The following is a 57,671-nucleotide window of genomic DNA, read 5'->3' on the forward strand; positions in this document are numbered from 1 at the left end:
GCGCCCTCGCCATCCGGGGTGACGGTGGCGTTCTCCGCGGTGAGGGCGGCGGTCAGCTCGTCCGCCTGCGGCGTGCGGACCCGTACCTGCGAGCTGTGCGCCATTGAGCCCATCACCTGGGCGACCGTGCCCTGACGGATCAGCTTGCCGGCCGCGATGATCACCACATCGTCGGCGAGTAGCTGCATCTCGGAGAGCAGGTGGCTGGAGACGAGCACCGTGCGTCCCTGCGAGGCGAGCATCTTGAGCAGGTCACGCATCCATCGGATGCCCTCGGGGTCGAGGCCGTTGGCCGGCTCGTCGAGCACCAGCACCTTCGGATCGCCGAGCATCGCGGCCGCGATGCCGAGCCGCTGGCGCATGCCCAGCGAGTAGCCCTTGAACTTGCGCTTGGCCGCCGGGGTCAGGCCGACCATGGCCAGCACCTCGTCGGCCCGATGGCGCGGGAAGCCGGCGGCCGCGCAGATCACCCGCAGATGGTTGATGCCGGTGCGGCCCTTGTGCGCGCTGGAGGCCTCCAGCACCGCGCCCACGTTGCGTAGCGGGTCCTTCAGGTCCGCGTACCGCTGGCCACTGATCGTGGCGGTGCCGGCGGTGGGCGTGACGAGGTTGAGCAGCATGCGAAGCGTGGTCGTCTTCCCCGCGCCGTTCGGGCCGAGGAAGCCCGTCACGCGCCCGGGCTCGACGGTGAACGACAAGTTGTCGACCGCTCTGACGGTTTTATAGTGCTTCGTCAGGCCGGACACGACAATCTGTCCGTCAGACATCTCTCTCCTCCCGTGAGCAGGGCGCGAAGCCCGCGCCGCGCGCACACAGGGTGACGGTTGAGCAGAGGATTTTCAATCCCGGCGCGTTCTGGAGCGGCGAGTGTCGGGCGAGGTGAGAGGGCTAGGTAGCACATTCCAGATAAGCGCCACGCGTGAGACACGCTCGGGATACTCCCTGATCACCGTGGATGTTTACACAGGGAGCATGGCTGTACTCCTCACCAGCGCCGCATCCGCGGGGTCCACCGGCACCAGCGGATACTCGCTGCTGATCGCCGATGACGGCGCGGAGGTCGCCGCCGCACAGCGGCTGCGCTACGACGTCTTCGCCGCGGAACTGGGCGCGCACCTGCCCGCCGCCGGCTCCGGGCTCGACGTGGACGAGTTCGACGAGTTCTGCGACCACCTCATCGTGCGCGAGGACTCGACGGGGGCTGTCGTCGGCACGTACCGGATGCTCCCGCCCCAGTCCGCGGCGCGGGCCGGCCGCCGGTACTCGGACACCGAGTTCGACATGAGCGCGTTGAACCCGCTCCGCGACCACCTCGTGGAGACCGGGCGCTCGTGCGTGCACCCCGACCACCGCACCGGCGCGGTGATCAACCTGATGTGGGCCGGCATCGCCCGGTACCTGCACCTCAAGAACCTGCGCTGGCTGGGCGGCTGCGCCTCGGTGCCGGTGGCGCAGGGCCCGGAGATGACGGCCGGCGTGTGGGACCTGGTCCGCGCCAAGCACCTGTCGCCGCCCGCGCTGCGGGTACGCCCGCGCCGCCCGTGGCTGGCCGAGCCGGGCGCCGCCGAGGCGGTCGCCGCGCACACCGGGCGGGCCGCGGTGCCGCCGCTGCTCCGCGGCTACCTGCGCCTGGGCGCGTGGATCTGCGGCGAGCCGGCGTACGACCCGGACTTCGGGGTGGCCGACCTGTACGTGCTGCTCTCGCTCGACCGGGTCGACCCGCGCTACCTGAAGCACTTCCTCGGGGACCTGCGGTGACCACGATGGCCAGTACGCTCTGGCAGCCGCGGTCGGACTGCGGGCCGGAGTGCCTGCCCGGCCCCGAGGCGAGTCCGCGCGTCTCGCGGGTGCGGCAGGTCGCCCGCTTCTTCGCCCTCGTCGGCGCACTTGTCGGCGGGCTGGCGTTGCTGCCCGTACTCCCGCTGCTGAACGCGCGTGGACGCCGCGCCGCCGCGCGGGCCTGGGCCCGGTCGATCCTGGCGGCCCTGGAGGTGCGGCTGGTCACGAAGGGGCGGCTGCCCACGGCGAAGGCGCTGCTGGTGGCGAACCACATCTCGTGGCTGGACATCGTGGCGGTGCTCGCGGTCGCCCCGGCCCGCATGCTGGCGAAGCACGACGTGCGGGCGTGGCCGGTGATCGGATGGCTGGCGGCGTCGGCCGGCACGATCTTCGTGGACCGCGGCCGCCCGCGGGCGCTGCCGGGCACGGTGGCCGAGGTGGCCTCGGCGCTGCGCGGTGGTGGGGTGGTCGCGGTCTTTCCGGAGGGTACGACCTGGTGCGGCGTGATGACCGGCCGCTTCCGCCCGGCGATGTTCCAGGCGGCGCTGGACGCCGGCGCGCAGGTGGTGCCGGTCGCGATCAGTTACGGCAAGCGGCCGACGACCGTCGCGTTCCTGGGCGACGACAGCCTGTGGGTCTCGCTGCGCCGCGTGCTGGCCGTCCCGCGGCTGGTGGTATCGGTGACCGCGACGCCCGCGCTGCACCCCGAGGCGGTCGCGACCCGGAAGCAGTTGGCCCGCGTGGCCGAGGCGGCGGTGCGCACCGAGGGACCGGTGTACCAGCGCGCGATGGGGCTCGCGGCCTAGCCTGTCCGGGCCGGGCCGGTCGTATCGCGTTTCGGGGCTCTGGCCTATCGCGATGTATCGCGTTAGGCTGAGTCGCATGCCCACCTGGACCATCGACTCTCCCCGGCGACTCAGCTTCGAGGAGCCGGTGACCCGGCTCGACGTTCACCTCATCTCCGGCCGGCTCAACGTGGTCGGCACCGATGGGCCCGCGCGCGTCGAGATCGCCAACGCCGGGGGCAAGCCGATCATCGTGGAGGAGAGCGAGGGCCGGCTCACGGTGCGGCACGAGCGGATCCCCTCGTGGCAGGGCTTCCTGCTCTGGCTGATCCAGTTCGGCTGGTTGCACCGGGTCGACGTCTCGGTGGCCGTGCCGGTCGACGCCCGGGTCGACCTGCACCTGATCGACGGCACGGTGATCGCCTCGGGGCTGCGGCAGGAGACGGTCGTCGAGATGACCTCCGGCCGCGTCACGCTGATGGGCCTCGGCGGTCGCACGGTGGCGAAGCTGGTGTCCGGCCCGGTCGAGGCGCTCGGGATGGCCGGCGACCTGACCATGGAGACCGTCTCCGGTGAGCTGATCCTGGCCGACAGCCAGGCCGAGCGGGTGCACGCCCGCACCGTCTCCGGTTCGATCACCTGCGACCTGGACAACCCCCGGCACAGCGAGATCCGGCTCGGCGCCACGTCGGGTAGCGTGACCGTGCGCGTGCGCGAAGACAGCGACCTCGCCGTCCACCTGCACACCGCCTCTGGGCGCATCACCAGCGCCTTCCCCGGCCTGCGTGCCGGTGAGGGCCCGCCGTGGGTCAAGGATGCCCAGGGCGTGCTCGGTGCCGGCGAGGGGAAGCTGTGGGCGAGCACCACGTCCGGCAGCATCGCGCTGCTCTCCAGACCCGCGCCCGACCCTGATGAAGCCGAGCCCGAGGATGCCGCGATATGACTGCCGTGTTCAGCCACGGGCGGCTCCGGCTCTACCTGCTCAAGCTGCTCGACGAGGGCCCCAAGCACGGATACGAGCTGATCCGGCTGCTGGAAAATCGCTTCCTGGGGCTGTACGCGCCGAGTGCCGGCACCATCTACCCCCGCCTCCAGCGGATGGAGGCCGAGGGGCTGGTCTCGCACACCGCGGCCGGCGGCCGGAAGGTGTACGAGATCACCGACGCCGGCCGCGCCGAGCTGCGGCAGCGGGCCGCCGAGCTGGCCGCGCTGGAGTCCGACATCCGCGCCTCGGTGGAAGACCTCGCCACACTGGCCAACGAGATCCAGGATGAGGTGCGCGGCTCGGTGCGCGACCTCAAGCGGGAGCTCAACGAGGCGGCCCGGGAGACTCGGCGCGGCCGCCGCGACTACACGTGGGAGTTCCAGTGGGCGACCGGGCGGTCCACCGGCAACGGCGCCCCGGCCTCCGAAAGCGCGATGGACGACCTGGAAAAGCGGATCGAGGCGTTCGCGGCCGAGGTGCGCCAGCTCGTGCGCGATGCCCGGCTCACCGACGGCCAGGCGCGCACGGCGACCCGGGTACTCGACGCCTCGCTGGTGACATTGCGACGCCTGTTCCGCAGATGACGCCGGTCAGGGTGGCCTCGTGGCTACTCTCAGGTTCTTCTCAGCCACTCCCCAGTCACGGCCCAGCGCCGAGGGGAATGATGTCTGGTATGGCCGCACCGCAGACTGAGGCGAGACTGCTCGTCGTCGAGGACGATCCCAACATCCTCGAGCTGCTCTCCGCCAGCCTGCGCTTCGCCGGGTTCGACGTGTCGACCGCGACGAGCGGCAGCGCGGCGGTCAACGCGGCGAAGGATCGGCGTCCCGACCTGGTCGTGCTCGACGTCATGCTGCCCGACCTCGACGGCTTCGAGGTCATCCGGTTGATGCGAGAGAGCGGCACGCGCACGCCGGTGGTCTTCCTCACCGCCCGCGACGCCACCGACGACAAGATCCGTGGCCTCACGCTCGGTGGCGACGACTACGTCACCAAGCCGTTCAGCCTGGAGGAGTTGACCGCCCGCATCCGGGCGGTGCTGCGGCGCACGACCGCCGGCGACCAGTCGCCCTCCCGCCTCACCTTCGCCGACCTGGAGCTCGACGAGGAGACGCACGAGGTCTACCGTGCCGGTCAGCGCATCCAGCTCTCGCCCACCGAGTTCAAGCTGCTGCGCTACCTGATGCTCAATGCCAACCGCGTGCTCTCCAAGGCGCAGATCCTCGACCACGTGTGGAATTACGACTTCCGCGGCGATGACAACATCGTCGAGTCCTACATCTCCTACCTGCGTCGTAAGGTTGACACGACCCAGCCGCGCCTGATCCACACGCTCCGCGGCGTGGGCTACGTGTTGCGAAAGCCGGCGACCTGAGCGGTGAGCTGCCTTCAGCCTCGACCGCGCGACGCTTCCGCCTCGTTGACCAGGGTCTGCCCTCTGGGACTGGTGGGCGCGAGGCGAGATCCAGACGGCGGTCCGGCGCCGGCTGGCGCCACCTGGGCCCGGCACAGCCGTCCTAGGCCCGGCGCAGCCGGTCGACGACCCACGAGACAGGCCTGAGGTGGCCGAGCATGATGAAGCTGGTCCGGCGCGTCCCGCTGCGCGTCAAGCTTGTGACCTCGGTGCTCGTCCTGGTCGGCGTGGCCCTCCTCGTGATCAGCATCGGCAGTGCGCTCGCCCTGCGCAGCTACCTGATCGACAAGGTCGACAGTGAGCTCAACACGCTGACCAACGCGGCCGCCACGTCGGTGATGAGCGGAAAGGACGTCTACGTCGGTATCACCGCCGATATCCTCGTCGCGACCGCCACGCCCGATACGGTCAAGATGTCCGAAGTCTCCAGCCTGCTCAAAGCAAGCCAGTTGCCCCCGTTGCCCACCGACTACGCGGGGTTCAAGGAGCACGTCGACGAGCCCTACACGGTCAAGGCGGCTGACCCGCGCGTGCGGTGGCGGGTCCTGGTCACCCAGCTGCCAAACGGCTACCTGATCGCGGTGGCGCAGAGCCTCGTCGACGTCGACGAGGCGGTCACCCGGCTGATCTGGGTCGACGCGCTGGTCGGCGGGGCCGTGCTGATCCTGCTGGCGACGATCGGCGCGGCGATCGTCCGCAGCAGCCTGGGGCCCCTGATCGAGATCGAACGCACCGCCGCCGCGATCGCCGGCGGCGATCTCACTCGCCGTGTCCCCGACCCCGAGCCGGGGGAGGAAGAGCCACAGACCGAGCTAGGGCGGCTGTCGCGCGCGCTCAACGCGATGCTGACGCAGATCGAGTCCGCGTTCACCGCGCGTGCCGCCTCCGAGTCCGCTGCCCGCTCCGCGGAGATGGCCGCCCGCGACGCCGCCTTCGCGGCCCAGGCGTCCGAGGCGCGGGCCCGCCGCTCGGAGGAGCGGATGCGGCAGTTCGTCGCCGACGCCTCGCACGAGTTGCGGACCCCGCTGACCACGATCAGGGGCTTCGCCGAGCTCTACCGGCAGGGGGCCGCGAGCACACCGGAAGACGTCGCCCGGATCGTGCGCCGGATCGAAGACGAAGCGTCCCGTATGGGCCTGCTCGTCCAGGACCTGCTGCTCCTGGCCCGGCTCGACCGCGAGCGCCCGGTGGAGCTGGCCCCGGTGGAGCTGCCCGTGCTCGCCGCCGACGCGGTGCAGGCCGCTCGCGCGGTGGCGCCCGAGCGCGACATCCGGCTGGAGGTCACGCCCGGCGCCGGGCCGCTGGTCGTGCTCGGCGACGACGGCCGGCTGCGCCAGGTGATCAGCAACCTGATGACCAACGCGCTCACGCACACGCCGCCGACCGCGTCCATCTTCCTCCGCCTGCGCTCCGAGCCGCTCGGCGCGCGGGAGGGGCGGGCGGTGATCGAGGTGGCCGACACCGGGCCGGGCCTCTCGCCCGAGCAGGCCGACCGGGTCTTCGAGCGCTTCTACCGCGCCGACGCCGCCCGCACGAGGCGGGCCGACGGCGCCGCCGGCAGCGGCCTGGGCCTGGCGATCGTCGCCGCGCTGGTGGCCGCGCACAACGGCACCGTCGAAGTCGACTCGGCTCCGGATAAAGGCGCGACCTTCCGGGTACGCCTCCCGTTGGCACCGGAAGACAGCGAGGCGTTGGCGTCCGACGACGGCGAGTGATTCACAGGGAACCTTCAGTGCGGTTTCAGGAGCGTTGAAGAGCCAACGGGGAAAGTAAATGTCATGAGCGAGCGCAGCGAGCGAATCATTGAGCAGTGCGCGGTTGGTGCCTCATGGCCGCCCGCCGCGGATCGAGGATTGTCATGAGCGAGCGGATCATCAAACTCAGTGGGTGGGGAGCCTCGTGCCCGCCCGCAGCGAAGCGAGGACGGGCATGAGCGACCGCGAGAGCAACCCGCAGGGGCAGCCGGCCGGCCCCGATGCCGAGCCGTCGCAGCCGACCCCCGAGCCGCCAGCCGCGGCACGGGAGCAGGCCGACTCGGCTGACCAGACCCAGCAGATGCCGGCCACCCCGCCCGCCGCGCCGGCGGCTCCGGCCGGGCCGCCCGCGACCGCGCCGGTGACCCCGCCCGCGCCGCCCGCGACTCCGGCCGGTGGGGCGCCCGCGACGCCGCCGGTGCCTCCGCACGCCGCGCCGCCGCCCGGGCCGTACGCGCCGGCGCCCAGCCCGTGGCAGCACCCCGACCGTGTGCACCAGCCGACCTGGCCGGGCAACGCGGGCTACGCCGGCGGTGCCGTGCCCCAGCCCGGTCCCGCCCCGGCCGGCCCGTACGCGCCGGTCTCCGGCCCGCACGTGCCCACCTCGGCCGCGCCCGCAGGTGGCCTGCCGTCCGCGCACGGCCCGGTCTCCGGCTCGGCGGCGCCCGGCTCGGTGCCGCCGGCGAGCGGTGGTGCCCCGCACTACGGTCCGTACCCTCCCGGTCAGGCACCGGTGTGGGCACAGCCGCCCGGCGTGCACCCGCACCAGCAGCGCCCCAGCCGCTTCGGGCGGTACGCGCTGCTCGGCGTCGCCGCTCTGGTGCTGATGGCCGGCTCGGGCCTCGTCGGTGGCGCGATCGCCACGGCGTTCGGCGAGTCCGGCCCGACGATCAACCGCACGTACTCCGCGGCACCGGTCATCAGCCAGGCCGACCTGCCCGGCATCGCCGCCCAGGTCTCCGGGAGCGTCGTCTCCATCGACGCGGGCAACGCCGGGGGCTCCGGTGTGGTGATGAGCGAAGACGGCTACGTGCTCACCAACAACCACGTCGTGGAAGGTGCGCGGGGCGGCAACCTCAGCGTCGTCTTCTCCGACGGCAAGACGGCGCGCGCCAGCGTCGTGGGCACCGATCCCCGCACCGACCTCGCCGTGATCAAGGCGGACGGTGTCTCGGGCCTCACCGCGGCGAAGTTCGGCGACAGCGACGGGATGCAGGTCGGTGACACCGTGCTCGCGATCGGCAGCCCTCTTGGCCTGGAGGGCTCGGTGACCTCGGGCATCGTCAGCGCCAAGGACCGCAACATCCAGACCGGCGGCGAGCAGCAGGACCCGTTCTCCCAGCAGCGCGGGGTGAGCTCGATCTCCGGCCTGATCCAGACCGACGCACCGATCAACCCGGGCAACTCCGGCGGCGCCCTGGTCAACACGCGCGGCGAGGTGATCGGCATCAACACGGCGATCCTCACCGCCGGGCAGGGCTCGGGCAACATCGGCGTCGGCTTCGCCATCCCGAGCAACAAGGCCAAGACGGTGGCGGACGCCCTCCGCAACGGCGAGAAGGTCAGCCACCCCTCGCTCGGCGTCTCGGTCAACGACGCGGAAGGCGGCGGCGCGCTGATCGTCTCGGTCACCGAGAACAGCCCCGCCGCGAAGGCCGGCCTCCAGCAGGGCGACGTGGTCAAGAAGCTCGGCGACAAGGACATCAGCGACTCCGACGACCTCGTGGCGGCGGTACAGGCCGGCAAGGTCGGTGACCAGGTGCGGATCACGTACACAAGAAATGGTCAGGAGCAGACGGCAACCGCGACGCTCGCTGAAGCGTCCTAACAAGCAGTACCGGCGCACGACGGGCGGGCCAGTGTCGCACAACGACACTCCGCCTCCTCCCCAAAGAGCGGCGGGCGACGTGGACCTCGGGGGTTGGCCACGTCGCCCGCCGCTCGATGCTGTACCCGCTTTCGCCTGGTCACTCTGCGCTGAAATGGCTGTACGGGTGTTGTCAGGTAGCGGACTGGCTCTCCCGTTGGTCTATGTCTGAGCCCTACTCTGCATCCCGCAACCTGGGGGAGGGGCAGAGTGACGGTCGTAGAGACCCGGTTGAGTGTCTGGGAGGCGCTTGCCGGCCGGGCACCGGGGCGGCCGGCCGGTCCGGGAGACCCGGGGCTGTGGGCCGCGGTGGTCGAGCGGCTCAATCCCGCGCGCGCGAAGCCGGTGCTGCGGCTCGGCATCGAGGATGTCGAGCTGGTCAACGTGCGCGAGGTGCCGTACGTGATGCTCCGCTCGCCGGACGATCGCGGCGCGGCCTGCTACCTGCGCCTCTCGCCGGAGGAGTGGCAGCTCGCGCAGCTCATGGACGGCACACGTACTGTCGCGCGGCTGGTCGCCGACTTCGCCCGGATCAGCGGGCGGCTGGCGCCCGACCAGGTGACCCGCGTCGTCGCCGACCTCGCCGGCAACCGGATGCTCGCCGAGCTGCCGCTCGACGCGTTCCGCCCGCTCGACTCGGTGGCCCGCCGCCCCTGGCCGGTGCGGGTCGGGCGCGGGCTGCTCGCGGTCGTGCGCGGCCGCCGGATGGTGCTCGCCGACATCGACCCGCTGGTCAGCTTCCTCTACCGGGCCGGCGGGCGGGTCCTCTTCACCCGGCCCGCCGCGTTCGTGCTGGGCGTGGTCGCCGCGCTCGGCCTGGTCCTCTTCGCGTGGACCTGGTTCCGCGGCGGGCAGGCCGTCTTCCTGACCGGTGGTTCGTATGCTGCCGGCGCCGCCGTGCTGCTCGCGCTCAACGTGGTCGCGCTCGCCAGCCACGAGCTGGGGCACGCGCTCGCCACCAAGCACGCCGGGCGGCGCGTGCCGGCGGCCGGGTTCCTGGTCTACTTCGGCATCCCGTCGATCTTCGTGGACACCACCGACGTGTGGATGGCCGGGCGGCGGGCCCGCATGCTCGCCACCGCCTCCGGGCCGGCGGCCGGCCTCGTCCTCGCCGGCCTCGCCCAGATCGTCGGGCTGCTGGTGCCCGAGGCGGCGCCGTGGGCGTTCAAGCTGGCCTTCGCCTGGTACCTGAACGCGCTCTTCAACCTCAACCCTTTCCTGGCGCTCGACGGCTACTACTTCCTGATGGACTGGCTGGAGATCGCCAACCTGCGCGCCCGCGGCCTCGCGTACGTGGTGGCCCGCCTCCGCCGCCGTCCACCGTCGTGGTCGCAGCTCGACCGGGAAGGGCGGATCGTCGCCCTGTACGGCACGCTCGCCGTGCTCTGGCTGGTCATCGCCGTCAACCTGGGCTGGCGGATCTGGACCGACCGGGTCGAGGGGCTGATAACCGGGCTGTGGCACTCCGGCTGGCCGGCCCGGCTGCTGCTCTTCGCGGTCGTGGTGGGGCTGGCCGCGCCGCTGGTCTACCTGCTCGCCGGCTGGATCGGCCGCACGTGGCGCCGGTTGCGCCGCCGGGCCGCCGAGCGGCGTGCCGCCACCGACCTGCCCCGCCGCCTCGACGCGCTGCGCGCCTCCGCGCTGGGCCGCCTGCCGCTCGACCGGCTCACCCACCTCGCGACCCACGCCACCTGGGTACATCCGCGCACCGGCGAGCAGCTCGTGTTCGCCGGCGCGGCCCAGCCCGCCGTGTACGTCGTGGTCGACGGCGCGATGGAGGGCCGGCGCCCCGGCGACCCGGCCGGCACCGTACGCGAGCGGCTCGGCAAGGGCGGCGTGATCGGGCTGGCCGCCGCGGTCACCGGCTCGCCGGCCGCGCTCGCCTGGCACACGGCCGGCACGACGCTGCTCGCCGTACCGCCGGGGCTCGTCGCCACCGCCGTCGGGCGGCTGCCCGGGCCACCTCCGGCCGACCGGGCCGAGGCCGAGGCGCTCTTCGCCGACACACCGGCGCTCGACGGGCTGCCGGCCGAGGAGAAGATCGGGCTGATCGCGCAGGCCCGCCCGATCGCGCTGGAGCCCAGTGCGCCGGTGGTCCTGCCCGCCGCGCATGCCGCGCTGGTGATCGCCACCGGCGTGGTCATCCTGCCGGACGGCACCGAGCTGCGCCGGGGCACCATGATCGGCCCGATGGGCCAGCACATGGACGAGCCCGTCGCGTACGCACGCACGCACGTCCGCCTCTGGACCATCCCCGCCGTATCCGGCCTGCCACTGCTGCTCGGCGCCTCCCCGGCCGGCGCGGCCGCCGAGCCCGCCCCGATCGTGCGGGGGCAGTCCGCACCGGCCGCCGGTGTACACCCCACTTCCGACTATCCGCCCCTCGCCTCGCCGCCCGGCCCGCCGCCGCCCGCTGACGAGGAGGTGGACCGGCGGTTCGAGCGCCGCCTGTGGTGGCTGGTCCTGCTCTTCCTGCTGCTGGCGATCGGCAGTGGCGTGGCCAACCTCGTCCCCGGGCCGGCGTGGGCCGAGATGCCCGGCGACAAGGCACTGCTGAGCGCCGAACGGGGGCGGGTCATCGCCACGCTCGACGGGCGCACGGTGACGCTCGATCAGGGCGACCGCCTGTACGTCGCCGAGGGCAGCGACATCCGCGTGCAGAGCCGGTCCACGGGGCGCCTGACCTTCCGGGGCGGGGCCGCGCTCGTACTCTGCGGCGAGACCCGCACCGACGTCGGCCCGCTCTGGAGCACCGGCCGCCGGCAGGTCGAGCCGCACGGCACGCTCACGCTCAACAGCGGGCGCGTACTGGCCGACACGGCATCGACGAGCGGGGCCTTCGCGCCGCTGGCGCTGGAGATCGGGAGCGACGCCACGCGGGTCGTCAACGACGGTCCGGCCTGGTACTCGGTGACCTCCGGCGACACCGTCGTCTCCGATGGCCGGGTCAACGTCGACGGCGACCGCCAGCCCGTGACAAATCAGCCGTTGACCTGCGGCGACGGCGTGGCCGTGCGGCCGCCGGCGGGAACGCCATCGGACAGCCCGTCGCCGTCCGAGTCGCTGGTGCCGGAGGAGACGCCGACGCCGTCCGCCACGCCTTCGCCGTCGGCCAGCCCGACGGAGGGCGAGGAGGAGCCGGTCGATCCCACCGACCCGGGTACGGACCCGACGACGCCCGGCGTTCCCCCGACCACCGCCGTCCCCAGGACTCCCAGCGTCCCCCCGACAACGCCCGGCCGCACCACTCCACCCCCTCCGACGACGAGCCCTCCGCCGCCTTCTGGGACGCCGAGTCCGGGTGACACGACAAGGCCGACCGTGGCCGTCGATGCCCAGCCGGGCCAGGTCTTCTGCGGCTCGGATGAGACCATCAGCGTCACCGGCTCAGCCCAGGACGACGTGAGCAACCCAAGTCAGATCCTGGTGCAGGGGGGATCGTGGAGGATTGGTGATCTCACCGGATCGATAGCCCTGTCCGGGAACGGCGCTGGGTTCAAGGGCAGCTTCGTCCTGCCGCCAGAAGCCGGCCGGCAGGAGGCGTCCACGGTCGTCATCACCGTCACGGCAACGGACGAGGCAAAGAACGCGGGTTCCGGCCAAGACACGGTTAGCTGCATCATCATCGGCTGAGGAGACATGGGTGCTTTGTTGGTTTTGCGCTAAGGCGGCACGTGGGGGATGCCGGTTCTGCGGGCGCGGGATTTGCGAGGATCACGCGCGCTTCGGGCCGTACCTCCTGGAGGTGCACCGCTCCGAGTCGCGGCGTCGCGCCGAAGGGCTCGTGGTGGAGGATGCCCTCCAGTGCGGCACCTGCCGTCCGCGCCCCCAGCCCGTACCCATGCCCGAGCTGGACTGATTCACCGCTCAAGCAGGCCCGGTGATGAGACGTGCCTGACCTGACGATGCCTGTCGTTGCCGTTTCGGGCTACGGTGACCAGCATGAGCGACTTCGATGTCGTGCTGGAGCGGCTGGTCACCGACCAGGCGTTCGCGGCGGCGCTGGCGGCTGACCCGGCCGCGGCGCTGGCAGGCTACCAGCTCGAGCCGGACGAGATCGAGCTGCTGCACAGCCAGGTGGGCGGCGACGCGGGCGGGCAGCGCGCGGTCGAGGTGCGCACCAACCAGTCGAGCCTCTTCGGCATGCTCTCGCCGCTGGTCGGCATCGCGGGCGCGCTGCCGGGCATCGCCGACAACCTGTCCGGCGGAGGCGGCACGCCCGTCACCGGGAGCGGTGCCGCCGCGAGTGGGGCTGGCACCGGCGGCAGCGGTGGCGGCCTTCCGGCGGACGCGGGCGTCGGCAGCCAGATCCCCCAGCCGGTCGAGGGCTTCGGACCGCGCCAGGGCGTCCCCGATCAGTCCGGCTTCGAGGGACACAGCGGCCGGTCCGGCTTCGAGGGACACGCCGGCCAGTCCGCGTTCGGGTCGCATCAGGGCGTGCCCGGCCAGTCCGGCTTCGGGGGGCGCGTCGGCCAGGAGGGCTTCGGGCCGCGCGAGGGCGTGGGCGGGCCGCCCGGCTTCGGGCCGCGGGAAGGGCTTCCGGGACAGGCCGGTTTCGGGGCGGCGCCAGGCGCTGGAGGCCACGCGGGCTTCGGGCCGGCGGGCACAGACGGCTTCGGGACGGCGCCAGGTGCACCAGGTGCGGCGGGACCGCCAGGCGCGGCGTCAGGCCCACCGGGAGCGCCAGGTGCGCCGGGAGCAGCGCCCGCTTCGCCGGGAGAGCCAGGTGCGGCGCCAGGCGCCTGGGGAGCGCCGGACGGCGCCGGGATCGGCGTGCCGCCGGGCACATCGGGCAGTGCCGGCTTCGGGGCGGTGCCCAGCGTGCCGGGGCAAGGTGGCCTCGGGCCTGCCGGGGGAGGCGCACTGCCGGCTGAGGGAGGCGCACTGCCGGGCGGGGGATGGCCGCCGGCGCAGGGGGCCGGGCCGGTGGGTCAGCTGTTTCCGGGCGGGCTGCACCAGGGCGGTGGCCTCGGCGGCTTCGGTGACCAGATCGGTGACGCGCCCACGCCGGGCGGTGCGCTGGTCGAGCCGCCAGGCGGTACCCAGGCAGGCTCACCAGGCTGGACGCACGCCGCGCCGCCCGGTGGCGCCTCTGTCCAGGGGCCTGGTGGCGACCATCCGATTCCCGAGGGGTACCACGCGGGCCTCGACCTCGACGGCGACGGCCGCGACGACGAGCACATCCTGCGCGGCCGGGCCGACGGTGGGGTGGACATCCTGGTCGACCGCGACGGCGACGGGCGGGTCGACATCATCGGCCACGACCTCGACGGCGATGGGCATGTGGAGTCCGCCGACTACGACAAGGACGGCGACGGGCACTTCGAGCGCACTCGGTACGACGACGACGGCGACGGTTGGCTGGACCGCACGGTCGTCAACGAGGCACCAGAGGCCGCCGAGGCCGGGCCGGGCGACGAGAAAACGCCGGGCGACGAGAAAACGCCGGGCGAGGGAGGAGCGCCGGGTGACGGAAAAGCGGAGGGCGCAGTCGACTTGGCATCGATAGCTCGGCATCTTCGCATGTATTGATGGTCATCCGGCGATGGTCACCTACCGCCCACCGCGTTGGCCCTAGCGCGGATGCCACCTCTCCCACCACGATGGGGCATGGGAGGTGGGTCGCATGGTCGCCATAGCCACCGACCGGCTGACAAAGGTGTTTCCTGACGGCACCGTCGCGGTCGACGAGGTGACCATCGAGGCTGCGTCCGGTGAGTTCCTGGTGCTGCTCGGGCCGACCGGCTGCGGCAAGTCCACGCTCCTCCGCCTCGTCGCCGGGCTGGAGGAGGAGACCCGCGGCCACGTGCTGATCGATGGCGAGGTGGTCGACCGCCTCACCGCCAAGCAGCGGCAGGTGGCGATGGTGTTCCAGGACTACGCGCTCTATCCACACCTGACGGTCGCGCAAAACATCGGCTTCCCGCTGCGCGCCGGCCACCAGGCATCCACTCCGACCGAGGTGCGGGTCGCCGAGGTGGCCGAGCACCTCGGCGTGACCGACCTGCTCCACCGCCTGCCCGGTCACCTCTCCGGCGGCCAGCGGCAGCGTGTGGCGATGGCGCGGGCGATCGTGCGCGAGCCGCGGGCGTTCCTGCTCGACGAGCCACTGTCCAATCTCGACGCTGGCCTGCGGGCGGAGCTCCGTGCCGACGTGGCCGCGCTCGCCCGCCGCCTCGGGGTCACCACGCTCTACGTCACGCACGACCAGACCGAGGCGATGACGATGGCCGACCGCGTGGCGGTGCTGCGCCGCGGCGTGCTCCAGCAGGTCGGCCCGCCCGCCGAGGTGTACGGCGACCCGGCCACGCTCTTCGTCGCCGCGTTCATCGGCACGCCCCGCACCAACCTGCTCCAGGGGGCCATCTACATCGAGCCCGAGCGTACGGTCGTCGACCTCGGCTCGCAGTTGCTGGAGCTGCCGCCCAACGAGGCGCTCGCCCGCCACCACAACGACCGGGTGACCGTGGCCATGCGCGCCGACGCGCTGCGGCCCGTGCCCGACGGCGCGGGCGAGGGGCCGGTGCTGCGCGGGTCGGTGCGGCTGGTGGAAAACCTCGGCCACGAGGCGCTCGTGCACCTCGACACCGGCATCGTGCCCACGTCGGTCGCCGAGTCGCAGCTCGAGTACCCCGACACCGGCCAGCACCTCGCCGACGTGATCGCCGAGGATCCACCGGTGGGCAGCCCTTTCCGGCAGGCGCTGGCCCGCATGATGCCGCACTCCCGGCAGGAGGCGCTTCCGGCGACCGCCCGCACGGAGTACGGCTTCTATCCGGTCTACGACGCCGAGCTGGAGGATCAGCCGCCGCTGGGGGACGTGGTGGTGCGCGTGCCCGCCCCGATCCTGCCCCGGCGGGGAGAGCCGATGACGGTGCGGATCGACCTCGACAAGCTGCTCCTCTTCGACCGAGGCGGCAACCGCATCCGCATCGCCTGACCACCGCGCCGCACCACCACCAGACCCGCGACCACAGCCGACGAGGAGCGGTGAGACAGCCGCCCGCCGGAAGAAAAAGCGACCCCCAGACACCACAGCCTCTTTACAAAAACTGTTAAGAGTCTTAATAATTGGCCATCCTTCGATGGGAGGCCGCAGTGAAGCGCACCCGTACCCTCATCTCCGCCCTGGCCGCCGGCGTGCTCGCCGCAACCGCCGCGCTCTGGCTGGCGCCGGCGGCGTCCGCGGCCACGCCGACGGCGGTGTTCACGAAGACGTCGGACTGGGGTTCCGGCTGGGAGGGCAAGTACACGATCACGAATGGCGGTTCGACGACGATCACGTCGTGGACGGTGGTCTTCGACCTGCCCGCCGGTACGTCTGTTGGCACGTACTGGGACGCGTTGATGACCTCGTCCGGCCAGCGGTACACGTTCACGAACCGTTCGTGGAACGGCACGCTGGCGCCCGGCGCGAGCACGTCCTTCGGCTTCCTCGGCAGTGGCTCGGGGTCGCCGTTGAACTGCAGGCTCAACGGCCAGGCCTGCGGTGGTGGCACCACACCGACGACCGCGCCGCCGACCACGCGTCCGCCGACGACGGCACCGCCGACGACGGCACCGCCCACGACCGCGCCGCCCACCACGCGTCCTCCGACGACCGCGCCGCCCACCAGCCCGCCGCCCAACACCGGGCTGCCCAAGCGGGCGCTGATCGGCTACCTGCACGCCAGCTTCGCCAACGGCTCCGGCTACCTGCGGATGGCCGACGTGCCCGCCGATTGGGACATCATCAACCTGGCCTTCGGCGAGCCCACCTCGGTCACCTCCGGTGACATCCGCTTCCAGCTCTGCCCGGCCACCGAGTGCCCCGGCGTGGAGAGCGAGGCGGAGTTCATCGCGGCGATCCGCGCCAAGCAGTCGCAGGGCAAGAAGGTGCTCATCTCGATCGGCGGCCAGAACGGCCAGGTCCAGCTAACCACCACGGCCGCGCGGGACGCGTTCGTGCGCTCGGTGAGCGCGATCATCGACCGGTACGGCCTCAACGGGCTCGACATCGACTTCGAGGGTCACTCGCTGTCGCTCAACACCGGCGACACAGACTTCCGCAACCCGACCACCCCGGTGATCGTCAACCTCATCTCCGCGATCCGCACGCTCAAGCAGCGGTACGGCTCGAACTTCATCCTCACCATGGCGCCGGAGACGTTCTTCGTGCAGCTCGGCTACCAGTACTACGGCTCGGGGCCGTGGGGCGGGCAGGACCCGCGCGCCGGCTCGTACCTGCCGGTGATCCACGCGCTGCGCAACGACATCACCGTGCTGCACGTGCAGGACTACAACTCCGGGCCGATCATGGGGCTGGACAACCAGTACCACACGATGGGCGGCGCGGACTTCCACATCGCGATGACCGACATGCTGCTCGCCGGCTTCCCGGTCGCGGGCAACACCGCCAACGTCTTCCCGCCCCTGCGCGAGGACCAGGTCGCGTTCGGCACGCCCGCGGCCACCAGCGCAGGCAACGGCTACGTGGCGCCGGCGGGCGTGCAGCAGGCGGTCAACTGCCTGGTGCGTGGGCAGAGCTGCGGCTCGTACACCCCGCGCAGCGGCACCAATCCCAACTTCCGGGGCCTGATGACCTGGTCGATCAACTGGGACCGCTACTACGGCTGGGAGTTCCGCAACAGCCACCGGCCATTCCTGAACTCCCTGCCTTAGATCCACTACAACAGACAGATCTGGGCTACCGCGATGCCCGCCGTGGTCCAGACCGTCGCTCCCGCGGCCTCACTCTCCGTGTGACCTGGAGGGTGAGGCCGCGCCCGTACGGAACCCCGCCGCCTCCGGCGGGACATCGGAGACAAACTAGGCGGCCGTCGCCAGGCGGGCGAGCGAGGCGTCCAGCGCGTCACCGTACGCGCGGTCGATCGAGCCCTCCAGCACGCGCTGGGTGACCTTGGTGCGGAGATCGGCCACCGGCTGGGTGAGATCCACCGGCCCGGAGGTCAGCTTCGACTCCAGGTTGTGCACGAGGTTGTCGAGGTCCTGGCCGGCGTCTTTGCGGATCGCCCCCTCGGCGACGCCCGCGTCGATGAGGCGGTCGATCTCCGCGATCACCGCGCGCACCGAGGGCGGGCCGGTGGGCGACACCGGTGGCGACGACGGCGCCGGCGGTGGGATCGGCTGGGCCTCCGTCGAGGGCGTGGGCACGGAGGTCGGTGGCGGTGGCGTGGTGGCGGGCCCCAGGTCCGTCGTGGGCGCGCCGGTCTGCGGCGGCGTCGAGCCGCTGTTGAGCGACATCCCCAGGAGTACGGCGGCCGCGAGCGCCACCACCGACGCCGCCGCCCCGACCGCGATCCTGGTGCGGCGGGAGCGCCGGGGCGGCCGGTGGGACGGCGCCCGCTCGGGGGCGGCCTCGGCCGGGAGCTTGACCGGCGGATCAGGCGTGGCCGGCGGGCTCGTCACCGTGGGCAGCGTGACCGTCGGTGAGAGCATCGTGGCGGCCTGTGGGTCGGCCGGGAGCAACTGGTCGCGCAGCACCTCGCCGACCTGCCGCGCGGTGGGCCGGTCGCGCGGGTTGCGAGCCAGGCAGCGGAAGCAGATGTCGGCGACCGCTGCCGGCAGCCCGGGCACGCCGACCAGCCGGGGCACCTCCGGATCCTCCAGCGCCCGGGTGAGGTCTTCCCAGGTGTCGGCCGGGTACGGCGGATGCCCGGTCAGCGTCTCGAAGAGCAGCACGCCGAGGCAGTACGTGTCGGTGGCCGGCTGCGCGGGCGTGCCGTCCAGCCGCTCGGGCGCCACGTACGCCGGTGTGCCGAACGTGTCGCCCTCCTCGTCTTCGTCGGGCGCGCCGACGTGCGTGGCGATGCCGAAGTCGAGCACCTTGGCGCCGACCGAGGTCATCATGATGTTGGCCGGTGTGACGTCACGGTGCACGATGCCGAGCCGGTGGGCGGCGGCGAGTGCCTCGGCCACCTGCGCGCAGGTCTCGACCGCCTCCGCCCACGGCAGCGGCCCCTCGGTCAGCCGCGCCTCCAGCTCCTCGCCGGCGAGCAGCTCCATCACCACGAACGCGGTGACCGTGCCGTCCGGCGCGATCTCCTCGCCATAGTCGTGCACCGAGGTCACGTGGGGGTGCACGAGCTGGGCGGCGGCGCGCGCCTCCTCCCGCACCATGTCGCGAAACTTCGCGTCGGCGGCGAGTGACGGCGCGAGCACCTTCACCGCGACGACCCGGTCGAGCACCTCGTCGCGGGCGCGCCAGATGACCGACATGCCGCCCGCGCCGATGTTGTCGATCAGGCGGTAGCGCCGGGCGAGCAAGCCACCCGGCTGCAGGGGTGCCGTCATCTGCGGCGTTGCCATCGTTTCGCACCTGCCTCAGGGTGGGAAGGTCGTATCAGGCTCTTTGAATCCGGACGCCCTGTCAACGGGCGGGTCGGACACTCCTGACCGTTATCAGGTGGTGTCGTCCCGCGCCCGCGAGGCGTACCCCGCCCGCCCGTGCCAACATGAACGACATGGTCAGCGGCCCAGTGGCGTTCGTGCTCGGCGGCGGCGGCGTGTTGGGCGCCGTCGAGGTCGGCATGCTCCGCGCCCTCTTCCGGGCCGGGATCCGCCCCGATCTCGTGCTCGGCACCTCCATCGGCGCGGTCAACGGTGCCCTCGTGGCGGCCGAACCCACCGAGTCGGTCACCGACCGTCTCGTCCGGCTGTGGGCTTCCCCCGAGGCGAGCGAGGTGTACGGCGACTCGGTCGCCCGCCAGTTGCGCCGCTTCGCCGCCCGTACCCACCTGCACTCGCCCCGCCCGCTGCGCCGGCTGCTGGAGCGGGAGCTGGGCGAGGGAGCCCGGTTCGAGGAGCTGAAGGTGCCGTTCCGGTGCTGCGCGGCGAGCATCGAGCGGGCGGCCGAGCACTGGTTCGAGAGCGGGCCGGTGGTCGACGCGGTGTTGGCCTCGGCGTCCGTACCCGGGCTGCTCCCGCCCGCCGAGATCAACGGTGAGCACTTCGTCGACGGCGGCATCGTCAACTCGATCCCGGTCGGCGAGGCGGTGTCGGCGGGGTCCAAGCAGGTCTTCGTGCTTCAGGTGGGGCGGATCGAGCGGCCGCTCAGCCCGCCGCGCCGGCCCTGGGAGGTGGCCCAGGTGGCGTTCGAGATCGCTCGGCGGCACCGGTTCGCCCGGGAGATGGCCGCGCTGCCCGACGACGTCGACGTGCACGTGCTGCCCACCGGGGGCGGCGAGCCGCGTGACGACACCCCGTGGGCCTACCGGGACATGGCCGCGGTGGGGCGCCGGATCAGCCGGGCGTACACGGCCTCCCGCCGCTACCTCCAGTCTTATGTGGACGGCGCCTGATGCCGCTGCCACCCCGATGGCTGCGCCGGATCGTCCTCGGACCGCTGGTGGTGGCGCTCGCCGTCGTCGCGGTCACGACGATTCCGGTGTGGCTGCTGCTCGCCGCCGCCGCTTCGCCACTCATACGCGGGCGGCTGCGCCTGCTCCGTCTCTTGTGGATCGGCGTGGTCTACCTCGTGTGGGACGCCGCCGCGCTGGTGACGCTCTTCGTGCTGTGGGTCGCCTCTGGATTCGGCTGGAAGGTGCGCTCGCCAGCCTTCCAGCGGGCGCACTACGTGCTGACCGGCTACTTCCTCCGGGCGCTCTTCTGGCAGGGGAGGTGGGCACTGCGGGTGAGCATCGACGTGGTCGGCACCGACCCGGACACCGCCGCGCCGGGGCGGCCCGAGGTGGTGCTCTGCCGGCACGCCGGTCCCGGCGACTCGTTCATCCTCATCCAGGCGCTCGTCAACTGGTACGACCGGGAGCCGCGGATCGTCCTGAAGCACACGCTCCAGTGGGACCCGGCCATCGACGTGATGCTCAACCGGCTGCCCAACCGCTTCATCGCGCCGGGCCGTACGCCGGGCGACTCGATCGAGAAGCAGATCGGCAACCTCGCCACCGGCCTGGACGACAACGACGCGCTGGTGATCTTCCCGGAGGGCGGCAACTTCACGCCCCGCCGCCGCATCCGGGCGATCGAGCGGCTGCGCGCCCGCGGGCACGTGGAGATGGCGGCGCGTGCCGAGCGTATGCGAAACGTTCTCGCGCCACAGCCCGGCGGCATGCTCGCCGCGCTCGACGCGGCACCGGACGCCGGCGTGATTTTCGTGGCGCACACCGGGCTCGACCGGATGCTGACCGTAGTCGATGTATGGCGCGAGCTGCCGATGGACAAACGCCTGGTCATGCGCTTCTGGTCAGTGCCGCCGGAGGAGGTGCCGAAAGATCGCGAAGAGCGCATCGCGTGGCTGTACGACTGGTGGGCCAGGGTCGACAAGTGGATTGAAACATACCGCGTTTAACACACAACGCGTATGGTGTCCGCCCGTGGAGCAGATCAGTCTGGTAACGACGGTCGTGGATGCCCGCTCGGTGGCCGACGTCCTCGCAGCATCGGCCGTCGCCGGGCGCCTGGCCGCCTCCGCTCAGGTCGGCGGCCCCGTGGACAGCACGTACTGGTGGGACGGCCGCGTGGAGACCGCGCAGGAGTGGTCGGTCGTCTTCAAGACGTCATCCGATCGTGTCGACGCGCTCGTGGACCACGTGCGTGTCGCCCATCCGTATGACGTACCCGAGATCCTCGTGACGTCGGTGGGCAGCGGCAATCCCGCCCACCACGCGTGGGTACACGAGCAGACCCGCCAATGACCGACAAACCCAACCCTTAAGGGTAGAGCTACCCCTACCTCACTTACGGGGGTTCCCAGGGTTTCAGCGCGCCGCTACATTGCGGAGACTTGTCCTACACGGCGCCTCGCTGACCGATCGGGGCGGAGAGCCCTACGCGGTTAGGAGAGCGCATGTCGGTAAGTGCGTTGGCGGAGCCTGCCCGAAAACGAGGCAGCGACTACGCGCAGTTGTCGAAGCGGATCAACGCGGCAGGTCTCATGACCCGCCGGCCGGGCTGGTACGCGGCGAAGATCGCGTTCACCGCCGCGCTGTTCATCGGGGGATGGGTGGCCTTCTTCGCGGTGGGCGACTCATGGTGGCAGGCGCTGGTGGCCGTGGGGCTCGCCGTGGCCACCACGCAGGTGGCGTTCCTCGGCCACGACGCCGGGCACCGCCAGATGTTCCGCACGCGGCGTCCGAGCGAGGTGACCGGGCTCATCGCGGGCAACCTGGCGACCGGCCTGAGCTACGGCTGGTGGATGGACAAGCACACGCGCCACCACGCCAATCCCAACCACGAGGACGAAGATCCCGACGTGGGCGCCGGCGCTCTGGTGTGGACACACGAGCAGGCGTTGGCGCGGCGCGGGTTCGGCCGGTGGTTCGCCCGGTGGCAGGCCTACCTGTTCTTCCCGCTGCTCACGCTCGAAGGGCTCAACCTGCACTACGGGAGCTTCCGCGCGCTGAAGGGGACGCCGATGCGGCACCGGCGGCTCGAGGCCGTGCTGCTGGTGATCCACCTGGTCGCCTACCTCGGTGCGCTCTTCGCCGTCCTCTCGCCCGGCAAGGCGCTGGTCTTCATCGCCATCCACCAGGGGCTGTGGGGCGTCTACATGGGATGCTCGTTCGCCCCCAACCACAAGGGCATGCCGGTGCTCACCGCCGAAGATGATCTCGACTACCTGCGCAAGCAGGTGCTGACCTCGCGCAACGTGCGGGGCGGGCGGATCGTCGACTTCGCGCTCGGCGGGCTCAACTACCAGATCGAGCACCACCTCTTCCCGAGCATGCCCCGGGCGAACCTCCGCAAGGCGCAGCCGATCGTCCGGGAGTACTGCCGGGAGCAGGGCGTCGCATACGAGGAGACCGGCCTGCTCGACTCGTACGGCCAGGCGCTGAGGCACCTCCACGAGGCGGGCAATCCGCCCCGCTGAGCCTGCTCTTCCACGGCGCGCGGCGGCCAGCCGTGCGGCAGGATGGAGGCCATGTCGCACGACCACCCGCACGACCACGGTCACGATCATCGTGGCTGGTGGCGGCGGGTGGTCCACGTGGTGCGGCCACACTCGCACGACACCGCCGACCACGTCGACAGCGCGATGGAGAGCAGCCGCGAGGGCACGCGGGCGGTCTGGATCTCGCTCGCCGTCCTCGGCGTCACCGCGCTGCTCCAGGCGGCCGTGGTGGCCGTGTCCGGCTCGGTCGCCCTGCTCGGCGACACGCTGCACAACCTCGCCGACGCGCTGACCGCGGTGCCGCTGGCCATCGCGTTCGCGCTGGGGCGGCGGGCGCCAACCCGGCGGTACACGTACGGTTTCGGGCGGGCCGAAGACCTCGCCGGCGTCGTGATCGTCGTGGTCATCGCGGCGTCCGCGGTGGTCGCGGGAGTCGAGGCGGTACGCCGGCTGCTCGCCCCCGCCGACGTCCACCACCTGCCGGCGGTGGCGCTGGCCGGCCTGCTCGGCTTCGCCGGCAACGAGATCGTCGCGCGCTACCGGATCCGGGTCGGCCGGCGGATCGGCTCGGCCGCGTTGGTCGCCGACGGGCTGCACGCCCGCACCGACGGCTTCACCTCGCTCGGCGTACTGGCCAGCGCGGGCGGCCTCGCGCTCGGCTGGCGCTGGGCCGACCCGGTCGTCGGCCTGGCGATCACCGCGGCCATCCTCGTCGTGCTCGCCGGCGCGGCCCGTCAGGTGTACCGCCGGCTGATGGACGCGGTGGACCCCGAGCTGGTCGACGCGGCCGAGCACGCGCTGGAGCACACCGCGGGCGTGCGGGCCGTGGGCGCCGTACGCGTGCGCTGGATCGGCCACCGCCTGCGCGCCGAGTGCGACATCGTCGTCGACCCCACGCTCACCGTCGTGCAGGCGCACGCGGTCGCGGTGGAGGCGGAGCACAGCCTGCTGCACGCCGTACCAAGGCTGGGGTCGGCGATCGTGCACGCGGACCCGCAGCCCGTAGCGGGCACCGACCACCACGAAGCGGTGGCGCATCACCGGAGGGAGTTGTCATGACGCTGGCCGAGTTGCCGGCCTGGAGCGGCGACGAGACCGAGATCACGCGGACCGTCGAGCTGCCCGGTTTCATGGACGCGATCGCGGTCGTCGACCGGGTCGCGGTGGTCGCGGAGGAGATGAATCACCATCCGGATATCGACATCCGGTGGCGGACGCTGACATTTCGGTGCAGCACGCATACGGCCGGGAAGGTCACCGAGCGCGACTACGAGCTGGCGAGCCGGATCGACGAAATCGTCGCAAACCAGTCCTGACCTGCCCGCATCGCCGGCAGCGGATCGCGGCGGACGGTGGCGATCGGGCAGGATGGCGGCGTGAGGTTCGAAGTCAGCAAAGTGCTCGACGCCATCGAGCAGCGCCTCACCACCGATCCCGTGCTGGCCCGGGCCGTGGTCGATCTCGCCGAGGTCGTGCGCTACGCCGACCTCGACGGCGGCCGCCCGGCCAGCCTGCTGCGCCTGGGGCTGGTGGTCGACGCGCTCGCCACTCAGCTCGCCGAGGACAACGCGGCCGTCTACGCGGTGGTGCACCGCGGCCTGCTCTCCGACGCCGACCTGACCTCCAACGAGCGGATGGTCGTGCGCCGGTGGGCCGACGACGGCCTGGTCGAGGTGCTGCCCACGGTGGGCGACCGCGTGCTGGAGGTCGCCGACCTGCTGGGGCTGCCGGTGCTGAGCCGGCTGCGGTTCGAGGGCGTCCGAGAGCGATACGGCTGGCTGGCCGGCCAGGCGGGTCGCCTGATGGCCCCGGTGCCCGGCAAGACCGGCGCCGCGCTGGTCGCCCAGGTCGGTGGCGGTGCGGCGCCGGCGATCGGCGCGCCCGACCCGGTCGGTGCCAAGGTGCTCGCGAGGCTGTGGCGGTGCCCGGAGTCCAACTGCGCAAACTTCGGCGGGGGCGGCGGTGCTTTCGCCGACCTCGCGCCCGCGCGGCGCACCGGCGGCCAGCCTCCGCCGACGCTGCACACCGGCACGCCCACCTGCCCCCGGCACGGGGCGCCGCTGACCGACGTCGGGGCGAGGCCGCCCGCGGAGGCGCTGGCCGTGCGGGTCGGTGGTGTGATCCGCCGCCGGTTCGTGGTGGCCGACGGCGACCCGGTGGTGGTCGGGCGCGCGCCGGAAAAAGGCGGCATCATGCTCGGCCAGTGGCTCAGCGACGAGGCGCGGCGGTGGATCAGCCGCAGCCACGTGCGCTTCGAGATGCGCGGCGCCGAGGTCATGGCCCAGGACGTGAGCACCAACGGCACCGGCGTGCGCCCGGGCGGCTCGATGGACGAGGCCGAGCGCATGATCCTCAAGCGGCAGAGCCGCGTGCTGGCGCCGGGCGACCTGATCGAGCTCTACCCGGGCGTGCACGTGGGCAAGGCGCGCACGCTCACCTCGGCGGTGCCGCTGAGCGCGGTCTCGGTGATGGCCGAGGCCCCCACGCTGTCGATGCGCATCCTCGACCGCTGAGGGCGCGGCCCGCACGGCCCGCGCCCTCGACGTCGCCCTGGGGGCCCGCAACGGCCCGCGCCCAAGGCTGGCGGCTCGCGCCGCGCGGCCCCAGGAGCCCGGACGCGCCTACAGGATCGCGGCCAGTTGCTCGACCGCCCAGCCCAGCTCGCTCTCCTCGACCACCAGCGGCGGGGCCAGGCGGATGGTCGAGCCGTGCGTGTCCTTGGCCAGCACACCGCGCTCGGCCAGCCGTTCGCACGCCGTCCGGCCGGTCATCAGCGCCGGGTCGATGTCGACGCCGGCCCACAGCCCCCGGCCGCGCACCGCGAGCAGGCCGTGCCCGACCAGCGCGCCCAGGTCGGCGTGCAGGCGGGCGCCGAGCTCGGCCGAGCGGCGCTGGTACTCACCGGTCTTCAGCAGGCCCACCACCTCGGTGGCGACCGTGCAGGCCAGCGGGTTGCCGCCGAAGGTCGAGCCGTGCTCGCCGGGGCGGAGCACGCCCAGCACCTCCTTGTCGGCGGCCACCGCGGAGACCGGCACGATGCCGCCGCCCAGGGCCTTGCCGAGCACGTACATGTCGGGGACCACGCCCTCGTGGTCGCAGGCGAACGTCGTGCCGGTGCGCCCCAGCCCCGACTGGATCTCGTCGGCGACGAACAGGACGTTCTGCTCCGTGCAGAGCGCGCGCACGCCGGGCAGGTAGCCCTCCGGCGGCACGATCACGCCCTGCTCGCCCTGGATCGGCTCGAGCAGCACGGCGACGGTCGTCTCGTCGACCGCGGCGGTGAGCGCGTCGAGGTCGCCGTACGGCACGACCTTGAAGCCCGGCGTGTACGGCCCGAAGTCGGCCCGCGCGTCGGGATCGGTGGAGAAGCTCACGATCGTGGTCGTACGCCCGTGGAAGTTGCCCTCGGCGACGACGATCGTGGCCTTGTCGTGGGGCACTCCCTTGACCTTGTACCCCCACTTGCGAGCCACCTTGATCGCGGTCTCGACGGCCTCGGCGCCGGTGTTCATCGGCAGCACGAGGTCTTTGCCGCACAGCTCGGCCAGCTCCCGGCAGAACGTGGCGAACTGGTCGTGCACGAAGGCCCGGCTGGTCAGCGTGAGCCGGTCGAGCTGGGCGTGCGCGGCGGCGATCAGCGCGGGGTGGCGGTGCCCGAAGTTGAGCGCGGAGTAGCCGGCGAGGCAGTCGAGGTAGCGCTTGCCGTCGATGTCGGTGACCCACGCGCCCTCGGCGGAGGAGATCACCACCGGCAGGGGGTGGTAGTTGTGCGCCGTCCACCGCTCGGCGTCAGCCACCGCGGCGGGCGTGCGTACAAGATCATCCACGATCACGACCGTACCTCCAGCGTGCAGCACTTCGGGCCGCCTCCAGCTTTGCGCAGCTCCGACAAATCAACACCAATTGTCTCGTATCCGCGGTCGCGCAGCGCGGCCGCCAAGCCGGTGGCCTGCACCGGGAGTACGACGTGCCGCCCGTCGCTGACCGCGTTGAGCCCCAGCACCTCGGCGTCGGCGGGCGTGGCGAGGACCGCGTCCGGGAAGAGTCGCCGCAGCGCCGCCTGGCTGCCGGGGGAGAAGGCCGCCGGCAGGTACGCCACCGTGCGCTCGTCCAGCACGCAGAGCGCGGTGTCCAGGTGGTAGAAGCGCGGGTCGACGAGCTGGAGCGTGACCGTGGGACGGCCGAAGATCTCCTGCGCCCGGCCGTGGGCGGCGGTGGTGGTGCGGAAGCCGGTGCCGGCCAGCAGCAGGTCGCCGGCGAGCAGCAGGTCGCCCTCGCCCTCGTTGACGTGCTTGGCCTCGTGCACCTCGAAGCCGGCCCGGGCGAACCAGTGCGCGTACGCCGGCGCCTCGTCGGCCCGCTGCGGGTCGCGGAACTGCACGGCCAGCACCCTGCCGTCGACCACGGTGGCGCCGTTGGCCGCGAACACCATGTCGGGCAGCCCGGGGAGCGGGGCGATCTCCTCGACGGTGTGCCCCAGGTCGAGGTAGACGCCGCGCAGCGCCTCCCACTGCCGCACCGCGAGATCGGCGTCGACCGGGGCGCTGGGATCCATCCAGGGATTGATCGCGTACTCCACGGCGAAGTACGTCGGCCGGCACATGAGGTATCGCCGGCTGGTGGCGTCCATCGTCATGGCGTCTAAGCTATGTGCCGCCGAGCATCAGGAACCACCGTCGAATCTTGCTTGTGGTCGCTATCCGTTGCGTGTTTCGGTGCTGTGAGCGGCGAATCATTGCGTACGACGACAGAGGGGGCGACGATCTCTCGCCGCCCCCTCCCGCCGGGAACTGTCAGAACCGGTCGACGGTCTGGGCGTCGAGCCAGTTGCGCAGTTCGCCGACCTTGTCGCTGGCCGTGGAGATCCACGACAGCGACTCGGTCACGACCAGGATGCCGAACACGATCGCGCCGAGGCCGAGCAGCAGCGCCAGCATCGCCTCGGTGCGGCCGGCCACGTGGCGGCGGCCGGTCGCCGAGATGCCGGCGATGGCGAGCAGTGTGGCCAGCGCGCCGGCCGCGATGCCGTAGCCGGCCAGCGTGCCGGTGAGCACGGCGAGCGCGCTCGCGACGGCGACGACCAGGGCGAGCGTCGCCATGACGCTGGACCGCGAGCGCGGTCCACGCGGCTCGGGCACCGGCTCGGGCTCGCGGCGGGTCTCGACCCGCTCCTCGACCCGGTCCACCGGCTTGATCTTCTCGGTGGGCGTCTCGTCCGCGGCCACCGGCCGTTCGCGAACCGCCGTGCGGCCCGCGCCGCGACCGAGAGCACGGCCTTCGGCTTTGCCCTCGGCACGACCCTCAGCCCGGCCTTTGGCGCGGGCTTCGTCTTCTCGCTGCGCCTCGCCTCGATGCGTCAAGGATGAGATCCGCACCGCAGCGCACCTCCTCATGCGTGCGCGGAGCACTTCCTGTTTGGCCACCGCGCGGGGGATGACATCGGCATACCCAGATGCGTGAGAAGTCATGCCTGCCGGCGGGACTCCCGTACCAGCGGGAAGGGAAGGGTCTCCCGGATCGAGCGACCGGTCAGCAGCATGACGACCCGGTCGGCGCCGAGTGCCAGCCCGCCGGTGGGCGGCATCGCGTACTCCAGCGCCTGGAGATAGTCCTCGTCCATTTCGGCCGCCTCCGGGTCGGCCGCCGCCGCGTCCGCCAGCCGTCGCCGCTGCTCGACCGGGTCGGTCAGCTCGGAGCGGCCGGTGCCGATCTCGGTGCCGTACGCCACCAGGTCCCACCGCTCGACCAGCCGCGCGTCGGTGGGGTGCGCGCGGGCCAGCGGCGACACCTCGACGGGGAAGTCCACATAGAACACCGGTGCGGTGGTGCGCGCCGCCACCAGCCGTTCGTACATCTCCCGCAGCAGCGCGCCGCGATCCTCCCGCTCGCCACACGGCACGCCGGCCGCCCCGGCCATCCGCCGCAGCGTGGAGACGCCGGTGTCCGTCGACACATACTCGCCAAGCGCCGCGGAGAGCGCCTGGTAGAACGGTACGACCGGCCACTGGCCCGTCAGGTCGTACTCGATCGTCGTGCCGTGGGGCCCGGGGCGGTAGGCGACCGTCGAGCCGTACGCGGCAAGCGCCGCCCGCTGCACGAGCGTCTGCGCCAGCGCCCGCATGGTGCGGTGGTCGGCGTACGCCTGGTAAGCGGAGAGCAGCGTGAACTCCGGGTTGTGCTTGGCGTCCGCGCCCTCGTCGCGAAACGAGCGGCCCAGCTCGAAGACCCGCTCCACGCCGCCGACCGCGAGCCGGCGTAGGTAGCGGCCGGGGCCCACACGCAGGTACAGGCGCAGGTCGTAGGCGCCGGCCCGGGTCGTGAACGGCCGCGCCGCGTCGCCGGCCGGCACGCGTCGCAGCACCGGCGTCTCCACCTCCAGGTAGCCCCGGTCGATCAGCGTGTCCCGCAGGCTCCGCACCGCGGCGCTGCGGGCGCGCAGCACGTCCCGCGCCTCGGCGCTGGTGATCAGGTCGAGGTAGCGCCGGCGTACGCGCGCCTCCGGCCCGGCGAGCCCGTGGCGCTTGTCCGGGAGCGGGCGCAGGCACTTGGCGGTGAGCTGCCACGCCTCGGCGCGGACCGACAGCCCGCCCCGGCGGCTGGTCACCACCTCGCCGCGTACGCCCACGTGGTCGCCGATGTCCACCGTGGACCGCCAGGCGTCCAGGTCGTCGTCCACCATCACCTGGAGGTCGCCGGTCCAGTCGCGGAGCGTGGCGAAGCAGACGCCGCCGTGGTCGCGCATCAGCACGATCCGACCGGCGACCGAGGCCGTCTCGCCGGTACGCGTGTCCGGCGGCAGCCCCTCGTGCCGGATCGTCACCGCCACGGTGTTGTCGGTGCGCGGGAAGCCGGCCGGGTACGGGTCGATGCCCGCCTCGATCAGCCGCTCCCGCTTGCCGAGGCGGACCTTCGCCTGCTCGCACCGGTCCGGATCGGCGTCGGTGGCCGGCCCCGCGTCCGCCGTCGTCGCCGTGCCCGTCGCCACCAGCGCGGTGGGCACGGCCGCGGCCCGCCGGATCCGGGCCAGGTCGGCGGCGCCGGGCGCGCAGGCGTACCGAGGTGTCCACTGTGGCTGGTAGCGGGCGGTCCGCGCGTATCGCCCGTCGCCCTCGACCGCGACACCGAGCGACACCGCGTCGACGCGCAGCCGGGGCGCCGCCCGCATCAGCGCCGCCACCAGAAACTCGACCACGCCCGGGTCGGCCTCCGGATGGCGGGCCACCAGGTCGAGGCTCAGCCCGTGCCCGCCCCACGGCAGCAGCGAAAGCAGCGCCCGCGGCGCGCCCTCGCCGTCGCGCGCCTCGACCAGCACGCACCGGCCGTCGCCGGGGCCGCCCAGCCGACCGAGGGCGCCGGCACCGCCCCACGACCGGGCCAGCGCCGCGGCCACCTTCAGCTCCTCATCGGGTACGTCCGAGAGCCGGCGCACCTGAGCGGTGTAGCCGGCCCGCTCGACCCGGCTGACCGCCTGCCGTACCGGGCGCATGCTCCGCCCGTCCAGTGTGAACTCTCCGGTGTGGAGGATCGCCTCGTCGCCGGTGCGGGTCGCGACGAGCCCGGCCCGCGCGTACGCCACCGCGCCCTCCTCGCTCGCGCCCGTGACGGCCGGCGTCCACGCGTACGTACGCGCCTCCGCCAGCCACGCCTCGACCGCCGGCCCCCACGCCGCTGGATCGCCGATCGGGTCGCCGGTGGCGAGGCCGAGGCCGTGCACCACGCGGTATGACACGGCCGACTTGCCGGTGGGCGAGAAGGCGGCCAGGTGGTCCCGCCGGGTCGCGAGGTAGCCGAGCGAGTCGCGGTCGCCGTACCGGCTGAGCAGGCCCCGGATCCGCTCCTCCGCGGCGGCGGGCAGCACCGCGGAGGAGCGCTGGGCGCGGCGCAGCGTCCAGAGCGCGGCCAGCAGCGCGAGCGCGCCGGCCAGGCCGAGGAGGAGGTCGACCCAGCCGGGCGGCCGCGCGTCCCGGCCCGGGTCGACGACGGCGCCGCCGAGCACCTTCTCCGCCGCGTACGCGACGCGCTGCCCGGCCCCGCCCAGCTCGCCCGGTGCCGCCGTCACGAGCAGGTAGCCGAGCCCCACGCCGGCCGCCGCGAGCACGGCGAGGACGATCGCCGCGAAGCCGGGGCGGCCGGGGCGCATCCGGGCGGTGAAATCCCGCCGGGCGGCGACGAGTACGAGCAGCGCGAGCGCGGCGACCGCACCGTGGATGGCGGTGACCGTGCGGTCCCCGGTGCCGATGCCGGCCTCCGACAGCCAGCTCGCGGGGACGGCGACCAGCGCTACGCCGACCGCGACGGCCACGGCGAAGTAGGCGACCAGCACCGCGTACGCGATCCGCCGGCGTAGGGCGGTGGCGGTGGCGAGCAGGGCGGCGAAGGCGGCGTACCCCAGGTTGGCCGGGACCGGCACGAGCGGTGTGCCGAGGTCCCGCCGTACCTCGTCGGTGAAGACACCGGCCACGGCCGTGAGGGCCGCGATCACCGCGACCGCCCACAGGATGGCCGCGAAGAGCTGTGGAACGCGTGCCGCGCGGGGCCGGGGCGCGGCGGTCGCGGTCGTGGCGGGGGTCTCGGCACGGGTCAGGGGCGGATCCAGCGTGGCGGTCACGTCGCGCCTCCTACCGGCGGTGGCAGTTATGCCGATTATGGGAGTATTTCTCAGGAAAAGCCGGTGTTTCCGCGCACGCGGGGTCTGGGTATCTGGTGGCGGTGCGGTTGACGGTTGGCGTCGAGGAGGAGTTCCTCCTTCTGGACGCCGAGAAGAGCCAGGCGGCCCCGGCCGTCGACGCGGTGCTGGCCGAGGTCCCCGACGACCTGCGGGGGCAGGTCGCTCGGGAGTACCTGACCAGCCAGATCGAAATCAACAGCCCGCCCGGTCTCGACCTGCGGGCGCTGCGCCACTCGCTCGGGCTGCTCCGCGCCGGCATCGCGGGCGCGGCGGAGCGGGCCGGTGCGCGGGTCGCCGCGATCGGCTGCTGCCCGGTCACCGGCCCGGAGCCGCCGGTGGTGGACGAGCCACGGTTCCACCGGATGGTCGAGCGCTTCGGGGCGCTCTCGCCCGGGCCGGGGCTCAACGGCGTCCACGTCCACATCGGAGTGCCCGACCCGGACATCGGCGTGCGGGTGCTCAACCACCTCCGCCCCTGGCTCCCGCTGCTGCACGCGGCGACGACGAATTCGCCGTTCGCCGAGGGGCGGGACAGCGGATACGCGAGCTGGCGCTCGGTGATGTGGGAGCGGTGGCCCTCGGTCGGCCCGACGCCCTACCTCGAGTCGCACGAGCACTACGAGGACCTGGTGGCCCGGTTGGTCTCCTCCGGGGCCATGCTGGACGAGGCGATGCTGTACTGGTACGCCCGCCTTTCCGCCCGCTATCCGACCATCGAACTCCGCCTCGGCGACGTCTGCCCGACGCTCGACGACACGATCCTGGTCGCCGCGCTCGCACGCGGGCTGGTCGGCACGGTGCTCGCCGACATCGAGGCGGGCCGCCCGGCGCCCCGGATCGACCACCAGTTGCTGGCGGCGGCGCACTGGCGGGCCGCGCACGACGGCCTGGCCGGGCGCCTGGTCGACCCGGCCGACCAGCGCAGCCGCCCCGCCTGGCACCTCTTCCAGCGCCTCTTCGACACCGTCCGTCCCGAGCTGGAGCGCAACGGCGACCTGGAGCTGACGACCCTCCTCATGGGACGGTTGCGGGCGAGGGGCACGGGCGCCTCCCGCCAGCGTGCCGTGTACGCCCGGACCGGTGACATCGGCGCTGTGCTCGACCTCCTGACGCTGCCCGCGTCACCAGTCGCCTGAGGCGCCGCTCGTCAGCCGTCAGGAGGGCTGGCAGGTGGGGCACCAGTACGAGTTGCGCCCGGCCAGTCCCGAGCGCAGGACCTCGGTGCCACAGATCAGGCAGGGCTGGCCGGCGCGGCGGTAGACGTACACCTCGCCGCCGTGCCGGTCGACGCGTGGGGCCCGGCCCATCGCCTCCGGCATGTGGTGGCTGTGCACGGTGTCGATGCGGCCGCGGGTCACGCCCTCCTTCATCAGCTCGCACAGGTCGGTCCAGAGGTCGGCCCACTGCGCCGGGGTGAGGTGCCGGCCGGCGCGGGTCGGTGGGATGCCGGCGCGGAAGAGCACCTCGGAGACGTACACCAGACCGGGGCCGGCCACGATGGACTGATCGAGCAGGAGCGCGGCCAGCGGAGTTGTGCTGCGGCGCACACGGGCGTACGCGGTGTCCGGATCGGCGTCGTCGCGCAGGGGGTCGGCGCCGAGGCGGGCGCGGAGCGCGTCGGGGTCGTCGAGCAGCTCGCAGGCGGTCGGTCCGCGCAGGTCGATCCAGTGGCGCTCGGTGGTGAGGCGCATGCGCACCTGACCGACCGGCGGCGGGGCGGGCGCGTCACCGTCGCTGAAGACGCCGTAGAGCCCGAGGTGCACGTGCAGCGTCCGGCCGCCCTCGTAGTGGTGCAGCAGGTGCTTGCCGTGCGCCTCCGCGTCCAGCAGCACCGCGCCGGAGAGGCGGGCCGCGCCGGCGGCGAAGCGCCCCTGCGGGCTGGACACGGTGACGCGCTCCCCGGCGAGCAGCGAGCGATGCCGGGCAGCGAGGCGGTGGATGGTGTGGCCTTCGGGCACGGGTCGCAAGCATAGCCACCTGGTGGCGCGGGGCTTCTAATCTTGGCGGCGTGCGGGCACTGATCGGGCTTCTGGGCGCGTGGGCGATGGCCCTCGCGTTCGCGGGCCAGCCTGCCGAGGTCGCGGTCGCCGTGGCCGTTTCTCTCCTCGCGGTGGCCATCGCCGGCCAGGTCGCCGGCGTGCTGCGAGCCGATCCGCGGCGGGCGGTCGGTTGGGCCGCCGCGCCGGTGCGGGCCCGCGTCGGCGTGCCGCGTTACGTCGATCCGGACGCCGCCGGGCGTCCACGTCCCCGAGCACCTTCGGGCCACCTCTCCGCCGCCTGACTCCTGGTCCCGCCCTGGCGCGGGCCGGCGGGCGGCGGGCCACGCCGTCCTGTCCAGGTGTCGCCACCGAGGGGTCCCACCGTGCTCGACTACGTCGTCAACCTTGCCCATAGCGCCGTCTCCGCGATCTCCGCCGGGGTCGCGCCCGCTTTCGGCCCGGCCGCCACCGCCGTGGCCATCGTGCTTTTCACCGCCGCCGTACGGTTGCTGATCTCGCCGCTGAGCTGGGCCCAGATCCGGGGCGCCCGGGTCTCGCCGCTCGCCGGATGCCTGCCCGCGCTGGTTCAGGCGCCGTTCTTCTTCGTCATGTACCGCCTCTTCACCACGCCCAACGACCTGCTCGACGCCGAACTCGCCGGAGTGCCGCTCGGCCACCATCTCGGCGACGGGCTCGGCGGGGCCGCCGGACCCGTGTACGCCATCCTCTTCCTCCTGCTCGCCGTGCTGGCCCGGTGGTCGTCCCAGCGGATGCGGCGGGCCACCGCCGAGGTCGCGGTGACGGGGGCACCTGCCAGCGCGCGGCTGGCGGAGCTGCCGCCCGAGGCGCGGGAGGTGGCCGAGCGGACCCAGGAGCAGCTACGGAGGGTCATGCCGCTGCTGCCGTACGGCACGCTGGCGGTCGCCGCGTTCGTACCGCTCGCGGCCGGGCTCTACCTGGTCACCACGACCGCCTGGACCGGGCTGGAGCAGGGCGTGCTCCGCAGATATCGATGAGTGTTGACAATTTGTTGCGGCCCACGTAAAACTCTGTGAGAGCGCTCTCACGGCCCACTTTCCAACCCCCACAGAGAGGCCAGAAATGAGAGACAACGCGTACGCCGACGTGGCGTACCAGGGCACATCCAGACGCCGGCGCGGCCGCGTGCTGATCGCCGCGGCGGCGGTCTCCACCGTGGTCGCGGGCACGCTCGCGGTGACCATGAACGCCAACGCCTCATTGCCGCCCACCCCCTCCGGCTGGAGTCTCGTCTGGAGTGACGACTTCACCGGCGCGGCCAACACGTTGCCCTCCTCGGCCAACTGGATCATCGACACCGGCACGCAGTATCCGGGCGGGCCGGCCAACTGGGGCACCGGCGAGATCCAGACGTACACGAACAGCACCAGCAACCTCCGCCAGGACGGCAACGGCAACCTGGTGATCACGCCGCTCCGCAGCAGCTCCGGCCAGTGGACCTCGGCGCGGATCGAGACGGTGCGCTCCAACTTCAAGCCCCCGGCCGGCGGTGAGCTGCGCATCGAGGGTCGCATCCAGATGCCCAACATCACCGGTGCCGGTGCGGCCGGTTACTGGCCGGCCTTCTGGGCGCTCGGCTCGCCCTACCGCGGCCAGTACTGGAACTGGCCGGCGATCGGCGAGTTCGACATCATGGAGAACGTCAACGGGATCAACTCGGTCTGGGCGGTGCTCCACTGTGGAGTCAACCCGGGCGGCCCGTGCAACGAGACCACCGGCATCGGCGCCAGCCGCGCCTGCCCGGGCAGCTCGTGCCAGTCGGCGTTCCACACGTACCGCTTCGAGTGGGACACCAACCCGCAGCAGCTGCGCTGGTACGTCGACGGCCAGCTCTACCACACGGTCAGCCAGTCGCAGGTCGGCGAGCCGCACTGGACCAACATGACCAGCCACGCCGGCTACTTCATTCTGCTGAACGTGGCGATGGGCGGCGCCTTCCCGAACGCCGTGCCCGGTGGGCAGACGCCGACCGCGGCGACGGTCCCGGGCGTGCCGATGCTGGTCGACTACGTGGCCGTGTACCAGTCGGGCGGGGGTACGAACCCGACCACGCCGCCGCCGAACACCACGCCGCCGCCGAGCGGCTCGCGGGACGCGTACTCGCCGATCCAGGCGGAGTCGTTCAACGCGCAGAGCGGCCTCCAGACCGAGACGTGCAGCGAAGGTGGCCTCAACGTCAGCCACGTCGCGAACGGTGACTGGGCCCGCTACGACAACGTCAACTTCGGCTCGTCGGCCCCGCGCGACTTCGTGGCGCGCGTGGCGTCCGGTGCCGGCAGCGGCGTCAGCGGCCTCGTCGAGGTGCGGCTGGACAGCCCGACCGGCCAGCTACTGGGCAACTTCGCCGTGGCCAACACCGGTGGCTGGCAGAGCTGGCGGACCATACCCGGCGCGGCGGGCGGAGTGACCGGCACGAGAACGGTGTACCTGAAGTTCGCCAGCGGCCAGCCGGCCGACTTCGTCAACGTGAACTGGTTCCACTTCCGCAGATAGGAACCGCGGGCCGGGGCGGCGGCGTCGCCCCGGCCCGCTCCGCTCTCGGCCGTGGGCGCGGTGCCCCGGCCACGGCGTCCCGGCACAGACAATCTCCCAGGGGTCTTTACAGTTACTGTTAACAGTCCTAATAATTAGGCAACGTCTATATGGAGGTTGCCGTGTCCCGATCCAGAGCCCTGCTCATCACGCTCGCCATGGCCCTGACCGCCGGGGTCGCGGCGATCTGGCTGGCGCCGGCCGCATCCGCCGCGACGCCGACGGCGGTGTTCACGAAGACGTCGGACTGGGGCTCCGGCTGGGAGGGCAAATACACGATCACCAACGGCGGGTCCACCACGATCACGTCCTGGACGGTGGTCTTCGACCTGCCCGCCGGTACGACCGTCGGCACGTACTGGGACGCGCTGATGACCTCGTCCGGCCAGCGGTACACCTTCACCAACGGCTCCTGGAACGGCACGCTGGCGCCCGGCGCGAGCACGTCCTTCGGCTTCCTCGGCAGTGGCTCGGGGTCGCCGTTGAACTGCAGGCTCAACGGCCAGGCCTGCGGTGGTGGCACCACACCGACGACCGCGCCGCCGACCACGCGTCCGCCGACGACGGCACCGCCGACCACCGCGCCGCCCACCACGCGTCCTCCGACGACCGCGCCGCCCACCAGCCCGCCGCCCAACACCGGGCTGCCCAAGCACTTCCTCACCGGGTACTGGCACAACTTCGTCAACCCCGCCGTCGAGTTGCGCCTGCGGGACGTGCCCAACGAGTACGACCTGGTGGCGGTCGCCTTCGCCGACGCCACGAGCACGCCGGGCGCGGTCTCCTTCGGCGTGGACCCGGGGCTGGCGAGCGCACTCGGCGGCTACACCAACGCCGACTTCAAGGCCGACGTGCAGGCGCTCAAGGCGCGCGGCAAGAAGGTCATCATCTCGGTCGGCGGCGAGGCCGGCCGGGTCGCCGTCGCCGACTCGGCGGCTGCCACCAACTTCGCCAACTCGGTCCACTCGATCATCCAGGAGTACGGCTTCGACGGCGTCGACATCGACCTGGAGAACGGGCTCAACCCCACCTACATGGGACAGGCGCTGCGGACACTCCGCTCCCGCGTGGGCGCCAACCTGATCATCACGATGGCGCCGCAGACCATCGACATGCAGTCGACCGCCGTCTCGTACTTCCGCCTGGCGCTGGACATCCGGGACATCCTCACGGTCGTACATACGCAGTTCTACAACTCCGGCTCGATGCTCGGCTGTGACCAGGCGTTCGCGTACTCGCAGGGCACGATCAACTTCCTCACCGCGCTCGCCTGCATCCAACTGGAGAACGGCCTCCGCCCCGACCAGGTGGCCCTCGGCCTGCCCGCCGGGCCCGGCGCGGCCGGTGGCGGCGTGGTCGCGCCCAGCATGGTCAACCAGGCGCTCGACTGCCTGGCCCGCGGCACCAACTGCGGCAGCTTCCGGCCGCCGCGCACGTACCCCGGCATCCGGGGCGCGATGACCTGGTCGATCAACTGGGACGTCGCGAACGGCAACGGCTTCGCCCGCACGGTCAAGCCGCACCTGAACACGCTCCCGTAGGGGGACACAGTGAAGCGTCTACGACTCGTCACCCTCGTGGCGCTGTCGGTGGTGGCTGGCGCCGTCGCGGTGGCGCCGGCCAGCCCCGCCTCGGCAGCGACCGCGGCCTTCGTCCGCACCTCGAGCTGGGGCAGCGGTTACGAGGGCAAGTTCACCGTCACCAACAACACGTCCACGACGATCACCAGTTGGAACGTGCGGTTCGACCTCCCCGCCGGCAGCGCGATGGGCACGTACTGGGACGCGCTGCTCACCTCGTCGGGGCAGCAGCACACCTTCACCAACCGTTCGTGGAACGGCACGCTCGCGCCCGGCGGCACCGCCTCGTTCGGCTTCATCGTCACGGGCAACGGCGACCCGACCAACTGCACGGTCAACGGCGGCTCGTGCAGTGGCGGGCCGACCAACCCGGGCGCGCCGGGGACACCGGGCAACTTCCGGGTCACCGGTACGACGAACACCGGCATCTCGCTGGCCTGGAACGCCGTGAGCGGCACGGTCACCGGCTACCGCGTGTACGAGGGCTCGACCGTGCGGGCAACGGTCACCGGCACCTCGACCACGATCTCCGGGCTGGGAGCGTGCACGTCGCACAGCTATACCGTGGCGGCGTACAACTCGGCGGGGGAGTCGCCCCGCTCCGCCGCGGTCTCGGCCACCACGACCGGATGCACCGGTGGGGGCGGCGCGATGGCGGCGGCGCCGTACATCTATCCGGGCTGGGGCAACCCGCCGGCACCGTCCACAGTGATGAGTGCGACCGGGATCCGCTGGTTCACGATGGCGTTCATCCTCTCGGCCGGCGGCTGTACGCCCGGCTGGGACAGCGGACCGCTGACCGGTGGCGCGCACGCCAGCACGATCGCGGCGATCCGGGCGGCCGGCGGCGACGTGATCCCGTCGATCGGCGGCTGGAGCGGCAACAAGCTCGGGCCCAACTGCTCGACCCCGCAGGCCCTGGCGGCGGCGTACCAGCAGGTGATCAACACGTTCAACCTGAAGGCGATCGACGTCGACATCGAGAACTTCGACGAGTTCGAGAACTACACCGTGCAGGATCGCATCCTCGGCGCGATGAAGATCGTCAAGCAGAACAACCCCGGCATCAAGACGATCATCACGTTCGGTACGAACACGACGGGCCCGACCGCGGCCGGCATCCGCCTGATCAACCAGGCGGCGGCGCTCCAGGCCAACATCGACGTGTTCACGATCATGCCGTTCAACTTCAGCGGCGGCGCGAACATGTACCAGAGCACCGTCAACGCCGCGGAAGGGCTGAAGAACGCGCTGAAGTCGGCCTTCGGCTGGAGTGACGCGGTGGCGTACAGCCGCATGGGCATCTCCGGCATGAACGGCCTCTCCGATCAGCAGGAGCTGACAAGCCCGGCCACCTGGACGCAGATCCGCGACTGGGCGAAGGCCCGCGGCCTTGCGCGGCTCGCCTTCTGGGCGGTCAACCGGGACCGGCCGTGCCCCGGCGGCGGCGTGGTCTCCAACTGCAGCGGCATCTCCCAGTCGGACTGGGAGTTCACCCGGATCACGGCTGGTTTCTAGGTGTGTGGTGGGCGCCCGGAGTCTGCCGGGCGCCCACTCACCTTCGCGGTGAGCGCAGCGAGCTGTCTCTGATCTGGAGCTTGGTCTCCAGCGTGATAGTGGTCGGCGGGCGCTCGGGGTCGGCGATCCGCTGCGTGAGCAGGGCCGCCGCCTCCTGCCCCAGCTCGTACGTCGGCTGGGCGACCGTGGTCAGCGAGGGGCGCACGAGGTGGGCCCAGGGCACGTCGTCGAAGCCCACCACGCCCATCTGCTCCGGCACCGCGACGCGACTGTCTACCAGGCACTCGACGGCGCCGACGGTCATCAGGTTGTTGGCCACGAAGATCGCGTCGAGGTGGGGGCGGAGCCCCAGCAGCGCGGCCATCGCCCGGTAGCCGCCCTCCTCCCGGAAGTCGCCGTGCCACACCAGCTCTTCCTCGTACGGCCGGCCGTGCTCCTCCAGCGCCCGCCGGTAGCCGCGCAGCCGCCGCATCGCGGTGAAGACGCCGGCCGGACCGGTGACGCAGGCGATCCGCCGGTAGCCGGACTCGATCAGGTGCGTGGTGGCGAGGTAGGCGCCGTGCTCGTTGTCGACGAGCACGGTGTCGACGTGCGTGCCGCGCTGCTGGCGGTCGATCACCACGACCGGCACGCGCGCGTCGACGAGGCGGTTGACGTGCTCGGCCTTGCCGGAGGGGGAGATGATCACGCCGGCCATCTGCTCGGCGAGCGCGGCGTCGACGTACCGCCCCTCCTTGCCGGGGTCTTCGTCGCTGTTGCAGAGCACGACCGAGTAGCCGGCCCGCTGCGCCACGTCTTCGACGCCGCGTACGAGCGAGGTGAAGAACGGGTTGCCGATGTCGGAGATGATGACAGCCCACAGCGTGGTGCGGCTGCGCCGCAGGTTGCGGGCCACCGCGTTGGGCCGGTAGTCGAGTTCGCGCATCGCGTCGCGGACCCGCTCCGCCAGATTCGGGTCCACATTGGCGTGTCCATTGGCCACGCGTGAAACGGTGGCCGGTGACACCTCCGCCCGCCGCGCGACGTCGTAGATCGTCGCCATGGCACCTCCCCCCAGTCCCCGCTTGCCGCCCCCGATGATCGCAGAATGTGAGGGGACTCCGATGTCCCCGCCGTCCGCCCACGATAGGTTGTTCGGTCACGATTTCCGCACAGACGGTGAACGGCGAGCCTGTGCGCGGCCTTCGGGCGGCCGTTACTGACCGGTAGGCTGCCGGCATGAGTGAGCAGCGAATCGCGATCGTGACCGGTGCCGCGCGCGGGATCGGCGCGGCCGTCTCCCGCAGGCTGGCCGCCGACGGCATGGCCGTGGCGGTGGTCGACCTCGACGAGGCGGCCGGCAAGGCGACGGTCGACAGCATCACGGCGGCCGGCGGGCGGGCGCTCGCGATCGGCGCCGACGTGGCCGACCGCGCCCAGGTCGACGCGGCGGTCGAGCGGGTCGCGGCCGAGTTGGGGGCGCCGACCGTGCTGGTCAACAACGCCGGCGTGCTCCGCGACAACCTGCTCTTCAAGATGTCCGACGACGACTGGGACACGGTGCTGGCCGTGCACCTGCGCGGCGCGTTCCTTTTCAGCCGCGCGGTCCAGGCGCACATGGTCGGGGCGAAGTGGGGCCGGATCGTCAACCTCTCCAGCACCTCCGCGCTGGGCAACCGCGGCCAGGCCAACTACGCCGCGGCCAAGGCCGGCATGCAGGGCTTCACCAAGACGCTGGCGATCGAGCTGGGGCCCTTCGGCGTCACGGCCAACGCGGTCGCGCCGGGCTTCATCGTGACCGAGATGACCGCCTCCACGGCCGCTCGGCTGGGCGTCGACTTCGAGGAGTTTCAGAAGGCGCGGGCGGCGGAGACCGCGGTGCGGCGGATCGGCATGCCGGACGACATCGCGCACACCGTGTCCTTCCTGGTCAGCGAGGGCGCCTCGTTCGTCTCCGGCCAGGTCATCTACGTGGCCGGCGGCCCGCGAGCCTGACAGCTGAGCCGACGACGAGCGCGTCAGGGGGCGGACGCGTAGCGTCCATGGGACTTCGCGCGACGCCTTCGCGTTCGGCGTCGCGGTGTGGCGCGGCTGAGGTTGTGGACCGCGGAGGGTGAGGCTGCGGGAGCGGCGGCCTGGACCGCGACGGGCGTCGCGGTAGCCCGGATCTTCTCTTGGAGCGGATTCTCTAGGTCTGGTCGGAGGTGCGATCCGCGCGGGCCGTGCGCCACAGCCAGTAGAGGCCGACGATCGGGAGCACCAGCGGCACGAAGCCGTAGCCACGGCCATAGGCCGACCAGACCGTGTCGTCCGGAAACGCGGACTCGGCCACGAGGCTCGCGGTGCCGACCGCCAGCACGCCGATCAGCTCGACCGTGCAGCAGATCACGGCCAGCCGCCGGCCGGAGGCGCCACCGCGGGCCAGGCCTACCGTGGCGATCAGGTAGATCAGCGCGGCGAGGGCGGAGAGCAGGTACGCCTCCGGTGCCTCGTCGAACTTCGTGAGGATCTGCACGGTCGCGCGGGCACCGGCGGAGAGCGCGAAGATCCCGTACACGATCACGAGGACCAGGCCGGGGCCCGAGTTGAGCCGGTCACGCACCGGTGGCCTCCCAGATCTGCTGGAGCCGCGCGACGAGCACGGGCATCACGAAGCAGGCGACGGCGAGGATCACCGAGCCCCAGCGGGTCGGCTCCAGCCGGGCGAGCACCGCGGCGACCGGCGGCAGGGCGAGGAACGTGAACAGGTAGCCCACGAACGTGCCCACCTCGGCCGGGCGGTCGCCGCCGATCATCGCGGCGACGGCCACCACCGTCAGCAGCAGTGCGGTCGCCTCGACCACCGCGATGCCCACGAAATGGCTGGTGGCCGGCGGCTTGTCGCGTACCGCCGCGATGAGGCACCACGCCGCGACGCCGAGCGCGGCGACGATCACGATGACGCCCAAGGTGTCGTTCACGCGGACACTCTACTAATGGACGTAGTAGGGCTGGTGCGGGCCAATGTCGGATCGCTCATCCGGTGACGGATCAATCACCAAACGTCTATAGTCGACGTTGGTCGATGGTCATCTGGGGAGGTCGCGAGCGCGCCGCCATCCCGCAGGGGCGCCATCGAGCGGAGGGAGCGCAGCGACCGGAGCGCAGTGACCGGAGCGACTGGTGTCGACAGGGCGGCCTTCAGGCGCGCGAGCCGCCCGAGCGGAGCGAGGCGTTGTCATGGAGTTGACCGCCGTGTGGGCCCTGCTGCTGATCGGTGGCTGCGTCGTGCTCGGGCTCGTGGCGCTGGCCGCGATCGCCGAGCGACCCCGCCGCCAGCCCCGCCCCGATCCGGCGAAGCTGCGCGCCGCCGCCCAGGAGCTGACCGCGCACGCGGGTCGGGCGCACGCGTTGGCCGGGCGGGCCGCGGCGGCCGCGATCGAGGCGCGGGAGCGGCTGGGCGAGGCCGAGGAGGCGCGGGAGGGGGCCTGGCGGGCGCAGGAGGCGGCCGGTGCCGTGTTCCAGGCCGCCTGGCAGGAGGTGCTGGCCGGGCGGGCCGCCGCGGCCGAGCGCCACGCCGCCGCCCTCGATCCGGAGCTGGTCACGGCCGGTGACGTGGAGGGGGCCGAGGGCGAGCGGCAGCGGATGGTCTCCCGGGCCGCGCTCTCCGCGTACCGGCGTGGCGAGATCTCGGTGCAGGAGCTCCGCGAGGTGTGGCGGCGGGCCAGCGACTGGGATCCGGAGCAGGTGGAGCGGGAGCGGCGGGCAGAGCGCCTCCGCGCCGAGGAGGGGGCCGCCCGGCGGGCGTACGAGCGGGCGGCTCTGGTCGCGCGGCAGGCCGCCGAGGGGATGTACGACGCCGAGGCGGCGTCCCGCGCGATGGCGGCGGAGGCGATGACCGCCGCGGCCGAGGCACAGGAGGCGCTGCGGCTCGTGCAGCGATACGGAGGCAAGGGGCGCAAGACCAGGCGCAAGGGCTAGCCGGCGCTCCTCGTGGACGGTACGGCCGCCGCGCCCCGCCCGACCGACTCGCGGCAGACCGTAGGGTGAACCGCGTGGCGATGAGATTCGGGCTGCTCGGCACCGGTCACTGGGCGGCGGAGACGCAGGGCGCGGCGCTGGCCGCACATCCCGAGGCCGACCTGGTCGGCGTGTGGGGTCGCGACGGGGCGAAGGCGGCCGCGCTCGCCGGGCGGTACGCCGCCAAGCCCTACACCGACCTCGACGCGTTGCTGTCCGAAGTGGACGCTGTCTCGATCGCGTTGCCGCCCGACGTGCAGGCCGGGCTGGCGCTGCGCGCGGCCGCCGCCGGCAAGCACCTGCTGCTGGACAAGCCGTTGGCGGTGGACACCGCGACGGCCGACCGGATCCTCGCGGCGGTCCGCGAGCGCGGGCTCTCCTCGGTGGTCTTCTTCACCAACCTGTTCCGCGACAACATCGTGCGGTTCGTCGAGGAGACCGCGGCGACCGGCGGCTGGCTGGGCGCCCGGGTGACCCAGTTCGCCTCGATCTACCAGCCCGGCAACCCGTACGCCGCCTCGGCCTGGCGGCGCGAGAAGGGCGCGCTGTGGGACATCGGGCCGCACGTCCTCTCAGTACTGCTGCCGGTGCTCGGGCCGGTGGCGGAGGTGAGCGTGGTGGGCGGTCCTCGGAGCACCACGCACCTGACGCTGCGGCACGCCGACGGGGCGGTGAGCACCGCCTCGCTGACGCTGGACGCGCCCACCGGTGTCACGCTGCGGGACACCGACTTCTACGGCGAGCACGGGGTCGCCACGATGCCGGTACCGGAGGGGACCGCGGTCGAGGCGTTCGGCGCGGCGATCGGCCGGCTGATCGGGTGCGGCCCGGATCCGTGCGACGCGGGCTTCGGGCGGGAGGTCGTGGCCGTGCTGGAGGCGGCCGATATCGCCCTGCGCGAAAAGCGGCCGGTAGCGGTGGCTTGACAGGTTACGGTCGCGGAAAGGCTCCGCCGGAGGCGTGACCGGTGGCCGGGGCCGCCGCGGCGCCGCCGCCCGGTGCCGCGAAGCGAGTGACCAGGGAGGCGCCCTCGTGGAGTTGCGACTCGACCCCCTCCGCCCGCCGTGGCGCGGGCCCGGCACTCCCGGCCAGCCGCCGCTGCCGCCCGAGCTGCCCACCGGCGAGGGCGTGCCGCCCTGGCTCCAGGAGCGCCTCTTCGACCAGCGGATGGTGGTGCTCAGCGGCCGGCTCGACGACGACGCGGCCACGCGTGCGGCCGCCGCGCTGATGACGCTCGACGCGCTCGGCGCCGATCCAGTGCGGCTCCAGTTGGCGACGCCCGACGGCGACCTGGCCGCCGCGTTCGGGCTGATCGACGTGATCGACACGATGGGCGCGCCGGTGCACGCCGTGGTCACCAGCCTCGCCGGGGGCGCGGCGGTGGGCTTGCTCGCGGCGGCGGCGCGGCGGCTGGCGTACCGGCACGCGCGCGTACGGCTCAGCGAGCCCCGGGCGGCGGCGGTGAGCGGCACGGCCGACGAGGTGGCCGCCGCCGCGGGGCAGCACCTGCGGGAGCTGGAAGAGCTGGCCGTGCGGATCGCCACCGCCACCGGCCAGCCGCGCAGCCGGATCGAAGACGACCTGTCGGCGGGGCGCACGCTGAGCGCCGAGCAGGCCGTGGAGTACGGGCTGCTGGACGAGATCGTGGGCCCGGGTCAGCCGCAGGGAGGAGCGGAGTCGACCTGAGCTGACCCGCGCCGGTACCTCGCGACCGGGTACAGGTGGTCGGCTTCCCGTACGAAACGGGCATCCTCCGCCGCGCGTATGAGTTATCCCCTACGACTTTGGTCGTAGCTGATGTGGCCGACATTCCCCTTCCGGTAGGTCGTCGCGGCCGGTTCGCCTCCCTAGGCTCGTCCCATGGGGGAAAGCCAGCACCAGCTACATGCCGAGGTCACCGTCGGTGCGAGGGGGGTCGACGTCCGCGTCACCGGTGAGATCGATATTGCCAATGTGGACGAGTTCCGGGCGCTGCTGTGGGCGTTGCCGCCCACGCCGGGGCCCTTGCGGGTCGATCTCGGGGGAGTCGGCTTCCTGTCCGCCGCGGGGGTCCGGGCGTTGGTCGCGGTGCATCTGCGCACCCGCGCCCGGGGCGGTCAGCTCGTCATCTGCAATCCCAACGCGGTCGTGCGCCGCACGCTCCGCGCCACTCGGGTCAACCGGGTGATCCCGATCGTCGGGGGTGAGGCGCCGCCCGCTGATGTGCCGCGGCCCTGGCCGGCGCCGGTGCCGATCAGCCGGGCCGCTTCCCTGATCTGAAGTCAGATGCCCCGCCGGTCGAGCCGACCGGCGGGGCATTTTGCCGGCCAGCCACAAGGCTTGCGAAGGGGGAGCGGCGTGGTCATGCCGGGGAGCTTGGTGACGCGGTGGAGTCGAGGGGGAACGCAGCGGGGGTGCATCCCCCCGGGAAGCACCCCCGCCGTCCCCTCCCCCCAGCCCCAGAGGGGGGAGCCGCCGCGAGCGCACCCCCTTGCGCTGCGCGGCGCTGTGAACGTCCGCCAGTAAAGGAGCGCCGGTCGGCGCCCGTGATACACGCAAACTTTCCTTCTTCGCGTACGTATCAGCGCGACTGTGATCACCTCCTCAGTTGTGCGTCTCGCACTGTCGCCTGGGCGATATCGAAACGCACCTACGATGGCGCAGTGTGTTGGGGAGCAGGTCAGAGCCCGCCTCGGCGGCGGGGACAGGTTAGGAGGGAGGTGCGATGACATCGGCGACTTCTGATGACACCGGAGTCGGCGCTGCCTCCTGGGAGGTGGCGGCGCGTGAGTTCGCCGCATGGCGGGCCGGAGATCCGGCGGCACTCGACCGGCTCGTCCGGTTGCTGACGCCGGTGCTGTGGCACCTCGTCCGGGCATACGGGCTCGACCGTGAGTCCGCCGAAGACGTGGTGCAGACGACCTGGCTGGCGTTGGTGCGCAATGTCGACTCGGTGCGCGACCCGCAGGCCGTGCTCCGGTGGACGACCACCACCGCGCGGCGCGAGGCGTGGCGCACCGCGCGCGCCGGCAAGCGCGAAGACGTGGCCGAGCCGCAGATCCTCGACGCGGCACTGCCGCCGGTGGGCGGTCCGGACGCGACCGTGCTCGCCGAGGGCACCGCCCGCACGCTGTGGCGCCATATCGCGGAGCTGCCGGAGCGCTGCCGCCGGCTGCTGCGGGTGATCGCGTTCGAAGACCGGCCCGACTACGCCTCCCTCTCCAACGAGCTGGGGATCGCGGTGGGCAGCATCGGTCCGACCCGTGGGCGCTGCCTCGACAAGCTACGCGGCCTGCTGGCCGCCGATCCGGAGTGGAGTGACCGGCGTGACTGACGACCTGACGCTGTTGCGTGCGGTCCACGACATGTACGACAGATTGGATCCGCCGCCCGTGGATCTGGCTGACCGGGTTCTCTTCACACTGGAGCTGGAAGACCTGGAGTTCGAGCTGATGCGGTTGCAGGAGACGCTCCTGCCGGCTGGCGCACGTGGTCCGGAAACCGCCTCCACCGTCACCTTTTCGGCGGAAAGCCTGACGGTGATGGTGACGGTGTCGGATTCGGGACCGCAGCGCCGGCGGATCGACGGTTGGATCGCTCCAGGCGGAGCGCTCCGGGTCGAGCTGCGCACCCCGCGAGGCGTGCACGAGACCCAGGCCGACGCTGACGGGCGGTTCGCCTTCGCGGAGGTGCCGTCCGGACTGGTGCAGATCATGATCCATCCGACGACCGGGGCGACGGTGCCCCTGCACCGCCCGGTGGTGACACCGCCGGTCCAGCTCTAGGGCCTAGCCCGATCTCTTCGTGGGAGTTAATCGTGGCCACCTCAGATAAGCACGTCCAGACACCGCCGCCCGCCCTCCTGACGGCGTACGGCGCCCGAGCCCTTGACCCCGTCGCCGCCCAGGTGCTGCCTGACCAGCGACTCCAGTCCACTGTCTACGTCGCCAACCGGCTGCTGATGCGGCGCCCCGGCACGGGCGACAACCGCCGCGTGCTCAACGAGGTGGCGGCCGGGCTCGACCTCCGGCTCGACGACCCCGCCGAGGGCGGTCGCTGCATGCGCCTCTCGCCCGGCACCGGCGGTCCGGTGGCCACCGACGCGTGGCGCGTACTCCAGGCGCTCCGGGCGCGCGACAAGAGTCGGCTGCGCAGCCTCGGTGTCGGCCTCGACCACCTGATGTTCGCCACCACCTCGCCGATCACCGGCAGCCCGTACCACTCGGCGTTTCCGTACCACTCGGCGTTTCCGTACCACTCCGCCTTCCCATACCACTCGGCGTTCCCGTTCGGTCCGGTCGCGCAGTACGGGATGCTTGGCTTCGGCGCGACGCAGCCGGTCAACCTGGTCCTGCCGACGCCGGTCCGCCAGGCGACGGTGAGCCCGCGGCGCCCGGTGGTGGCCGTGCTCGACACCGGCTGCGGGCAGCACGAGTGGTTCGCCGAGGGGCTGCTCACCCCGATCAACGCGCTCAACGGTGACGCGGGCACCGCGCTCGACACGACCGGCGACGTCATCGGACCGCTCGACGGCATGCGCGACCCGCTCGCCGGGCACGGCACGTTCATCTGCGGGCTGGTCCGGCAGACCTGCCCGGACGCCGACATCCTCCCGGTCCGGGTGATCCACTCCGACGGCGTGATCGTGGAGTCCGAGCTGCTGGCCGCGTTGCAGACGCTCAAGGAGCTGGCCCGCAAGTTCGCGGCCGGCGAGGCGGGCGGCCAGGCGATCGACGTGATCTCGCTGTCGCTGGGCTTCTACCACGAGTCACCGGACGACGACGCGTACATGTCGCTGCTCTACGAGGAGATCCGCGAGCTGGCCGCGCTGGGCGTCGCGGTGGTGGCCGCCGCCGGCAACGACGCCACCGCCCGGCCGATGTTCCCGGCGGCGTACGCGGCACCGCCGCAGGGCGTCGAGTCGCCCGTGGTGCCGGTCTCCAGTGTGGGCGCGCTCAACCCCAACGGCTCGATCGCGCTCTTCAGCAACACCGGCGCGTGGGTGCACCACTGGGCGCCGGGGGCGGCCGTGGTCAGCACGATGCCGAAGTTCGACCACGCGATGGGCGCGGGCGCGGCCTACCCGGATCCGTTCCACGGCGTCAGCCGGGAAAACATCGACCCGGACGACTTCGCGGGCGGGTTCGCCATCTCCAGCGGTACGTCGTTCGCCGCGCCGATCATCGCCGGCCGCATCGCCAAGGCACTCATCGCGCCAAGCGGGGGCGGTTCGCTGCTCGCCAGCGAGAGCGACCCGGTCAAGCGGATGCAACTGGCCGTGGAGATGTTGCAGCCACAGCCGTAGCGGAGGGTGCACGGCCGGGTCATCGGTCGAGACGGAGTGGCGGGCCGCCGTGCCATGATGAGGCGTGTCCGTCGTCGCCAGCGCCGCCGAGCTGCATGCCCAGTCCGTACGGGAGACCGAGCACGGACGGCACGCCGCGGCTCGGCGGCTGCTGCGCGCGGCCCTGCGCAGCGGCCCCGATTCCGAGCTGCGCGCGCGGATCCTGATCAGCCTCGCCTACCACCAGGCCGAGCGGCGCAGCCTCGACGAGGGGCTGCTCCTGCTCGGTGAGGCCGACGAGGTGCCCGACCTGCCACAGCGGCTGCGGGGCATGGTCGCCGCGCAGCGCGGCCTCCTCTACATGCGCGCGGGCCGGTCGGCGGAGGCGCTGGCGGCCCTCGACGCGGCGGTCGGCCTGCTCGACGAGTCCGAGCCGGAAGACATCTGCCGGCCGCTGCTCAACCGCGGCATCCTGCACATGCAGCGGGGCACGCTGGCCGCGGCCCGAGCCGACTTCCGCCGCTGCGCCGACGTCGCCGGCCGGCACGGCCTCGGCATGCTGGCGGCCAAGGCGTCGCACAACCTTGGCTACCTCTTCCTCCTCTCCGGCGCACTGCCGCGGGCGCTGCGCGAGATGGACGTGGTGCGCTCCACACTGAGCAGCCAGTCACCGATGTACGCGGCGGTCTACCACATCGACCGCGCGCAGGTGCTGCTCGCCGCCGGCCTGTGGCGGGAGGCCGACGAAGACCTGGCGCACGCCGTCGACCTCTTCCGGGGCGCGAAGGCACCGCAGGACCAGGCCGAGTCGGAGCTGGCGCGGGCGCAGGTCGCCCTCCTGGAGGAGCGTTACGTCGAAGCGCGGCGCCTCGCCGAGCGGGCGGGCCGGCGCTTCGCGAGCCGGGGCGCCGACGCCTGGGCACTGCTCGCCCGGCACGTGGCCGTCGCGGCGGCAGTCGGTCGAGGGCGGGGCGCCGCCGCCGCAGCCGACGATGCCGTGCGGCTCGCCACCGCGCTCGCCGCCGCCGGCCTCGACGACGAGGCGCGCCGGGCCAGGTTGACCGGCGTGGCGGCGCTGCTGGCCATCCGTCCACAAGGGAGCGTCGAGCGGGCCCGAGACCTTGCCGGCCCGGCGATCCGGCTGCGCCGAGACGACCCGATCGCGACAAGGTTGCAGGCCCGGGCCGTGCGGGCCGGGCTCGCCGACGCCGAGGGAGACCCACGCCGCGCCGACGCCGAGCTGCGGGCCGCCCTCGCCGACCTGCATCGCTACCAGGCGTCGTTCGGGAGCCTTGACCTCCAGACCGCGGTCAGCGGGCACGGCCGCCGCCTCGCCGAAGACGGGCTGGCCCGCGCGCTGGCCACCGGGCGGCCGGCCACCGTCTTCGGCTGGGCCGAGCGGGCCCGCGCCCTGTCGACCCGCCTGCCACCGGTGGTGCCGCCGGCCGACCCGGAGGCGGCAGCCCTGCTCGAAGAGCTGCGCCGCCTCCGTGTTGAGCTGCGCATGGCCGCGCTCGCCGGCCAGCCCGCGCCCGCGCTGCGCAGCCGCTGCGCCCAGCTCGAGCGGTTGATCCGGCAGCGCTCCTGGTACACGCCGGGGCCGGGCCAGACGGTCGCGCCGGCGCCCCTCGCCGATGTGCAGGACCAGTTGGCTGTGGCCGACGCCACGTACGTCGCGCACCTGCTCTCCGGCGGGCGGTTGCACGCGCTCGTGGCCGGGGCGGGCCGCCGCGCCGTGCTCGACCTCGGCCCGGCGGCGCCCGCGGTCGAGTTGCTCCACCGGGTCCGCGCCGACCTCGACGCGCTCGCCACGATCAACCTGCCCGAGCCGGTGCGGGTCAGCGTGCGCGCGGCCAGCCGCCGTTCGCTCCAGGGGCTCGACGAGCTGCTCTGGCATCCGCTGCGCCGGCACCTCGCCGACGGGCCGCTGCTGCTCGCGCCGTCGGCCGGGCTCGTGGCCGTACCCTGGACGCTTTTGCCCGCCCTGCGCGGGCGCCCGCTGGCGGTCGTGGCGTCCGCGACCGCGTGGCTGGCCGCCCGCGATCGGGCCGCGCTGCCCGCGCGGCCCACGCTGGCGCTGGCGGCGGGGCCGCGGGTCGCCCGTGCGGAGGAGGAGGTGCGGCTGGTCGCGGAGGTGTGGTCGGCGCAGTCACCGACCGAGTCCACGACCGCCGGAGTGCGGGAGGCGGTGCGCACCGCCGACGTGCTGCACGTGGCGGCACACGGCGTGCACGAGCCGGACAACCCGCTCTTTTCGCACCTGGAGCTGGCCGACGGGCCGCTCTTCGGCCACGAGCTGCACCAGTTGCCGCAGTTGCCGGCCCACATCGTGCTCTCGGCCTGTGAGCTGGGCCTCGCCCGGCCTCGGCCGGGCGAGGAGACGCTGGGGATGACCGCCGCGCTGCTGCACGGCGGCGCGGGGAGTGTCGTGGCCGGCGTCGCGCGGATCGCCGACGCGGTCGCTTACCAGGTGGGGCCGGCCCACCACGCGGCACTGCGAGAGGGACAGTCACCGGCCGCCGCGCTGGCGGCCGCCATCGAGAGCGCGGCGAAGGCGGAGGAAGACCTGGCGCCGCTCGTGTGCTTCGGCGCGGGCTGGTAACTGTGCGCGCGATCCCCGAGGTCGCGGATGGAAGGTAGGCGCAGTTCGCTCATGCATGTCAGGAGCGCGCTGGCGGAAATCCGATACACCTTGCGTCGTTGTCGCGCTAGCGTTGGCGCATGGCACACGCCCTGAGCAACATGACCCCCGCCCTGACGGGCGCGTGGGGTCCCGCCTTCGTTGTCAGGCACCGGCTGGGGCGTCCGGCCCTGGCCTGATCGCCGCACACACTCCGCGTTCTCTTCCAGGGCCCTCCGAGTCCCGATCGTCTCGGACAGGCCTCGCTTCCGCATGCGCTGATGAGGCACGCCTGTCCGCGTTGTGCCGGCCCGCGCACCGGGCCGGTTGGAGAGGACGCCGGCAGTGGCGCAGAACATCCGACGAATCCGCACCGAGCGCGACCGCACCCGCCGTGTGCTGTCGCAGACGTTCCTGCACGACCCCGCCGCGTTGGACCGGGTCGTACAGGCCGCCCGGCCCGCGCACACCGACCTGGTACTCGAGGTGGGCGCCGGCGACGGGCGGCTCACCCGCGTACTCGCCGAGGCGGCTGGGCGGGTCGTGGCGTACGAGGTCGACCCCGCGCTCGCCACACGCCTGGCGGTGCCGGGAAACGTGGTCGTACGGCAGCAGGACTTCCTGACCGCCCGGCCGCCCCGGGAGCCGTTCGCGGTGGTGGGCAACATCCCGTACGCGCTGACCGCGCCGATCGTGCAGTGGTGCCTGCGGGCGCCGGCGCTCACCTCGGCGACGCTGGTGACCCAACTGGAGTACGCCCGCAAGCGCACCGGCGACTACGGACGGTGGAGCCGGCTGACGGTGGCGACGTGGCCGGAGTACCAGTGGGACCTGGCCGGGCGGCTATCGCGGCACGCATTCCGCCCGGTGCCGCGCGTCGACTCCGGCATCCTGCGGCTGCGGCGGCGCCCCGAGCCGCTGGTGCCCGGGCGGTGGATGGCGACGTACCGGTCCTTTGTGGAGCTTGGCTTCGGCGGCGTGGGCGGCTCGCTGCACGCCTCGCTGCGCCAGCGCCATCCGGGCCGGCGCGTGGACGCCGCCTTCCGCGCCGCGCGGCTGGACACCTCCACGGTGGTGGGTCATGTGTGGCCGGAGCAGTGGCTGCTGCTGTTTCGCCTGCTGCACGCCTGAGCTTTCGGGGGTCGACGTGGTCGCGGCGCTCCGCGAGGGGGGCACTCGCGACCAGCCGGTACGGCCGTGTGTTGGAGAAGCTGTCGACCTGGGCGCGCCGGTGCGCCCAGGTCGCGCCGTGCGACGATGTTGACCATGGACGTTTGCTGCCCTCCTGGGGCAGTGGACTACCACGATCTGCCTGGCGGTCCACGCGTGGTGCGACATTTCGCCCCGGTGCGGTGACGGCTAGGCGCTCACGCCGGACTGGACGGCGAGCACCGCGAGGCGTACCCGATTGGGGGCGCCGGTCTTGGTCATGAGGCTCGCGATGTGCGTCTTGACCGTGGTGACGCCGAGGTGGAGGCGTTCGGCGATCTCGCCGTTGGACATGCCCTCGCCGACCAGGGCGAGCACCTCGGTCTCGCGTGGCGTGAGGCCGAAGTCGGGCCGGGCGGGGTAGGTGGGCGCGGAGCGGCTGTGCACCGCCGACGCGACGAGGCGGCGCAGCACGTCGGGGCTGAAGGGGGAGTCGCCGGCGGCCGCGCGGCGTACCCCGTCGAGGAGGTCTTCGGGCGCCGCGTCCTTGACCAGGAAGCCGCACGCGCCCGCCGCGAGCGCCGGATAGAGGTGGTCGTCGTCGTCGAACGTGGTGAGCACCACCACGCGCACGGAAGGGCGGGCGGCCAGGACGCGCGCGGTGGCGGTGATGCCGTCGACGCCGGGCATCCGCAGGTCCATCAGGATGACGTCGGGGAGCACCTGCTCGGCGAGGCGCACCGCCTCGGCGCCGTTGTCGGCCTCGGCCACCACCTCGAGGTCGGGCGCGGCGGCGCAGAGCATGCGGAGCCCGGCGCGGACGAGGTTTTGGTCGTCGGCGAGGAGTACGCGGATCACGAGCGCACCTCGGCCGGGGGCGGCGGGGCGTGCAGCCGGCAGGTCTTGCTGACCGGGATGCCGACCGGTGGCGTGGCGGACGGGAGGAGCGCGGAGAGCCGCCAGCCGCGTCCTTCCCGGCCCACGGAGAGTTGGCCGCCGAGCAGCTCCACGCGCTCGCGCATGCCGACCAGCCCGTGCCCGGGGGCGTTGGCGGCCGTGGGCAGGGCGGGCGGGCTGGTGCCACCGTCGTCGACGATCTCCAGCAGCACCGCGTCGTCGGGCGTGAGGCGCATCGTGACCTCCGCCTTGGCCGCGGTGCCGGCGTGCTTCGCCACGTTGGTCAGCCCTTCCTGGGTCAGGCGCAGCACAGCTAGCCCGCGTACGGGGTCGAGCCCGCCCACCGCCGGGTCGACCGAGGAGTCGATTTCCAGGCCCACCTGCCGGCCGCGCTGCACCACCTCGTCGAGTGCGGCGGGCAGCTCACCGGGCTCGACGAACGGTGGCGTGTCGCCCACCTCCGGGTCGCGCAGCACGGTCACCAGGCGGCGCAGCGCGGAGAGCGTGGCGGTGCCGCTGCCGTGCACGTCGTCGAGCACCTCGCGCACGCGCGGGTCGTCGGTCGGCAGTACGTGGCGGGCGACCCCGACCCGCAGCACGATCGAGGCGACGTGGTGGGCGACGACGTCGTGCAGCTCGCGGGCGACCGCGGTGCGCTCGGTGGCCCGCGCGGCCCGGGTCTCGGAGAGGCGGCGTCGCTGCTCCTCGGCCACGCGCTGCTGCGCCTGCTCGGCGGTCTGGCGGACCGAGCGGATGTACGCGCCGATCAGCACCGGGGCACCGACCATGATCGCGGCGCTGTAGAGCAGCGAGGGCACACCGCCGGCGGGGTGCAGGACGTACACGGTGGCGGGGGCGAGCGCGCCCACCAGCACCTGCCATCCGGAACGCCGCATCGCGAGCTCGAAGAGGGCGACGGCGGCGGCGATCTTCACGATCACGGCGGCGTGCTGGCCCACCTCGTAGACCACCATCAGCAGCCCGGACTGGGCGATCACCGTGGCCAGCGGCCACCGCCCACCGCCCGCGCTCAGCGCCACCGCCACCAGGGCGATCACCCAGTCGGTGGTGGTGGGCGGGGACGCGGGCGCGCGCAGCAGGACCAGGTAGCCGACGGTCAGCACCAACAGCAGGGTCAGGCGCGCCGGCCAGGCCCGTTCGTCGAAGAGCCGGCCGATCAACTGGGTCACCACATCAGAACAGTAGGCCGCCGGAGGCGCAACGGCCTCCTGCCGGGGCACGAGAGAATCGGCGCGTGACTGCTGAAGATCCGTACACCGTGGTCTGGTCGGAGCAAACCGAACATCTCGGGCGGCTCGCTCGTGAGGAGGCCGGCTGGTACGCCTCGGTGGCGGCCAGCCTGGTCCGCCCGGACGACCGGCTGGCGGTAGACGTCGGCTGCGGCGGCGCCGGCATGACCCTCGCGCTCGCGACCGCGCTCGGGCCGGAGGGGCGTGCCGTCGGCGTCGACGGCGAGCCGGCGATCCTGGCCACGGCGCGGGAGCGCGCTCCGCACCTCGACTTCCTGGTGGCCGACCTCGACGGTGACCTGGCCGACCTGCGGGCCGCGTTGGGCGAGCCGGCCGACCTGGTGTGGGCGTCGGCGTCAGTACACCACGCGGGCGACCAGCAGGCCGCCGTGAACGCGCTCGCCGGACTGCTCGGCCCGGGCGGGCGGCTGGCGCTGGCCGAGGGCGGGCTGCCCGCCCGCCACCTGCCGTGGGACCTCGGCGTGGGCGACCCAGGGCTGGAGATCCGGCTCGACGCGGCGCAGGATCGGTGGTTCGCCTCGATGCGGGCGGGGCTGCCCGGCTGGACGCGGATGCCGTACGGCTGGAGCGAATGCCTGCGCCGCGCCGGCCTCTCCGGCGTCACGTCCCGCACGACGTTGCTGGAGCGAGAGGTGCCGCTCACGGACGCCGAGGTCAACAGGGTCCTCGACAAGCTCGCCCACCGCGTCGACCACCTCCGCCCGGCCGGGCTGCTCGACCCCGCCGACCTGGAGGCGTGGGACCGGCTGCTCGACTCCGCGGACAGTGCGTGGCTGGGCCTGCGCGACGACCTCTACTGGATCGAGGCGCGCAGCGTCCACATCGGACTTCTCGCGGCGTAGGCCCACCGCGCCCCGATCGTGCGTCGCCGAGGCCGGCTCTACGGGCGGGCGCCGGGCGCGTCGGCCTCTTCTCGACGCAGGCTCACGGCGCCCCGGTCGTGCGTCGCCGAGGCCGGCCGCCCTACGGACGGGCGAGCGCCAGCCACTCGTGGGCGGAGACGTCTGTGCCGGGCACGGCGAGCAGGCGATCGAGCGTGCCGGGCAGCCGCGCGGTGAGGTCCCACAGCGCGCCGCCGGGCAGGCGGACGCGCGCCAGGGGGACACCGGCCGCGTACGCCTGGCCGGGCGAGACCAGCCACCGCAGCAGGTGAGCCGTGCCGCCGGGGATCGCGAACGACAGCGGGACCGACGGCTCGGGCGAGGTCGCGGCGGTGACCCGGCGCGGGCCACTGCGGGGAAACCAGCGGGCCGCGCCGCGTACGGCAGCGAGGTCGGGCTCGTCGACCGTGCGCAGGGGGAGCCGCAGCGCCTGGTGGAGAAGCTCGGCCACGGCGGGCATGCGGGAGCCGCCGCCCACGGCGAGGACCGTCGCGACCTGGTGTGGCGCCACGCCGGCGCGGGCGAGCAGGTCGGTGCAGCAGGTCACGGTGCGGTGCAGCACCGGCGCGGCGAGCGCGGCCAGGTCGGGCTGGGTCAGGCGATAGGCCGGCGCGTTGGGCAGGAAGAAGTCTTCGACCGCGGGCGCGTCGCTGAGCTGGTGCTTGAGCCGCTGGGCGAAGTCGGTGACCGCCATGCCAAGGCGGAGCGCGGCCGGGTCGGAAGGGCTGGCCGAGGAGATCAGCGGCGCGAGCCACTGCTGCCCCTGGGCGTGGATGCGCCCGGCGAGCAGCGCGTCGATGTCGCGGCCACCGCAGTCGTCGAGGGCCGCGTGCCCCAGCACCTCGTGCCAGCGCTCGCCGATCCGCAGGAGGGCGGTGTCGAAGCTGCCCCCGCCCAGGTCGTAGACGAGGACGAGGTCGTCGGGGACGAACGGCGGCCCGGGCACCGGCCCGAACGCGACCGCGACCGGCTCGGGCAGCAGCTCGACCGTCTCCAGCCCGGCCGCCTCGGCTGCCGCGATCATGCGAGCCCGCCGGGGGTCGCCGGAGGTGTAGCTCGCCGGCGTGGTGATCAGTGCGCGGCTGATCGGGGCGCCGTGCAGCCTCTCCGCCTCCGCGCGCAGGGCGGTGAGCAGCGCGACCACCTGCTCGACCGGGCGGAACCGGCGCCGGCCGAGTAGCACAGACGTGTCGGCCGCCAGCCCGCGCTTGAACTCCGCCGCGAACGACTCCGGCTCGGAGCGCTTGCGCCGCTCGGCGAGCGTGCCGACGAGCATCTGCTGCCCGTCCCAGAAGACCGCGGACGGCCAGGTGGGGGCGCCGGTCACCGGCTCGGGCACCGGCCACGCCTCCTCGCCGGCGAGGAGCATCGCGGCCGAGGAGGTGGTGCCGAAGTCGACCACGAGCACCGGCGCGTCGCCCGGGCGGAGGCGGGACGAGGACTCAGACATGCCAGACATCGACCAGGCTCCGCCCTTCGGACTCCCAGTTGGCCAGCAGGTGGCGGCCGTCGGCGCTGAACCCGGCCAGCGCCCGCCGCGCCGGCGTCCCGCGCGCCCGGAACACCTCCTGCTCGGTCGCGATGTCGTGCACCAGCAGCGCCCACGAGCCGTCGCCGGCGTCCAGCGTCGTGGCCCGCAACTGGCCGTCGGGGCTGGCGACCGTGGTGCCGAAGCCCTGCGTGCGGCTGGTGCTGGAGTAGTCGGGGTGGCGGCGGACCCACGCCTCGTCGGTGACCTTGTCGACCCGCTCGCCGGTGCGCAGATCCCAGATCGTGATCGCGGAACGGCGGTAGCGGCCGACCGCCTTGCCCTCGGCCTCGGTGGCCAGGCGCCACTCGACCTCGTTGACCCGCACGCCTTCGGTGCCGCCCGGGTCGCGGAAGCGGGCCGTCAGCTTGCCCGTGTCGACGTCCCACACCGTGAACCAGCTCTCCGCGTCCCACGCGACGAGGCAGAGGCGCCCGTCCGGCCCCACGAAGACCTGGCCGCCGACCGGTGCCGCGCCCAGCTCGGGGACGAACTCGCCGGTCACCGCGGCGTCGCCGATCCCGTGGTAGCGCACGTACCGCCCGGCGCCGTCGCACTCCACGAGCCGCTGGCGGTCGGGAGTGAGCAGCCACGAGCCGGCCACCTCCAGCCGGTGCTGGTGTGGCGGCGGATGCTCGGCGAGCGCCTTGGGCGTCTTGGCGGCCGCCGCGACCAGGACCGGGCCGACCGGCTGGCCGGCCGTGACCCGGTGCGCGAGCAGCGTGCCGGCCTGCGGCGCGACGAGGTCGAAGACCCGCTCGTCGGGGATCCGCACGCGGGCCACGGGCGCGCCCGCGGGGAACGGCTGGCCCTCGGCGACCAGCCAGCGGACCAGCTCGGCCTGGCCACCGGGGATGTCCCAGGCGAGCGGCTCGACCCGCCAGCTCGGCCGCTCGGCTGGGACCGCGCGGCTGAGCGCGCCCACCGACCAGCGGGCCGCGCCGCGTGCCACCGCCAGCTCCGGCTCGGCGGCCCGGCGCACCGCTCGGCCGAGCGCGCCGCGCAGAGCCGGCTCGACCATCGGCAGCCGGGCGCCGCCGCCGGCGAGCACCACCGCCGCGAGGTCGGCGGGCGTGGCGCCGGCACCGGCCAGCACGCTGTGACAGCTGGCCACCAGCGCCTGGAGCGCCGGGTCGGCGAACGCGGCCAGCCACTCGCGGGTCAGCCGGTAGGGCGGGGTGATCGGGGTGAGGTGGTCGGCCACCTCCTCTGCGTCGGCGAGCTGGTGCTTGAGCCGGCGGACGAAGTCGATCGCCTCGTAGTAGGCGCGCAGCCCGGCGTCGCCCGGCGCGGCGAGCAGCGGCTCGAGCCAGGTGCGCCCCTCGGCGCGCAGGT

At 73.0% G+C, this 57,671-nt stretch carries 49 protein-coding genes (2 of these 49 cut by a window edge); 35 read left to right on the forward strand and 14 right to left on the reverse strand.

The window, feature by feature from the left end:
* Positions 1-767: the 5' portion of an ABC transporter ATP-binding protein gene (locus ACFFIA_RS23525; RefSeq protein WP_377253793.1), read on the reverse strand. Its footprint begins 145 nt before the window's first position; 767 of the gene's 912 nt are visible here — the first part of the coding sequence; it begins with the start codon at positions 765-767; its stop codon lies off the left edge, out of view.
* 205 nt (positions 768-972) lie between these two features.
* On the opposite strand from ACFFIA_RS23525, the gene ACFFIA_RS23530 reads away from it, so the two are divergent.
* From ACFFIA_RS23530 to ACFFIA_RS23580, 11 genes are all read left to right on the forward strand, one after another.
* Positions 973-1,758, forward strand: coding sequence for a GNAT family N-acetyltransferase (locus ACFFIA_RS23530; RefSeq protein WP_377253795.1), 786 nt, complete (start codon positions 973-975; stop codon positions 1,756-1,758).
* Positions 1,755-2,585 (forward strand): lysophospholipid acyltransferase family protein, encoded by an 831-nt coding sequence (locus ACFFIA_RS23535; RefSeq protein ID WP_377253797.1) that lies wholly within the window; start codon positions 1,755-1,757, stop codon positions 2,583-2,585. Before ACFFIA_RS23530 ends, ACFFIA_RS23535 begins: the two co-directional genes overlap by 4 nt.
* A gap of 76 nt (positions 2,586-2,661) precedes the next feature.
* Complete coding sequence (locus ACFFIA_RS23540) at positions 2,662-3,507, forward strand: DUF4097 family beta strand repeat-containing protein (RefSeq protein ID WP_377253799.1); 846 nt, start codon at positions 2,662-2,664, stop codon at positions 3,505-3,507.
* Positions 3,504-4,133 (forward strand): PadR family transcriptional regulator, encoded by a 630-nt coding sequence (locus ACFFIA_RS23545; RefSeq protein WP_377253801.1) that lies wholly within the window; start codon positions 3,504-3,506, stop codon positions 4,131-4,133. Before ACFFIA_RS23540 ends, ACFFIA_RS23545 begins: the two co-directional genes overlap by 4 nt.
* Before the next feature lie 89 nt (positions 4,134-4,222).
* Complete coding sequence (locus tag ACFFIA_RS23550; RefSeq protein ID WP_173056366.1) at positions 4,223-4,924, forward strand: response regulator transcription factor; 702 nt, start codon at positions 4,223-4,225, stop codon at positions 4,922-4,924.
* 197 nt (positions 4,925-5,121) lie between these two features.
* Positions 5,122-6,678, forward strand: a complete 1,557-nt coding sequence (locus ACFFIA_RS23555) for a sensor histidine kinase (protein WP_377253803.1) — start codon at positions 5,122-5,124, stop codon at positions 6,676-6,678.
* A 214-nt stretch (positions 6,679-6,892) separates the two neighbouring features.
* On the forward strand, positions 6,893-8,545 hold the full coding sequence (locus tag ACFFIA_RS23560; RefSeq protein ID WP_377253805.1) for a S1C family serine protease: 1,653 nt from the start codon (positions 6,893-6,895) through the stop codon (positions 8,543-8,545).
* A 249-nt stretch (positions 8,546-8,794) separates the two neighbouring features.
* Complete coding sequence (locus ACFFIA_RS23565) at positions 8,795-12,217, forward strand: cyclic nucleotide-binding protein (protein WP_377253807.1); 3,423 nt, start codon at positions 8,795-8,797, stop codon at positions 12,215-12,217.
* A 309-nt stretch (positions 12,218-12,526) separates the two neighbouring features.
* Positions 12,527-14,116: an Os1348 family NHLP clan protein gene (locus ACFFIA_RS23570; RefSeq protein ID WP_377253809.1), complete on the forward strand. Its 1,590-nt coding sequence runs from the start codon at positions 12,527-12,529 to the stop codon at positions 14,114-14,116.
* Positions 14,117-14,210: 94 nt separating this feature from the next.
* Positions 14,211-15,524, forward strand: coding sequence for an ABC transporter ATP-binding protein (locus ACFFIA_RS23575; protein WP_377253811.1), 1,314 nt, complete (start codon positions 14,211-14,213; stop codon positions 15,522-15,524).
* A gap of 158 nt (positions 15,525-15,682) precedes the next feature.
* Positions 15,683-17,245, forward strand: coding sequence for a chitinase (locus ACFFIA_RS23580; RefSeq protein WP_377253813.1), 1,563 nt, complete (start codon positions 15,683-15,685; stop codon positions 17,243-17,245).
* A gap of 147 nt (positions 17,246-17,392) precedes the next feature.
* Here the strand turns inward: ACFFIA_RS23580 and ACFFIA_RS23585 are convergent, their stop codons facing one another.
* On the reverse strand, positions 17,393-18,892 hold the full coding sequence (locus tag ACFFIA_RS23585) for a serine/threonine-protein kinase (RefSeq protein ID WP_377253815.1): 1,500 nt from the start codon (positions 18,890-18,892) through the stop codon (positions 17,393-17,395).
* Positions 18,893-19,047: 155 nt separating this feature from the next.
* Here ACFFIA_RS23585 and ACFFIA_RS23590 point away from each other — a divergent pair, with 155 nt between their 5' ends.
* The 7 genes from ACFFIA_RS23590 to ACFFIA_RS23620 all read left to right on the forward strand — a co-directional run bounded on the left by ACFFIA_RS23590 (position 19,048) and on the right by ACFFIA_RS23620 (position 24,946).
* Positions 19,048-19,884: a patatin-like phospholipase family protein gene (locus tag ACFFIA_RS23590; RefSeq protein WP_377253817.1), complete on the forward strand. Its 837-nt coding sequence runs from the start codon at positions 19,048-19,050 to the stop codon at positions 19,882-19,884.
* The gene (locus ACFFIA_RS23595) at positions 19,884-20,891 is read left to right on the forward strand and encodes a 1-acyl-sn-glycerol-3-phosphate acyltransferase (protein WP_377253819.1); all 1,008 of its coding nucleotides are present in this window, start codon (positions 19,884-19,886) and stop codon (positions 20,889-20,891) included. Before ACFFIA_RS23590 ends, ACFFIA_RS23595 begins: the two co-directional genes overlap by 1 nt.
* 25 nt (positions 20,892-20,916) lie before the next feature.
* Positions 20,917-21,237 (forward strand): divalent-cation tolerance protein CutA, encoded by a 321-nt coding sequence (gene cutA, locus ACFFIA_RS23600; protein ID WP_377253821.1) that lies wholly within the window; start codon positions 20,917-20,919, stop codon positions 21,235-21,237.
* Positions 21,238-21,389: 152 nt separating this feature from the next.
* Positions 21,390-22,412 carry a fatty acid desaturase family protein gene (locus tag ACFFIA_RS23605; RefSeq protein ID WP_377253823.1) on the forward strand — a complete coding sequence of 341 codons (1,023 nt, stop codon included), beginning with the start codon at positions 21,390-21,392 and terminating at the stop codon, positions 22,410-22,412.
* Positions 22,413-22,463: 51 nt separating this feature from the next.
* Positions 22,464-23,492: a cation diffusion facilitator family transporter gene (locus ACFFIA_RS23610; protein ID WP_377253825.1), complete on the forward strand. Its 1,029-nt coding sequence runs from the start codon at positions 22,464-22,466 to the stop codon at positions 23,490-23,492.
* Entirely contained in the window at positions 23,489-23,749 is a 261-nt protein-coding gene (locus tag ACFFIA_RS23615) for a 4a-hydroxytetrahydrobiopterin dehydratase (RefSeq protein ID WP_377253827.1), read from the forward strand. The genes ACFFIA_RS23610 and ACFFIA_RS23615 overlap by 4 nt, the downstream gene beginning before the upstream one ends.
* Before the next feature lie 60 nt (positions 23,750-23,809).
* Positions 23,810-24,946: an FHA domain-containing protein gene (locus ACFFIA_RS23620; protein ID WP_377253829.1), complete on the forward strand. Its 1,137-nt coding sequence runs from the start codon at positions 23,810-23,812 to the stop codon at positions 24,944-24,946.
* Positions 24,947-25,054: 108 nt separating this feature from the next.
* Here the strand turns inward: ACFFIA_RS23620 and rocD are convergent, their stop codons facing one another.
* The 4 genes from rocD to ACFFIA_RS23640 all read right to left on the reverse strand — a co-directional run bounded on the left by rocD (position 25,055) and on the right by ACFFIA_RS23640 (position 31,041).
* Positions 25,055-26,263, reverse strand: a complete 1,209-nt coding sequence (rocD, locus tag ACFFIA_RS23625; protein ID WP_377253883.1) for an ornithine--oxo-acid transaminase — start codon at positions 26,261-26,263, stop codon at positions 25,055-25,057.
* The gene (gene ddaH / locus ACFFIA_RS23630; protein ID WP_377253885.1) at positions 26,263-27,063 is read right to left on the reverse strand and encodes a dimethylargininase; all 801 of its coding nucleotides are present in this window, start codon (positions 27,061-27,063) and stop codon (positions 26,263-26,265) included. Before ddaH ends, rocD begins: the two co-directional genes overlap by 1 nt.
* 163 nt (positions 27,064-27,226) lie before the next feature.
* Positions 27,227-27,658, reverse strand: a complete 432-nt coding sequence (locus ACFFIA_RS23635) for a hypothetical protein (protein ID WP_377253831.1) — start codon at positions 27,656-27,658, stop codon at positions 27,227-27,229.
* A gap of 239 nt (positions 27,659-27,897) precedes the next feature.
* The gene (locus ACFFIA_RS23640; RefSeq protein ID WP_377253833.1) at positions 27,898-31,041 is read right to left on the reverse strand and encodes a lysine--tRNA ligase; all 3,144 of its coding nucleotides are present in this window, start codon (positions 31,039-31,041) and stop codon (positions 27,898-27,900) included.
* A 101-nt stretch (positions 31,042-31,142) separates the two neighbouring features.
* On the opposite strand from ACFFIA_RS23640, the gene ACFFIA_RS23645 reads away from it, so the two are divergent.
* Positions 31,143-32,237, forward strand: a complete 1,095-nt coding sequence (locus tag ACFFIA_RS23645) for a carboxylate-amine ligase (protein ID WP_377253835.1) — start codon at positions 31,143-31,145, stop codon at positions 32,235-32,237.
* Positions 32,238-32,255: 18 nt separating this feature from the next.
* Here ACFFIA_RS23645 and ACFFIA_RS23650 read toward each other — a convergent pair whose 3' ends face one another.
* Entirely contained in the window at positions 32,256-33,059 is an 804-nt protein-coding gene (locus ACFFIA_RS23650; protein WP_377253837.1) for an Fpg/Nei family DNA glycosylase, read from the reverse strand.
* 50 nt (positions 33,060-33,109) lie between these two features.
* Between ACFFIA_RS23650 and ACFFIA_RS23655 the strand changes: the two genes are divergently transcribed.
* From ACFFIA_RS23655 to ACFFIA_RS23675, 5 genes are all read left to right on the forward strand, one after another.
* Positions 33,110-33,382, forward strand: a complete 273-nt coding sequence (locus ACFFIA_RS23655) for a DUF6412 domain-containing protein (RefSeq protein WP_377253838.1) — start codon at positions 33,110-33,112, stop codon at positions 33,380-33,382.
* 81 nt (positions 33,383-33,463) lie between these two features.
* Positions 33,464-34,096: a YidC/Oxa1 family membrane protein insertase gene (locus ACFFIA_RS23660; protein WP_377253839.1), complete on the forward strand. Its 633-nt coding sequence runs from the start codon at positions 33,464-33,466 to the stop codon at positions 34,094-34,096.
* A gap of 85 nt (positions 34,097-34,181) precedes the next feature.
* Positions 34,182-35,612, forward strand: coding sequence for a carbohydrate-binding protein (locus ACFFIA_RS23665; RefSeq protein WP_377253841.1), 1,431 nt, complete (start codon positions 34,182-34,184; stop codon positions 35,610-35,612).
* A gap of 197 nt (positions 35,613-35,809) precedes the next feature.
* Complete coding sequence (locus tag ACFFIA_RS23670; protein WP_377253887.1) at positions 35,810-37,192, forward strand: chitinase; 1,383 nt, start codon at positions 35,810-35,812, stop codon at positions 37,190-37,192.
* A 9-nt stretch (positions 37,193-37,201) separates the two neighbouring features.
* Complete coding sequence (locus ACFFIA_RS23675) at positions 37,202-38,749, forward strand: cellulose binding domain-containing protein (protein ID WP_377253843.1); 1,548 nt, start codon at positions 37,202-37,204, stop codon at positions 38,747-38,749.
* A 37-nt stretch (positions 38,750-38,786) separates the two neighbouring features.
* On the opposite strand, the gene ACFFIA_RS23680 is transcribed toward ACFFIA_RS23675, so the two are convergent.
* Positions 38,787-39,791, reverse strand: a complete 1,005-nt coding sequence (locus ACFFIA_RS23680) for a LacI family DNA-binding transcriptional regulator (protein WP_377253845.1) — start codon at positions 39,789-39,791, stop codon at positions 38,787-38,789.
* A 176-nt stretch (positions 39,792-39,967) separates the two neighbouring features.
* Between ACFFIA_RS23680 and fabG the strand changes: the two genes are divergently transcribed.
* A complete protein-coding gene (gene fabG / locus ACFFIA_RS23685; RefSeq protein ID WP_377253846.1) occupies positions 39,968-40,723 on the forward strand; it encodes a 3-oxoacyl-ACP reductase FabG in 756 nt (251 codons plus the stop codon).
* A 193-nt stretch (positions 40,724-40,916) separates the two neighbouring features.
* On the opposite strand, the gene ACFFIA_RS23690 is transcribed toward fabG, so the two are convergent.
* Both ACFFIA_RS23690 and ACFFIA_RS23695 read right to left on the reverse strand, forming a co-directional pair.
* Positions 40,917-41,330: a hypothetical protein gene (locus tag ACFFIA_RS23690; RefSeq protein ID WP_377253848.1), complete on the reverse strand. Its 414-nt coding sequence runs from the start codon at positions 41,328-41,330 to the stop codon at positions 40,917-40,919.
* Positions 41,323-41,688 carry a hypothetical protein gene (locus ACFFIA_RS23695; protein WP_377253850.1) on the reverse strand — a complete coding sequence of 122 codons (366 nt, stop codon included), beginning with the start codon at positions 41,686-41,688 and terminating at the stop codon, positions 41,323-41,325. The genes ACFFIA_RS23690 and ACFFIA_RS23695 overlap by 8 nt, the downstream gene beginning before the upstream one ends.
* Before the next feature lie 259 nt (positions 41,689-41,947).
* Between ACFFIA_RS23695 and ACFFIA_RS23700 the strand changes: the two genes are divergently transcribed.
* The 9 genes from ACFFIA_RS23700 (at position 41,948) to erm (ending at position 51,741) form a co-directional block, all read left to right on the forward strand.
* Positions 41,948-42,688, forward strand: coding sequence for a hypothetical protein (locus tag ACFFIA_RS23700; RefSeq protein WP_377253852.1), 741 nt, complete (start codon positions 41,948-41,950; stop codon positions 42,686-42,688).
* A gap of 80 nt (positions 42,689-42,768) precedes the next feature.
* On the forward strand, positions 42,769-43,653 hold the full coding sequence (locus ACFFIA_RS23705; RefSeq protein ID WP_377253889.1) for a Gfo/Idh/MocA family protein: 885 nt from the start codon (positions 42,769-42,771) through the stop codon (positions 43,651-43,653).
* Between the two features lie 106 nt (positions 43,654-43,759).
* Positions 43,760-44,413 carry an ATP-dependent Clp protease proteolytic subunit gene (locus ACFFIA_RS23710; RefSeq protein WP_377253854.1) on the forward strand — a complete coding sequence of 218 codons (654 nt, stop codon included), beginning with the start codon at positions 43,760-43,762 and terminating at the stop codon, positions 44,411-44,413.
* 174 nt (positions 44,414-44,587) lie between these two features.
* Positions 44,588-44,986 carry an STAS domain-containing protein gene (locus ACFFIA_RS23715; RefSeq protein WP_377253855.1) on the forward strand — a complete coding sequence of 133 codons (399 nt, stop codon included), beginning with the start codon at positions 44,588-44,590 and terminating at the stop codon, positions 44,984-44,986.
* A gap of 445 nt (positions 44,987-45,431) precedes the next feature.
* Positions 45,432-46,040 carry an RNA polymerase sigma factor gene (locus tag ACFFIA_RS23720; protein WP_377253857.1) on the forward strand — a complete coding sequence of 203 codons (609 nt, stop codon included), beginning with the start codon at positions 45,432-45,434 and terminating at the stop codon, positions 46,038-46,040.
* Complete coding sequence (locus ACFFIA_RS23725; protein ID WP_377253859.1) at positions 46,033-46,491, forward strand: hypothetical protein; 459 nt, start codon at positions 46,033-46,035, stop codon at positions 46,489-46,491. The genes ACFFIA_RS23720 and ACFFIA_RS23725 overlap by 8 nt, the downstream gene beginning before the upstream one ends.
* A gap of 32 nt (positions 46,492-46,523) precedes the next feature.
* Positions 46,524-48,011, forward strand: a complete 1,488-nt coding sequence (locus tag ACFFIA_RS23730) for a S8 family peptidase (protein WP_377253861.1) — start codon at positions 46,524-46,526, stop codon at positions 48,009-48,011.
* Positions 48,012-48,075: 64 nt separating this feature from the next.
* On the forward strand, positions 48,076-50,592 hold the full coding sequence (locus ACFFIA_RS23735; protein ID WP_377253862.1) for a CHAT domain-containing protein: 2,517 nt from the start codon (positions 48,076-48,078) through the stop codon (positions 50,590-50,592).
* Positions 50,593-50,976: 384 nt separating this feature from the next.
* Entirely contained in the window at positions 50,977-51,741 is a 765-nt protein-coding gene (gene erm, locus ACFFIA_RS23740; RefSeq protein ID WP_377253891.1) for an ErmE/ErmH/ErmO/ErmR family 23S rRNA (adenine(2058)-N(6))-methyltransferase, read from the forward strand.
* 228 nt (positions 51,742-51,969) lie between these two features.
* On the opposite strand, the gene ACFFIA_RS23745 is transcribed toward erm, so the two are convergent.
* Positions 51,970-52,617 (reverse strand): response regulator, encoded by a 648-nt coding sequence (locus ACFFIA_RS23745; RefSeq protein ID WP_377253864.1) that lies wholly within the window; start codon positions 52,615-52,617, stop codon positions 51,970-51,972.
* Entirely contained in the window at positions 52,614-53,849 is a 1,236-nt protein-coding gene (locus ACFFIA_RS23750) for a sensor histidine kinase (RefSeq protein WP_377253866.1), read from the reverse strand. Before ACFFIA_RS23750 ends, ACFFIA_RS23745 begins: the two co-directional genes overlap by 4 nt.
* Positions 53,850-53,911: 62 nt before the next feature.
* On the opposite strand from ACFFIA_RS23750, the gene ACFFIA_RS23755 reads away from it, so the two are divergent.
* A complete protein-coding gene (locus ACFFIA_RS23755; RefSeq protein ID WP_377253868.1) occupies positions 53,912-54,769 on the forward strand; it encodes a class I SAM-dependent methyltransferase in 858 nt (285 codons plus the stop codon).
* 121 nt (positions 54,770-54,890) lie between these two features.
* Here ACFFIA_RS23755 and ACFFIA_RS23760 read toward each other — a convergent pair whose 3' ends face one another.
* Together ACFFIA_RS23760 and ACFFIA_RS23765 are read right to left on the reverse strand one after the other, a co-directional pair.
* A complete protein-coding gene (locus tag ACFFIA_RS23760) occupies positions 54,891-56,258 on the reverse strand; it encodes an Hsp70 family protein (RefSeq protein ID WP_377253870.1) in 1,368 nt (455 codons plus the stop codon).
* Positions 56,251-57,671, reverse strand: the 3' portion of a protein-coding gene (locus tag ACFFIA_RS23765; protein WP_377253872.1) for an Hsp70 family protein. The gene runs 634 nt beyond the window's last position; only the last 1,421 of its 2,055 coding nucleotides appear in the window; its start codon lies beyond the right edge, outside the window; it ends in the stop codon at positions 56,251-56,253. Before ACFFIA_RS23765 ends, ACFFIA_RS23760 begins: the two co-directional genes overlap by 8 nt.

The organism is Phytohabitans kaempferiae (genome assembly GCF_042433955.1).
GTDB classification, from domain to species: Bacteria; Actinomycetota; Actinomycetes; order Mycobacteriales; family Micromonosporaceae; genus Phytohabitans; species Phytohabitans kaempferiae.

What these genes read in the sequence shown, in the direction of transcription:
- ddaH (WP_377253885.1), bottom strand. Translation starts at nt 27,063, where the DNA reads ATGGACGCCACCAGCCGGCGATACCTCATGTGCCGGCCGACGTACTTC.
- ACFFIA_RS23545 (WP_377253801.1), top strand. Translation starts at nt 3,504, where the DNA reads ATGACTGCCGTGTTCAGCCACGGGCGGCTCCGGCTCTACCTGCTCAAG.
- ACFFIA_RS23705 (WP_377253889.1), top strand. Translation starts at nt 42,769, where the DNA reads ATGAGATTCGGGCTGCTCGGCACCGGTCACTGGGCGGCGGAGACGCAG.
- ACFFIA_RS23700 (WP_377253852.1), top strand. Translation starts at nt 41,948, where the DNA reads ATGGAGTTGACCGCCGTGTGGGCCCTGCTGCTGATCGGTGGCTGCGTC.
- ACFFIA_RS23680 (WP_377253845.1), bottom strand. Translation starts at nt 39,791, where the DNA reads ATGGCGACGATCTACGACGTCGCGCGGCGGGCGGAGGTGTCACCGGCC.
- ACFFIA_RS23550 (WP_173056366.1), top strand. Translation starts at nt 4,223, where the DNA reads ATGGCCGCACCGCAGACTGAGGCGAGACTGCTCGTCGTCGAGGACGAT.
- ACFFIA_RS23610 (WP_377253825.1), top strand. Translation starts at nt 22,464, where the DNA reads ATGTCGCACGACCACCCGCACGACCACGGTCACGATCATCGTGGCTGG.
- ACFFIA_RS23575 (WP_377253811.1), top strand. Translation starts at nt 14,211, where the DNA reads ATGGTCGCCATAGCCACCGACCGGCTGACAAAGGTGTTTCCTGACGGC.
- ACFFIA_RS23530 (WP_377253795.1), top strand. Translation starts at nt 973, where the DNA reads ATGGCTGTACTCCTCACCAGCGCCGCATCCGCGGGGTCCACCGGCACC.
- ACFFIA_RS23670 (WP_377253887.1), top strand. Translation starts at nt 35,810, where the DNA reads ATGGCCCTGACCGCCGGGGTCGCGGCGATCTGGCTGGCGCCGGCCGCA.
- ACFFIA_RS23760 (WP_377253870.1), bottom strand. Translation starts at nt 56,258, where the DNA reads ATGTCTGAGTCCTCGTCCCGCCTCCGCCCGGGCGACGCGCCGGTGCTC.
- ACFFIA_RS23665 (WP_377253841.1), top strand. Translation starts at nt 34,182, where the DNA reads ATGAGAGACAACGCGTACGCCGACGTGGCGTACCAGGGCACATCCAGA.
- fabG (WP_377253846.1), top strand. Translation starts at nt 39,968, where the DNA reads ATGAGTGAGCAGCGAATCGCGATCGTGACCGGTGCCGCGCGCGGGATC.
- ACFFIA_RS23560 (WP_377253805.1), top strand. Translation starts at nt 6,893, where the DNA reads ATGAGCGACCGCGAGAGCAACCCGCAGGGGCAGCCGGCCGGCCCCGAT.
- ACFFIA_RS23595 (WP_377253819.1), top strand. Translation starts at nt 19,884, where the DNA reads ATGCCGCTGCCACCCCGATGGCTGCGCCGGATCGTCCTCGGACCGCTG.
- ACFFIA_RS23615 (WP_377253827.1), top strand. Translation starts at nt 23,489, where the DNA reads ATGACGCTGGCCGAGTTGCCGGCCTGGAGCGGCGACGAGACCGAGATC.
- ACFFIA_RS23590 (WP_377253817.1), top strand. Translation starts at nt 19,048, where the DNA reads ATGGTCAGCGGCCCAGTGGCGTTCGTGCTCGGCGGCGGCGGCGTGTTG.
- ACFFIA_RS23540 (WP_377253799.1), top strand. Translation starts at nt 2,662, where the DNA reads ATGCCCACCTGGACCATCGACTCTCCCCGGCGACTCAGCTTCGAGGAG.
- ACFFIA_RS23720 (WP_377253857.1), top strand. Translation starts at nt 45,432, where the DNA reads ATGACATCGGCGACTTCTGATGACACCGGAGTCGGCGCTGCCTCCTGG.
- ACFFIA_RS23570 (WP_377253809.1), top strand. Translation starts at nt 12,527, where the DNA reads ATGAGCGACTTCGATGTCGTGCTGGAGCGGCTGGTCACCGACCAGGCG.
- ACFFIA_RS23585 (WP_377253815.1), bottom strand. Translation starts at nt 18,892, where the DNA reads ATGGCAACGCCGCAGATGACGGCACCCCTGCAGCCGGGTGGCTTGCTC.
- ACFFIA_RS23715 (WP_377253855.1), top strand. Translation starts at nt 44,588, where the DNA reads ATGGGGGAAAGCCAGCACCAGCTACATGCCGAGGTCACCGTCGGTGCG.
- ACFFIA_RS23555 (WP_377253803.1), top strand. Translation starts at nt 5,122, where the DNA reads ATGATGAAGCTGGTCCGGCGCGTCCCGCTGCGCGTCAAGCTTGTGACC.
- ACFFIA_RS23605 (WP_377253823.1), top strand. Translation starts at nt 21,390, where the DNA reads ATGTCGGTAAGTGCGTTGGCGGAGCCTGCCCGAAAACGAGGCAGCGAC.